Origin of the sequence: Paenibacillus sp. PastM-3 (assembly GCF_029893965.1) — a bacterium.
GTDB lineage: Bacteria > Bacillota > Bacilli > Paenibacillales > Paenibacillaceae > Paenibacillus_AQ.
The window spans coordinates 1-57,671 of sequence record NZ_JARXXP010000024.1 but is presented as its reverse complement, the minus strand read 5'-3'; the positions used below and the strand labels follow the sequence as shown (position 1 = coordinate 57,671).

Sequence of the window (57,671 nt, the reverse complement as noted above, 5' to 3'; positions counted from 1 at the left end):
ACACACCGGTCTGCATTGGCCCGCAGTGTGTCCAGAAGGTCATCCAGCATCTGGAGATCCTCTTTAGTTGCCGGAACGGACTTCTGGCTTAAGATAATCATATCTTTACAAATGGGTCTGATCATAATATTCTCCATGTCTGCTTTATTTGGCTGTAAGCCGTCACTGCTATAATAGCACTTCGAGATTAGCCGGAACAATCGGAGCCTTGATTTAAAGATTGACGGAAGGAACTGGCAGTGCTTATAATATTAATATATGAGTTTAATAATTAATATTTATATTAACTAATGAGAGGTGGCATTTTTTTATGGCTCAGCGAGCAGTACTGAATGCAGACATCCGCAAAAGCACAATTAACCGCAATATTTATGGGCATTTCTCCGAACATCTGGGACGCTGTATTTATGAAGGGATCTGGGTAGGGGAGGATTCGCCGATTCCGAATACGAAGGGTATCCGCAACGATGTTGTGGAAGCGCTTAAAGAAATTAAGATTCCGGTGCTCCGCTGGCCGGGCGGCTGTTTTGCCGACGAGTACCACTGGAAGGACGGCATCGGTCCGCGTGAAGGCCGTAAACGGATGATCAATACACATTGGGGCGGCACGGTGGAGAACAACCATTTTGGCACCCATGAATTTATGGAGCTGTGCGCCATGCTGGAGTGTGAACCGTACATCAACGGTAATGTGGGCAGCGGCACCGTTCAGGAAATGTCCGAATGGGTGGAGTACCTGACCTTTAACGGCGTGTCCCCGATGGCGGAGCTGCGCAAGGAGAACGGCCGTGAGGAGCCTTGGAGCGTATCCTATTTTGGCGTGGGGAATGAGAACTGGGGCTGCGGCGGCAACATGCGTCCTGAATATTATGCTGATCTGTACCGCCGTTACCAGACTTATGTACGCAACTACGGTGACAACAAGATCCACCGGATCGCCTGCGGCGCAAATGTGGATGACTACAACTGGACGGAAGTGCTCATGCGTGAAGCAACCCGGTTCATGGACTCGCTGACTCTGCATTATTACACTATCCCGACGGGTGAATGGAACAACAAGGGGGCGGCCACCGGGTTTGAAGCCAAGGAGTGGTTCTCCACTCTGAAAGCGGCGCTTCGTATGGATGAGCTGGTTACCCGCCACAGCGTTATTATGGATAAGTACGATCCGGAGAAACGCGTCGGCCTGATCGTCGATGAATGGGGGACCTGGTATGATGTGGAGCCGGGCACGAATCCGGGCTTCCTGTATCAGCAGAACTCGATCCGCGATGCGCTGGTTGCCGGGCTGACCCTGAATATTTTCCACAAGCACAGCGACCGGGTGCGGATGGCGAACATTGCCCAGACGATAAACGTGCTGCAGGCTGTCATTCTTACCGAAGGCGATAAAATGCTCCTGACCCCTACGTACCATGTGTTCAACATGTACAAGGTGCATCAGGATGCGCAGCTGCTGGATCTGGCTCTGGAGAGCGGAGTTTACAGCTTCGAGGGCAGCGAAATTCCGGAAGTGTCCGCATCCGCTTCCGTCAATGCAGAGGGTGTGATTCATGTGAGCCTGTGCAACCTGAATCATGCAGCAGCGGCCAAGCTGCCGCTGGAGCTGCGCGGACTGGCCGGCCAGGAGGTTGAAATTACCGGCACAACACTGGCCGGAGCCTCTATTGATGCGCACAATACCTTCAGTGATCCGGAAGCGGTGGCTCCGCAGCCGTTCACGGCCTTTAGCCTGGAAGATGGCATAATCAGCCTGGAGCTGGCTCCGATGTCGGTGACCGTACTGGCCATTAAGCCGAAAGCCTGAAGAAGGTGATCTTAGGATGAGTACAGCTTCTGCCTGCAAGGGCTGCCGGGAAGAATACAAGGTTACGGAGGCGCAGATTGCCCGGATTCTGGCGTCCTCCATGTTTAATCCGGATAACACCGCCCCGGAGGATGTATATGCCGAACGTTACGCGATCTGCACAGCATGTCCCAAGCTGCAGGACGGCGTGACCTGTACAGCCTGCGGCTGCATCATCCCCGTCGTCGCCCGCCTGAAGGCGCGCGGCTGCCCCCTGCCGGGGGGCGGGCTGTGGCAGCCAATGCCCGTGCCTGCGGGGGAATAAGCGGCAACGGCGCTTCAGGCACTTAGATATGCGGGCGGCAACCCGCATAATACAAAGCAGCGGCAGTCATGGACGAGGAGATACGTCCGCGGCTGCCGCTGTTTTTGTGCTTGTAAGGTTGCAGAGATTCCGCTGCAGACGGGCCGCAGCGGACAGATACCGCTGTAATGTATTGCTTACCGGTGATGTTAACCGGCTGATGCGCCATCCGTATAGAACAGCTCAACGACCAGATCGTCGTTGTAGTTGCCGAAGCCTTTGCCGAACAGGGTGAGTCCGCCGATATGCTCGGCATCCTCCTCAACCGAGAGGCGGAAGGTCCATTGCTTGTCACGGATGCCGACTTGATCGAGTGTAATATCTGAGAGCTTGAGGCCGTCCATGAAGGTTCCCTTCGGCGTTATGCGCAGCTGCTTCAGCAGCCCGTACTGGTTGGTAAGCGCAGGCCACCAGGAGGGGGTATACTTGCCGCGGCTGTCGCCGTAGTCGCCTGGACTCGTCCAGAAGCCGAGCACGGTGCCGTTCAGGGTAAAGGTGATGTCCGAAGGCCAGTTATTATTGATCGACGGTGCCTCGGAGGCGATTTCCATTGTAATTGCAAGCTCCTCCGGCTGCTGGCTGGATAACAGGAAATTCGGGATTTTGTATTCGACAAAGCCTTTACCGAACCAGAGAATGCCGGCATTCATCCGCTCCATATCCCAGAAGTAGCGCGGATCGTCGAAGCTGCCGATCACCTGTGAGGTGGTGGCAAGACCGCAGGTCGGTTCAATCTGGAAGTCGGAGTAATGTCCGACAGGAATCTCCTTGCGGTGGGCTTTGCGCTCTGTTTTGTCCGGGGCCGGGAAGAGAATTTCAGCCCGCTCGGCCGCAAGGGAGCAAATCTTCTGCAGTCCGCTCTTTCCGGGAGCCATATGGGTAGTAATCAGCCCGGCCGCCTCCAGCTTGCGCACATGCATCGTCATGATGGCACTGCTGAGATTCACTGCACCGGCCAGCTCCTTGACGTTCATCGGCTGTACCGCAAGGAGCCGGAGCATGTGCAGGCGTACTGCACTGGATAAGGCTTCATAGACCGGCAGAGAGTCTTCGGTAAGATCAAGTTTCATGGTGAACCTCCGTTACATGTTAATTAATTAATAATTATATTAGTTAAAACGATTTTACACAAGCCAAATCAAAGAAAGCTTCAAGTTCACTTTTATCACAGACAAGCTTGTCCGCAGACTAATATAATGTACTCGATAAAATAGCCAGCGAACAAGGTGCCCTTGCCAGAGCAAGGGGTAACAGGGAATCGGGTGCAACTCCCGAGCGGTCCCGCCACTGTAAGAAAGAGCCAGGCTTCAGCATGTCACTCGGGCAAGTACCGGGGAAGACGGGGCAGGGCGTTATGATTTCGAGCCAGGAGACCTACCTTGTAAGCGCACACCACGACTCTACGCGGATAGGAGCGGTGTACGAATAGGTTCAGGAATTGAGGACGTCCGGCACTGCTGCGAGCAGGGGGGCTCTCTTTTGCATACCTGATGACGTACATATACTCCCGCCCCTCAAAGGGCGGGAGTTTTTGGTCTGCAACTGTACAAAACAGTGAAATTGGAAGGGGAAAAGGTATGGGGAAAAGCGGATTTTGGCGTTTTGCAGCGCTGATTGCGGGATTTACCGTCTATTTTGTGCTGAATGAACCGGACACGGCGGCAGCGATGCACATCATGGAGGGATTTTTACCTGTAGGCTGGGCTGTCTTCTGGTGGGCAGTGTTTATCCCGTTTTTTGTGCTGGGCATTGTCAGGCTGAACCATATGACCAGGGATAACCCGGAGCTGAAGCTGCTGCTCGGCTTGTCCGGGGCATTCACCTTTGTGCTGTCGGCGCTCAAAATGCCCTCTGTCACCGGCACCAGCTCCCACCCGACCGGGACAGGCCTCGGCGCAATCATGCTGGGTCCGCTGCCCATGAGTGTAATCGGCTCGGTAGTGCTGCTGTTCCAGGCGCTATTGCTGGCGCACGGCGGCATAACGACACTCGGGGCAAATGCCTTTTCGATGGCGGTGGCCGGACCGTTTGCCGGCTATGCGGTGTACAGGCTGATCATGAAATCCGGCGACCGTGAAAAGCTGGCCGTATTCTGTGCCGCTGCGGCCGCTGATCTGATGACCTATGTGGTGACATCGTTCCAGCTGGCTGTTGCTTTTCCGGAGGCGGACGGCGGGGTGCTCGGCTCACTCATGAAATTCGGCGGGATTTTTGCTGTAACCCAGATTCCGCTGGCGGTAAGTGAAGGGCTGCTGACCGTGCTGCTGTGGAACTGGCTGAAGTCGTACAGTCCGAATGAGCTGTCGCTGCTCAAACGGCAAACCAAAGGGGGAAGCCAGTAATGAAAAGCATATGGAAAAACGGACTGATGCTGCTTGCGGTCGTCCTTCTGGTTGTGCTGCCGCTGCTGTTTGTGAACGGGGAGTTCGGCGGAGCCGATGATGCCGCGGAGGGAATAATCACCGAGATTGCCCCGGACTATAAGCCCTGGTTTGAACCGCTGACGGAGCTGCCGGGTGAAACGGAAAGCATGCTGTTTGCGCTGCAGGCGGCAATCGGAGCCGGAGTGATCGGGTACACCATAGGACTGCTGAGAGGCAGGCAGGACCGGCAGAAGCTGAATGATCAGAAGAATTGATGCCTGTGTATCCATGAATGCATTGCGCCAGCTGTCTCCCATGTGGAAAAGCCTGTTCGCTGCGCTAATGTTCGTCCTTGCCTGCACGCTGCATCCGGTACTGCAGGCCGTGATTACGGTCTGGATGATGGTATGGTGTACATTCTATGCCCGAATTCCGCTGCGTGTCTACGGGCTGCTGTCCGGTACGGCGCTGCTGTTCTGCGTTCTGAGCATGCCGGCGCTGCTGCTGGAATTCGGACAGCCTGCAGGCGGCCAGGCAGCGGGGCTTTTTCAGCTTCCGGATCTGCCGCTATACATTACGGCAGACGGGCTGCAGCGTGCCGGACTGCTGTTGGCGAGGGTGGCCGCCTGCATGAGCTGTTTCCTGTTCCTTATTTTTACAACGCCGTTCCATGAGCTTCTCCAAGTGCTCCGCAGGCTGCGGATGCCGCAGATTGTGCTGGAGCTGATGCTGATTATGTACCGTTTCCTGTTCATACTCGGGGACACGGCGCAGGGCATGCTGCTGGCCCGGACACTGCGCGGCGGGAAAAGGGGCTTCCGGGACAAGTTGCATGAGACTGCTGAAATGGCAGGGGCGCTGTTTGCCGGTACGATGTGCCGTTATTACGGACTGTCGCAGGGGCTGACAGCCCGCGGGTTTACCGGGGAAATCATGCTGCCGCCTTATGTACCGCGGCCGGTACCGCTTAAATATTCTTTGCAGGCCTATGCGGGCATTGTGTTGCTGCTGCTCGCACAGTGGTGGATTGCAGGTCTTTAGAAGACGGCGTTAGGCGGAGGCTGAAAGGCCCGGGAGATTCCGCACAGGGAAATCATTCTGCCGGGATTAGCCCGGAATTAAGGAGATTGCATCAAATATGGAATACAGTCTGTCTTTTGACGGTGTCGTGTTCCGTTATCCGGACACGGCGGAGCCTGCCCTGAAGGAGCTGAGCTTTAAGGTTCCAAAGGGAAGCAGAACGGCAGTGCTTGGCCATAACGGCTCAGGCAAATCTACGCTGTTCCTGCATGCCGTCGGTGTGCTGCGCCCGCAGCAGGGCTGCATTACAGTATCGGGCAGACCGCTCGCTTATACGCGCAAGGAGCTGGCCCGGCTGCGGCGCACTGCGGGGTTGGTGTTCCAGGACCCCGAGCAGCAGCTGATCCTGAGTACCCCGCAGGATGATATTTCTTTCGGGCTGCGGGGTACCGGGATGGATGAAAGGGAGATCCGCCGGCGCTGCAGTGAAGTGATTGAACTGCTGAAGCTGGAGGAGTTCAAAGACAAGCCGGTCCATCAGCTCAGCCTGGGCCAGAAAAAGCGGACCGCACTTGCGGGTGTGCTGGCGATGGAGCCGGAGCTGATTCTGCTCGATGAGCCGACAGCCTATCTGGACCCAATGTCTGAAGCGCAGCTGCTCTCCGGTCTGGAGAACATCCATGCCGCGGGTACGACAATTGTAATGGCAACACACGATATGAACCTGGCTTACCGCTGGGCGGACTGGATTATTGTGCTGGACCGCGGAAGCTGCCTGGCTGAGGGGACGCCCGGGGAGATTTTTGCCGGACACGCGGCGCTGCAGGCAGCCGGCCTCGGCCTGCCGCTGCTGGCTGATCTGTGGTACAGCCTGCCCGGCTGTCTGACGGCAGGATACCCGGCTCCCCGGACGGCGGTGGATTTCAAGGACATCCTGCAGCAGCTGCTCGGCAGTACAGGGAGCAGCAAGTAACAGATCAACATTAGAACGGGGGAGACAGGAATGGAGAAGCAAGGAAAGCTGCTGATTATCGGCTTTGGCCCCGGCGCGCTTGAGCAGATTACCGGGCGTGCGCTGGCGGCTATTGAAGAGAGCGAGGCTGTGATCGGCTACAACACCTATGTGGAGCTGATCAGGCCGCTGCTGACGAATCAGGAGATTGTCGGCACCGGAATGACCGAGGAGGTCAGCCGGGCCCGGGAAGCGGTGCGCCGGGCCGAGGCAGGCCAGACGATAGCAGTTATTTCCAGCGGGGATGCCGGTGTGTACGGGATGGCAGGTCTGGTCTATGAGGTGCTGATGGAGCGGGGCTGGAGCCCTTCGAGCGGAGTACAAGTCGAGGTCATTCCGGGAATATCGGCCATCCAGTCCTGCGCTTCGCTTCTGGGGGCGCCGGTTATGCATGATTCCTGCACGATCAGCCTGAGCGACCATCTTACGCCGTGGGACAGCATCGCGGGTCGTGTTGAGGCGGCCGGGGCGGCGGATTTTGTCATCGCCTTCTATAATCCCCGCAGCGGCCGGCGGACCCGGCAGATCGAGGAAGCGCGCAGCATCCTGCTCCGTTACCGCGCTCCTTCCACGCCGGTCGGCATCGTCAGGAATGCCTACCGGGAAAGGCAGGAGATCATTATAACCACACTGCAGGAGATGCCCCTGCAGGAAATTGGCATGCTCTCCACAGTCATTGTCGGCAACTCGTCGACCACAGTCTACGAAGGCCTGATGGTTACGCCGCGCGGTTACGGACGCAAGTACAATCTTGGCGCCGACGCGCAGGCGCTGAAGCCGCATGAGCGGCTCCGGCCGGCGGCGGAGCCGTGGTCGCTGGCTGCCGGCCGGAGCTCCGGCAGCGGCGGCAGTCTGCCGGGCGGCGGCGCGCCGGCAGATGCCGGGAAAGAGCAGGCGGCTGGCCGTGCCGCCTTAGACTGCAGCGCGGCGGTGCCCGCGCCAGCCGGCCTTGCGGTATCTCCGGAGCTTGGCAGCCGGAGATACAGCGGCGCCCAGATGCGCCTGCTGGCGGAGCTGGCCGGCGATGACGGCCAGCTCGTGTACTCGCGGGACGGGCATTTCCTGCTGTACAGCAGCCAGGCTGAGCAGGCGGAGCTGGCAGCCCGGCTGTCGGCTGGCGGTATGCATGTCAGCCTGCCCGGAGATACGGTCAGGGTAATCTCCTGCGACTTCTGCGAGCTAAGGAAGGATCAGGGCCGGGAAACGGCGGTCCGCCTGCATAAGCTGCTGCACGGCCAGCCGGTTCCCCGGGAGCTGCACGTCAGTGTTGCGGGCTGCGGCATGGCCTGCAGCTCGGCTGTGCTGGAGGATATCGGCGTTGTTTATACCCGGGGCAGCTACGAGCTGTACCTTGGAGGCAAGAAAACCGGGCGGGGGGCCCATGCCGGAACACGGGTCCGCTCAGGCATGAATGAGGATGAAGCCGTTGCCGCTGTGGCTGAGGTTGTCGGACAATACCGGGAACACGGCCGGCCGGGCGAGAAGTTTCACGCCTTTTTTGCGGACAAATACGGGGATATGTCACGGGCAGAGGTTATTGAACAGACGGGCAGCGCAGCCCGCAGCGAAGAGGAGATACGCATGAACAAAAAAACAATACTGCTTGTAGGCCACGGAAGCCGGGTGGAAGCGGGCAATGAGGAATTGCGGAGCTTTACCGCCGGACTTGCTGCCGGCATGCCGGAGCTGAACATAGAAACCTGTTTTATTGAGCTGGCAGCACCTTCGATTGCCGGAGGCATTGAACGCTGTGTAACCGGGGGGGCAACAACCGTATATGTGGTGCCGGTTATTCTGTTTGCCGCCGGCCATTCCAAGCTGGATATCCCTATGGCCATCGACGAGGCCAGAAAGAAATATCCCGGAGTGGAGTTGGTGTACGGGCGTCCGGTCGGGGTGCAGGAGCGGGCGGTGGATATTTTGCTGGACCGGATCGCGGAGGCTGCTGCAGTACAGGGGCAGGCTGAGACGCAGGACGCTCCTGTTCCGGCAGGAGATACAATAGTGCTTATGATGGGGCGCGGGGGAAGTGATCCTGACGCTAACAGTGATTTCTACAAGCTGTCCAGGCTGCTGTGGGAAAGAACGGCATACAAGAGTGTGGAAAGCTGCTTTATTGCGATTGCGGGTCCATCCCTTGACGAGGGGCTTGAGCGCTGTCTGGCGCTGGGCGCACGAAAAATAATCGTGCTGCCGTACCTGCTGTTCACCGGTGTGCTGATGCAGCAGTTTACGGAGCGCGTGACCGCCTTTGCGGCTGCTCATCCGGAGATCCGGGTGGAGTTAGGCAGCAGTATCGGCAGCCACCCGCTGCTGGCAGAGATGCTGAAGGAGCGGATTGCTGAGACGCTGCACGGCCGGGCTTTTGCCAACTGCGATAACTGCCGATACCGCGCTGAAGCCGCAGCTCATCACCACCACCATCATGATGATGGGCACGGGCATCATCATGGGCATCACCATGAGCATGAGGGCTCTCATGGGCACGGGCACAGTTCTGAGCATCACCGCCATGAGCCTGACCATCAGCATGACCGTCAGCCGGCTCAATCTGCCGCCCAGCCAACTGACGGCAGGCAGGAGTCCGGAACCGCAGCAGCGGAGACAGCCGCGGCAGGCAGTCCCGGGGAGCTGTAGCCGCGATGATATTGATGCTCTGCGGGACGGGAGATGCACGGGAGCTGGCGGTATCCCTGGTGCGCCTTGGCCTGCCGCTGACGGCTTCGGTCGTTACTGCGAGTGCAGCGGAACGGCTGGAGGAGGCCGGGGTCAGCACCAGAACAGGCAGGCTGGACCGGGAGGGGATGATTGCTCTTTTGCAGCAGGAGCGTTATCGGGCCGTCGTAGACGCCAGCCATCCCTTTGCGCTTGAAGCTCATGCCAATGCGATGCAGGCTGCTGCAGCACTCGGATTGCCGTACTTCCGCTATGAGCGCCCGGGTCTGGCTTTTGACAAGCATCCGCTCCTGATTACGGTGCATTCCTATGAGGAGGCGGCCCTTGCCGCGAAGAGGATCAAGGGCTCTGTTATGCTGACAACCGGGGGCAAGACGCTGGAGATTTTTGCAGAGCAGCTGCTGGGTGATCCGGAGATCCGCCTGACGGTCAGGCTGCTGCCCTGCCTGGATAATATGGAAAAGTGCAGCAGGCTGGGAATTGAACAGCGTAATGTGATTGCGCTGCAGGGTCCTTTTTCACGGGATATGAATGAAGCGCTGTTCCGCCACTATGGTACGCAGGTGATGATTACCAAGGAGAGCGGCGCGGAGGGCTCGGTTGAAGAAAAGCTGCAGGCAGCGCTCGATATGGGGCTGTACGTCATACTGATCGTTCGTCCGCAGCTCCATTGTGCCGGGAACGGGAGAATCTTTGATTCCTTTGCAGAGCTGGCGGAGGCGGTCAGGGCTGAGCTGGCAGCGGACTTCGGCAGGAAAAGGGAGGCAGCAGAGAAAGGTGAGGGATGATCATGGATTTCGGAACAGAGTTTAAACCGCTGACCGTTCAGCCGCAGGAGATTGAACAGTTAAGCTTTCAGATAATTACTGAGGAGCTGGGCAGCCATCATTTCAGTGCTGAGCAGTATCCGGTCGTGCAGCGGATCATCCATGCTTCGGCTGATTTTGAGCTGGGACGGAGTATGGTGTTCCATCCACAGGCGATGGAAGCAGGGATTCAGGCCATTCTCGCGGGAAAGCCGGTTATCGCCGATGTGCGGATGGTGGAGGCGGGCATAGCCAAAGAGCGTTTACAGCGCTACGGCGGGGAGGTCCGTGTCCATATCTCCGACCCGAAGGTGATTGAAGCAGCCAGGGAACAGGGGCTTACCAGAGCTATTGTGGCGACGCGCAAGGCCTGTGCGGAGGCTCCGGGCGGCATCTACGTCATCGGCAATGCACCTACTGCACTGCTGGAGCTGATCCGTCTGATCAAAGCAGGCGAGGCCCGGCCGGGGCTGGTTATCGGCATGCCGGTCGGCTTCGTGTCTGCTGCTGAATCGAAGGAGGAGCTGCGCAGGCTGGATATTCCTTATATTACGAACATCGGACGTAAGGGCGGCAGCACTGTAGTAGTGGCTGCAGTCAACGCGCTGAGCCTGCTGGCGGTCCGCCGGGCTGAAACGGATGACGCTCATCGGCGGCCATGACCGGGAATAAGGAAGCTGCCGGAAGTCCGCCGGCAATGCGCCGGGGGTACACTACGGGAGCCTGTGCAGCCGCAGCTGCCAAAGGAGCAGCACACCTGCTGATAACAGGCGAGGAGCTGGCAAGTGTTGAGCTGTACCTGCCGGCCGGCTTCAGCCACACCTTCGAATTGACCGGCTGGCAGCTCGGCGGGGAGGGGACTGCAGTCTGTGCAACCATAAAGGATGCCGGGGATGACCCGGATGCCACGCACCGGGCCAGAATTGAAGCGGCGGTCAGCTGGCTGGAGCATCCCGGGGTGGAGATTGAAGGCGGGCGCGGAGTCGGCCGGGTAACCAAGCCGGGGCTGCCGGTAGCCGTAGGCGAAGCCGCCATCAATCCGGTGCCGCGGCGGATGATCCGCCAGGCTGTCCTTGAGGTGCTTGAAGAGCATGGCGCGGCACGCGGGCTGCGGGTTGTCATCAGTGTGCCGGAAGGTGAAGCGATAGCGCTGAGGACACTCAATCCGCGACTTGGCATTCTGGGCGGGATCTCCATCCTTGGTACGCGGGGTGTGGTTACCCCGTTCTCTACCGAGGCATACCAGGCAAGCATCGTCCAGGCGATTTCGGTTGCCGCTGCTGCCGGGAACAGCCGGCTGGTCCTGACCACCGGCGGCAGCAGTGAAAAATACGCGATGGCGATGTTCCCGGAGCTTCCGGAGGAAGCTTTTATCCAGATGGGGGAATACGTGGGCTTCTCGCTCGGCCATGCCAAAGCGTACGGATTCCAAAAGGTTACACTTGTCGGCATGGCCGGCAAGTATTCCAAGGTTGCGCAGGGTGCGATGTTGATTCATTCGAAGAATGCCCCGGTCGATTTCGGCTTCCTCTCGGCAGTTGCCGCGGAGGCGGGGGCGGATGCACAGCTGGTGCAGCAGATTGCCGGTGCCAACACCGCTTCTCAGGTTGTGGACCTGATGACGGAGCTTGGGAATACTGCTTTTTTCGAACTGCTGTGCCGTTACGGCTGTACGCATTGTATCAGACATACGGACGGGGGCATGACAGTGGAAATGGTGCTGATTACGATGAAGGGCCGGATGCTGGGGAGGGCGAAAATCCGTGGATAACGTTATTTATGTCATAGGCATCGGCGAAGACGGTGCCGGAGGGCTGAGCGCCCAGAGCCTGCGCAGAATTGAGGAAAGTGAGGTGCTCTGCGGCGGAGAGCGGCAGCTGTCATTCTTCCCGCGGTACAGCGGACAAAAGCTTGTCCTGCAGGGCGGCCTGGAGGCCTTTGCCGAAAGGCTGGACGGTATATACAGGGAGCGTCAGGCCGTTGTGCTGGCTTCGGGCGATCCGCTGTTTTTCGGGATTGCCGGCTACCTGATGCGCCGGTTCGGTCCGCAGCATGTGGAGGTCATACCCCATTACAGTAGCGTGCAGCTTGCCTTTGCCCGGCTGGGTGACAGCTGGCAGGATGCGGAGCTGGTCAGCCTGCACGGCCGTCCTATAGCGGGACTGGCCCAGCGGATCGACGGCAGAGCGAAGCTGGCGCTGCTCACCGACGGGGTTAACACTCCGGCACGCATTGCCGCTTACCTGCTGGAGTTCGGAATGCTGGAGTACGAAGCTTTTGTCTGCGAACGGCTGGGCGGTCCGGATGAGCACTGCGCCTTCTGGGAGCTGGAGGCCATGTCCCGGCATGAGTTTGCTGCACTCAATGTAGTTATTCTGCGCAGAAAGCCGGGAAACCGGGGGGGCAGCAGGCGGGGTTTTGCTTATCCGGATGAGGCCTTTGCCCAGCGCAAGCCGGAAAAAGGGCTGATCACGAAGCGCGAGGTCCGCGCACTGGTGCTATCCGAGCTGAATCTGGCGGAGAATGCGGTAGTGTGGGACATCGGCTCCGGTTCGGGGGCGGTTGCTGCGGAGTGTGCGCGTGTAGCCCGGCTTGGCAGCGTATATGCTGTGGAAAAAGAAGCGATTAACCTGCCGAATATGGAGGCGAACCGGTGCAAATTCCGCGCCGACTATACCATTGTTCACAGCAGGGCTCCGGAGGGGCTGGAGCAGCTCCCCGACCCGGATGCTGTGTTCATCGGGGGCAGCGGCGGGGAACTTGCAAATATTATTGCCCTTGCCGCTAAGCGGCTGCGGCCGGGCGGTGTCATCGTCATCGCGGCGATCACCGTGGAGACGCTTTACGGAAGCATGACGGCGCTGGCGGCGGCGGGGCTTAGGACAGAGGTTACGCAGCTGCAGGCATCACGGGGCAGGACGATTCTCGGCATGACCCGGTTCGAGGGGATGAACCCTGTTTTCGTAGTCAGTGCCACTGCCACCTACGCGGAGGATCACAATTAACACTATAAGGAGGATACATAGATGAGCTTAAAGGAAGAGCTGCTACCTGAGGAGGAACCCGCCCTGCTTGCCATCGGTACACTGTATGGGGTTGGTGTCGGCCCGGGTGACCCGGAGCTGATTACGGTGAAGGCCTGCCGGCTGCTCAGGGAATGTTCGGTCATTGCTTACCCGGAGGCCCGCAAAGGCGGCAAGTCATACGCCCATGAAATCGTGGACATGTATGTGGATGCTGAGCAGAAAACGATGCTCGGCCTCGTCTTCCCGATGACCAAGGACCCGGTACAGCTGGCGAACGGCTGGCGCTGGACGGTTGAGCTGTGCTGGAATGAGCTGCGGCACGGGAATGATGTAGCTTTTGTGACAGAGGGTGACCCGAATCTGTACAGCACCTTCATCCACCTGGCCCGGCTCATGCAGGAGTTTCATCCCGGTGTGCGGGTAGTGTCAGTACCGGGGATTTCCTCGGTGCTCGGCGCTGCCGCGGCCCTTGAGCAGCCGCTCGCCGACGGCGACCAGCGGGTAGGCATCATCCCGGCGACCGGGGACCGGGAGGCGCTGAAGGAGGCGCTGCTGCACCATGACACCGTCGTATTTTTGAAGGTGGCCAAGGTGCTGGATACGGTGCTTGATGTGCTGGACGAGCTGGGTTTTGGCGGAAAAGCTTCCGTGGTGACCAAGGTGACCTCCCCGTATGAGACGGTATGGCGGGATGCCCGCGAGCTGCGCGGCCGTGAGCTGGAGTATCTGAGCCTGATGGTGGTGAGCAAATGAGCGGACTGATGCTTGAGCCAAAGGTGTACATTGTCGGTGCAGGGCCGGGTGACCCGGAGCTGATTACCGTCAAAGGCAGCCGGATTCTGCGCTCGGCCGATCTGGTTCTCTACGCCGATTCGCTGGTCAGCGAGGAGCTGGTCCGCAGTGCGAAGCCCGCTGCGCAGGTTGTGCAGAGCTCGGGTCTGGATTTGGAGCAGCAGGTGGAGCTTATGGCCCGGACGGTTAAGGAAGGCCGGAGTGTGGCGCGCGTGCATACGGGTGATCCGTCCATGTACGGAGCCATTCTTGAGCAGATGTCGCTGCTGAAGCTGTGCGGCGTCAGCTGTGAGATTATTCCCGGCGTCAGCTCCGTATTTGCTTCGGCAGCAGCGCTCGGTGCCGAGCTGACCGTACCGGAGCTGACCCAGACGGTCATTCTGACCCGCGCCGGAGGGCGCACCCCGGTGCCGGAGCGTGAGCAGCTGCGTGCTCTGGCCGCTCACCACTGCACGGTGGCGCTGTTTCTGAGCGCAGAGCTTGCCGGACAGGCCGCCGCTGAATTTCTTGCTGCCGGCTGGAGCCCTGATACGCCGGTAGCCGTCGTTAAGAGAGCTACATGGCCGGACCAGCAGATTGTGCGGACGACCGTGCAGCATCTGGAACGGGATCTGCAGGAGGCCGGCATTACCATGCATGCGATGATCCTGGCCGGCCGGGCGCTGGACCCGGAGCTGGTGAACCGCGATGCCCACCGCTCGAAGCTCTATGACCGCTCCTTTACCCACGGCTTCCGGCAGGGGAGTAGCCAGGATGGCTAGTAAGATTGCTGCTGTAGCCATTACCCGTAACGGAATCAGGCTGGCTCTGAAGCTGGGGGGCCTGCTGGCGGATACCGAGGTGTACTGCTATGCCAAATACAGCGGGGAGCTGCAGGAGATTCCGGGGGAACGGCGGATTTTTGACGGGCCGGTCAAGGAGCTGCTGCCCGGATTATTCCGCAGGTATGAGGCCGTCGTCCTGTTCTTCTCTCTCGGAGCCGCCGTCCGGCTGATGGCCCCGCTGCTGCAGGACAAATGGCATGATCCCGCCGTCATTGTAATCGACGAGAGCGGAGAGCATGTCATCAGCGTGCTGTCAGGCCATCTGGGCGGAGCGAACAGGCTGACCCTGCACATAGCCAGGCTGCTGGAGAGCCGCCCGGTCATTACGACGGCCTCCGATGTGCAGGGCATTTTTGCCGCGGATCTGCTGGGCCGGGAGTTCGGCTGGCAGGCGGAGAGCTTTGCCCCGATGAAGGGCGTCAGCGCTGCGCTGGTCAACGGTGAACCGGTAGCCGTGCTGCAGGAAGCCGGCGAAACCGGCTGGCTGCCTGCGGGCGCCGTGCTGCCGGAGCATGTCCGGCTCTGCGGCAGCACGGCTGAGCTGCAGCAGCAGCCTTACCGTGCGGCGGTTGTCATCACCGACCGGCTGCTGGATGAGGCTGAAGCTGCAGCGCTCCGCGGACTGCCTGCCGCAGTGTACCGGCCCCGCAGCCTGGTGCTGGGGCTGGGCTGCAACCGCGGGACGGCGGCGGCTGAGCTGGAGGCCGTTGTTATGGAGACGCTGGCAGAGCTGCGGCTGTCTCCGCTGAGCGTCCGGGGTGCCGCGACTATAACGATTAAAGGCGATGAAGCCGGACTGCTGGAGCTCTGCCGCAAATTCGGCTGGGAGCTTGGCCTGTTTTCACCGGAGCAGCTGAATACGGTGCCGCTTATGCAGCCTTCTGCCGTTGTATTCAAGGCAACCGGAGCCTACGGCGTCTGTGAACCGGCTGCCCTGCTGGCCTCAGGCGGCGGCGAGCTGCTGCTGGCCAAGAAAAAGAGCGGCAATGTAACCATTGCTGTTGCCAGAGTAGCTTTTGGAGGCAGGGAGGAGACTAAAAATGAATGAACGAGTTCCATTCCGGGAGAGCGGGCTCCCGCTGCCGCAATACCGCCCGCGCATTATCATCGCCGGCACCGGCAGCGGTTCAGGCAAGACGACCGTGTCACTGGGGCTGATGCGGGCGTTTGCCCGGCGCGGACTGAGGGTCCAGGGCTTCAAATGCGGCCCCGATTATATCGATCCCGCCTATCACGCCGCTGTAACGGGGCGCCCTGCCCGTAACCTCGACTCCTGGATGACCTCACACCCGTACCTTCTGCAGTACTTCGCGGGTTCCTCCGAAGACGCAGAACTGTCTGTTGTAGAGGGCGTTATGGGATTGTATGACGGTAAGGAGGCCGACGGGCTGACGGGCTCTACCGCAGAACTTGCCATTATTACAGACAGCCCTGTGGTGCTGGTCGTGGATGTGCGAAGCATGGGCCGCAGCGCAGCTGCGGTTGTGCTCGGCTTCCGGCAGCTGGAGCCGCAGGTGCAGATCGCTGCGGTTATTGTGAACCGCTGCGGAAGCGCCAGTCATTACCTGACGGTAAAGACGGCCATCGAAGCCGCCTGCGGCATCCCTGTTATCGGCGGCCTGATGCGTGATGCCGCGCTGGACATCCCGGAGCGGCATCTGGGCCTGCTGCCCGCTGTGGAGCGGGGCGAGCTGGAGGTGCTGTTCGGGCATGCCGCTGATGCGCTTGCGGCAAGCGTGGACCTGGAGCTGCTGCTGCGGATCGCGCAGACTGCGCCACCGCTGCCGCCCTGCCCGGCGGTTACCGCTGCGAACGCATCCGATGCTGCGTCCGCCGGGTCAACGGAGGCAGCGCGGTCTGCCCTGGCGGCTGCGGGAACGGCTATGCCGGTCCAAAGCCCGGTCATCGCCGTTGCCAAAGATGCGGCATTCAATTTCTATTATGCCGACAATCTGGAGCTGCTGGGCCGTGCCGGTGCCCGGCTGATCCCGTTCAGCCCGCTGCGCGGCGAGCAGATTCCGCCGGAGGCGGACGGCCTCTATCTCGGCGGCGGCTTCCCCGAGGAATTCGCTGCAGAAATCTCCGCCAATACCGGCTTTATTGGCGGTCTGCTTGCAGCGGCTGAAGCCGGCATGCCGCTGTATGCGGAATGCGGCGGCTACATGGTGCTGGCCCGGACGCTTACCGACCGTGCCGGAGCGGTGCACAGGATGGCCGGGGTCATCCCTGCCCACGCCGTCATGCAGGAACGCCGTGCCGCACTTGGCTACCGTGAGGTTACAGCGCTGCAGGACAGCCTGCTGCTGAAGCGGGGCGAGCGGCTGCGCGGCCATGAATTCCATTACTCGGTTATGAATTACGATGAACAGGAAGTCAGGCGCTATGCCTATGAGAGCCAGGGGCGGGGCGGCAGCCGGCCGGAAGGCTATCTGCGGGGGAATGTCATGGCCGCGTACGCACATGTTCATCTGGCCTCCCATTTCCCTGCGGCAGAACGTTTCGTCTCAGCCTGCCGTTTCTACAGAGAGCGGAAAACCGCTCAATTCCCGCAATAAATGGCCGGCATGTCCGTATGCGCTGCTTATAAGAACTCGTCATTTTCTCCGGAGGTATAACGGAGGAGGGACTTGTTCTTTTTTATTTTTCCGAGAGTATGTCAACCGCTTGTCCTACTGACACGAGGCACGTATAATCATTCTAAGAGAGCGTTTTATTTTGATATGCGGATTAACCATTGACCGGGCCTGAAGCGGGCCTGCGCTTATTTTAGAAGGGAGAATGCTGCTGTGAGAGTGCTTGGAGCAATTGAAGCCGGGGGAACCAAATTTGTATGCGGAATCGGACATGAGGACGGGTCGGTTATCGACCGGGTCAGCTTCCCGACGACAACGCCGCAGGAAACGATGGGTCTGGTGCTGGACTACTTTTCCGGAAAAAATGCAGAAGCCATCGGGATCGGCTCATTCGGACCGATTGACCCGGTATTGGGCAGCCCTACATACGGCTATATCACCACTACACCCAAGCCTCACTGGGGAGGATTTAATCTTGTGGGTGCAGTTGCGGAGCATTTTGACGTGCCGATCGGCTTTGATACCGATGTGAACGGGGCTGCGCTCGGTGAGTATACCTGGGGGGCTGCGCAGGGTCTGGATAGCTGTCTGTATATTACTGTAGGTACAGGTATCGGAGCCGGTGCGGTTATAGGCGGTCAGCTGATACACGGCCTGTCCCATCCGGAGATGGGCCATATTCTGGTTCCGCGCCATCCTGAGGATACCTTCAGCGGATTCTGCCCTTACCATGGGGATTGCCTGGAGGGCCTGGCTGCGGGGCCGGCTATCGGCAGCCGCTGGGGCAAGCCTGCCGGCGAGCTGGCTGCGGATCATCCGGCCTGGGCGATGGAGGCCCATTACCTGGCTCATGCACTGATGAATTATGTGCTGGTGATGTCGCCGCAGAAGATTGTTATGGGCGGCGGAGTCATGAAGCAGAGCCAGCTGTTCCCGCTGATTCATGCCAAGCTGCAGGAGCTGCTCGGCGGATATGTCCAGCACCCGGCACTGAATCAGGAGATCGGCAGCTATATCGTGCCGCCGCAGCTGGGCGACAACGCCGGTCTTGCCGGGGCGCTTGGCCTGGCCAGGCTGGCGCTCGCCGGGGCCTGATTCAAAAAGGGATTGACTGTACGGAAATATATGGTATTGTAGTTTCTAACAGTATAGCGTTTACGAGGAAGCACCTCTTTCACGATTGTTCGTGGGAGAGGTGCTTTTTTGCGTTCAGCATGCTGTAAGACAACGAAAGTAGGGATTCCAATGCAGATTGTGTTTTTGAACCGGTTGTCCAGAATGTCCGGAGCGGATCAGGAGGTATATGCCCAGCTCTGGATCGGGGAAGAGGAGGGGCTCTGGCGCATCGGATGGCGTGATTTCTCCGGTACCCGTGAAATTGATGAGCATATCTGGTATGAGGGCGGCTCATGGAATGAGATGCTCTGCGTCTACAGGCATGAACTGGCAGTGAAGATGGGGGACGGCTACCGTCCGCTGATAGACGGTGCTTTTCACGAGGAAGAGACGCTGGCAGGGCGCAACCGTGAGCAGCTGAAGCTGCAGTATTACAGTGAGCAATACGGCAATCAGGCCGTCTACGAGGAGCTCTGCGCCTGGCGGCGTGGCAAAGCCTCCAGCGAGCGGAAGGCACCGTATATTCTGGCCAGCAACCGTCTGCTGCGCATGCTGAGCGCTTATCTGCCGCGGACGGAAGAGGAGCTGCTGCAGATTCCGGGAGTCGGCGAGGGCAAGGCCGCGCAGCATGGCAGCGACTGGCTGGCCATTACGGCCGGGATTCCGCGTGAGCACAGCTACCCGCTGGGCTGGGTGCATGAGGCTGTGGAGGAGGAGGGTTTCTCGTCCTGGCTGTACAAGCAGAAGGAGATCAAATACAAGAAGCAGCTTGAACGTCTGCGGCTGCGGCGGATTCTGCTGCAGGGTATCGAGAACGGGCTTGGCATGGAGCAGCTGCAGGCAACCGGGGGGATCAGCCGCCGTGAAGTGCTGGAAGCGGTTGAAGAGCTGGAGAAGGAGGGCTACTCCGTTGAGAAGCTGATTGAGAATGAGCTGAAGGAGGTCTCGGCGGAGGAGCAGAACAGGATCTGGACAGCCTACGAGCTGATGGGCGATACTTTTCTGAAGCCTGCGCTGTATAAGGCGTACGGGGAACATTTCTCGCCGGCGGAGGGGCTTGATCTCTATTATGAGCGCCTGCGGCTCATCCGTATCCGCTTCCGGCGGACCCGCGAGCCCCAGTTCATGGGAGAAGCGGTAAGCTATTAGAATATGCAAAAGGCGAAGGTTCCCCATACTTTGCAGTAGCGGTAGCCTTCGCCTCAGCGTAATCGTCCGTTAACGTTCATAGCCAATCCTTTTTGCGGAAAATAACAAGCATCCCGCAGCCTAGCGTTACCATTACAGCAATTACGCCATAGTAGCCGTACTGCGAATGGGTCTCGGGTATATTCTCAAAGTTCATCCCGTATATACCGGTAATGACGGTCAGCGGCATGAATATTGTAGTTATTGCAGTGAACACTCTCATGATTTCATTGGCGCGGTTAGCAATACTCGACTGGTAGGCTTCACGCAAGTTGCCCATCAGGTCGCGGTAGGTCTCAAAGGTTTCAGAGATTTTGACCGCATTTTCATAAATGTCGCTGAAATATTTCTGCAGCTGGTCGTCGATAAGACGCAGGTCCTTTTTGTTCAGGGTGTTGATTACTTCCTTCTGCGGCCCAAGCATTTTCTTCAGCCACAGAATTTCACTGCGCAGACCGATGATCTCGCTCAGATGCGTCTTCTTGGTATGCATCAGGATATCTTCCTCAAGCTTCTCTATCCGCGCTTCAATCCGGTCGCCGACTGAGAAGTAGTTGTCTACAACGATGTCGATCAGATGGTAGAGGAAGCGGTCAGGCTCACTGACCTCCTGCTCCCACAGAATGGGCTTCAGGACGCGCAGCTCGTGAATTTTCTGTTTAGTAACAGTAATAATGTAATGTCTGCCCAGGAATACATTCAGCGCCCGGAGGAAAATTTCCTCATCATCGAACCGGATGCTGTTCACTACAATAAAATAATGGCTCTCATAAATTTCAATCTTTGGCCGCTGTTCCTCTTCGCTGAGGCAGTCCTCCACGGCAAGATCATGCAGATTGAACAGGGGCTGAAGCAGCTCCAGGTCCTCATCATCAGCGTCGATCCAGTAGAATCCTTCAGCGGGGGCGGTCAGTGTTGCTTCAATGTCATCGATCGGGGTAAAAACCCCTGCGTTTACCAGCCGGATTTTCATCTGATTTCACTCCTTATGTCCCCGGTCTTCTCCAGGGTTATGCTAATTAAAGCACACGGAAAAAATCAGCTTAGCCGGCAGTACAATCAATGAACGGGCCAGAATGACGTCTCGAGAGCATGAAGAAGTAGTGCTCCCGCCGCCGGCAAGCTGATGTTAATCCTGTGTGGTTGCTCACTTTGCACGCTTAACTGCGTACCCGGGTCGCCTTCCATTCTTCTCTCACCTCTGCTCCTCGTCATTTGTGCCGTTGAAACACTTGTCTAGTATAACGCCGGGGTATGCCTCTTTCAAGCAAAATTCTTTACATTTCAAGGGCTCTTCAGCATTGTATGGACTTGACGAAAAGCAGGTTCATGATTTAAAGTGAATTTTAAGAAAAATAATTGAATACAGCTAAATCTTATCAAGAGCAGGTGGAGGGACTGGCCCGATGAAACCCGGCAACCGGCGTATATACGCACGGTGCTAATTCTTGCGGAAGCTATGCAGGGGATATAACCCCGGCGTTGGTTCTGGCAGATGAGAGAGGCGCATATGACTGAACCTATATGACCTTTCTCGTGCGAGAAGGGTCATTTTTGCATGGAATTCAGTTCAAGCTCAGGTACTAATTCGATTAAGGAGTGGACACAGCAATGCCAATCAAAATTCCTGACAGTTTACCGGCCAAAGAAGTATTATCCGGAGAAAATATCTTTGTAATGGATGAAAGCCAGGCTTTTCATCAGGATATCCGTCCGCTGCGGATCGCCATCCTGAATCTGATGCCAACCAAGGAAACGACCGAAACGCAGCTGCTGCGTCTGATCGGAAACTCTCCGCTCCAGGTCGATGTAGTCCTGCTTCATCCGAGTTCCCATACCTCCAAGAATACTTCAGCGGAGCATTTGAAGAGCTTCTATACAACTTTTGATGAAATCAGCCACCGCCGGTTCGACGGCCTGATAGTGACCGGAGCTCCTGTAGAGCAGCTGGAGTTCGAAGAGGTGAATTACTGGGAAGAGCTGAAACGGATTTTTGAATGGAGCAAGCACAACGTTACATCGACCATGCATATCTGTTGGGCCGCACAGGCGGGACTGTATCATCACTTTGGTGTACGCAAGGTCAGCCTGGAAGAGAAATGCTTCGGAGTGTTCCCGCACACCTTGAGCCATAATAATGTTAAGCTGCTGCGCGGCTTTGACGAGGTATTCCATGTGCCGCACTCCCGCCATACCGACGTATCGCGCGAAGATATCGAAGCTAACCCGGAGCTGCAGATTCTGGCCGAATCGGAGGAAGCCGGAGTTTACCTTGTAGCGACACATGACGGCAGACAGATATTTGTTACCGGACATTCCGAATATGACCCGTTCTCGCTAAAATGGGAATATGACCGTGACGTTGCGAAGGGGATGGATATTGCGCTGCCGAAACATTATTATCCCAATGATGATCCGCAGCGTACACCTCCGGCCGTATGGCGTGCCCATGCCAACTTATTGTTCGCCAATTGGCTCAATTACTATGTATACCAGGAGACACCCTACGATATTGGCCCTATTATTTAATAATATAGAAGCAACTGTACAATAACCCCACATTAGGAGGCTTACGATGGACGAGAAACTGAGGATTGAAAGCAGACTTGCACAAATAGGCTCACAGGAAGATCCCGCTACCGGGGCAGTTAATTATCCGATTTACAATGCAACGGCATTCCGTCACCCGAGACTTGGACAAAGCACCGGCTTTGATTATATCCGTACCAAAAACCCGACCCGTTCCGTACTTGAAACCGCTGCTGCTGAGCTGGAGTCCGGCGATGCCGGCTTTGCCTGCAGCTCCGGCATGGCTGCCCTGACCACCGTATTCGCTTTATTCGGGCAGGGCGACCACCTTGTCGTGTCCCTAGACCTGTATGGCGGAACCTATCGTCTTCTGGAACGGATTCTGTCCAAGTACGGAATCACAGCCTCCTATGTGGATACCAATGATCTTGACGGGCTGGAGGCAGCCCGCCGTCCGGAGACGAAGGCTGTATTTATCGAGACGCCGACCAATCCGCTAATGATGATTACCGATATAGAAGCAGTGTGTACCTGGGCCCGTCATCACGGGCTGCTGACCATTGTGGACAATACGCTGCTCACCCCGTTCTTCCAGCGTCCGCTTGAGCTTGGTGCGGATATCATCGTTCATAGCGCGACCAAATATTTGGGCGGCCACAACGATGTACTTGCCGGACTGATCGTGACCAAAGGAGCCGAGCTGTCTGCTGAAATGGCTGTTCTGCACAATTCGCTGGGCGCCGTTCTTGCTCCGAACGACAGTTATCAGCTGATGAAGGGCATGAAGACGCTGGCCCTGCGCATGGAACGGCATGAGAGTAACGCCTTGGCGATTGCACGTTATCTGCTGGAGCATCCGGCAGTGGCCGAGGTGTTCCATCCGGGGCTGCCGGATCACCCGGGGTATGAAATCCAGAACCGCCAATCCTCCGGCAACACAGGGATCTTCTCCTTTAAAGTGAAGGATGCCCGGTATGTGGAGCCGCTGCTCCGCCATATCCGCCTGATTGCTTTTGCCGAGAGCCTGGGCGGTGTTGAATCGCTGATGACCTATCCGGCCGTACAGACTCATGCCGACATTCCGGTTGAGATGCGTGATGCTGTCGGTGTAGATGACCGGCTGCTGCGCTTCTCCGTAGGCATTGAGCATGTGAACGATTTAATCGCTGATCTTGGCCAGGCGCTCGAAGCGGCACGGGTCGAGCTGGAGCAGGCTGTAACAGCTGAATAAATATACAGGGGAGACGGCAGCGCAGCTGATGCGCCACCGTCTTTTTACTGTCAGGAGTTCAGCAGGGCGGGATCAAAAGATTTCTCAAGCCGCCGGGAATGTGTTACGATGGATGAACGAATGCTTATCTATGTTTATTTTTAAAATTTAATCAACCATAAGAGATGGACTTTGAAGGAGGCTGCGAACGATGAGTGCGATAGATCTTATTCTGGATAAGACGCTGAAAGGCGAACGCCTCGGGCTGGAAGACACAATCCGGTTGTTCGAGAGCAACGAAATTGAAAAAATGGGCGCAGCCGCAGATGTAATCATGAAGCGCTGGCACCCCGATCCGCTGGCTACATTCGTCATTGGGCGCAATATTAACTATACTAATGTATGTGACGTATACTGCCGTTTCTGCGCATTTTACCGCAGACCCGGATCAGAGGAAGGTTATGTGCTCCCTGATGAAACCATCTACCAGAAGATCGCTGAGACGATTGCTGTAAATGGTACAGAAATTCTGATGCAGGGCGGAACGAACCCGAATCTGCCGTTCAGCTACTATACGGATATTCTCCGCGGGATCAAACAGCGGTTCCCTGAAATCACGATGCATTCCTTCTCTCCGGCGGAGATCATGAAGATGGTCGAGGTATCCGGCCTGCCGCTGGAGCAGGTGATGCGCGAGATTCATGCGGCCGGCCTGGATTCGCTTCCGGGCGGCGGGGCAGAGATCCTCGACGACCGTACCCGCCGCAAGATCAGCCGGCTCAAAGGCTCCTGGGTGGACTGGATGAACGTCATGAAGACCGCGCACAAGATCGGCATGAATACAACCGCTACGATGGTTATCGGCCTTGGCGAGAGTATGGAGGAGCGCGCGCTGCATCTCCTGCGGGTTCGTGAAGCTCAGGATGAGTGCATTGCGAACAAATATGACTCTGAGGGCTTCCTGGCCTTCATCTCCTGGACGTTCCAGCCGGATAACACCAATCTCAAGCTGGACAGACAGACTCCGGAGGAATATCTGAAGACGGTAGCAATCAGCCGGCTGGTGCTGGACAATATCAAGAATTTCCAGTCTTCGTGGGTAACGATGGGTCCTGAGGTCGGCAAGCTGTCCCTGCAATACGGCTGTAATGACTTCGGCAGCACAATGATCGAAGAGAACGTTGTTTCCTCGGCAGGTGCGACTTACAAGGTTAATATCGAGTCGATAACCCAGCTGATCCGCGAGGCCGGCAAGATTCCGGCACAGCGCAACACGCGTTATGATATTCTCCGGGTGTTCGATGATGAGAATGCGAAGATCGACAATGATTTTGTGATGCAGAACTAATCCTTATATGAAACTTTCATCCCCCGTCAGGCAGTGGCTATACTGCCTCGCGGGGGTTATTTTCGTCTATACTGTGCTGTCCTTGATCTGGCTGAGGATGATTCGGCGGATGGATGTGAACAAAACAGGCTGTTCGTTCACAAATATTCAGGCAATATTCTGCCATGCCACCGATGATCATGTCAGCATTTATACCGCTTAATAGGGGGATGGGTTTATAAATTTTTTTGTATAAATATAGAATGGTGTAGTTTTTGATAGTGGACATGAATCTGTTAGTTAAATAAGAACTATACTAATAGATATCTCACTCCGAAATGTATCGAAATCTCACATGCATTTTTCGTGTTTACTTGTATATTATGTGAGGTTTTGGGTTTGGAGTAAGGCATTATGACTAAATTCACGCTGAATCATATGATATTTTACACAACTATTGACTCTATTTGATGTTTTTTGCTAGATTCGTATATTTGCTTATGGTACAATTCTCCTCGGTCACTAATAGAGATGAACTGGGAGGATTAAACACTTATGGGAGAAAGACGATGGAACAAGCCGGTAGCTTCACTTCTGGCTACCACAGTTCTGACTGCACAGGTTTTTGGGGGTGTGCTTGTTGGTTCAGTTCTTGGAGCTGATACAGCAAAGGCCGCTCCGGCAGCCGGTGTGACAGTAGATCTGCGTCTGATGAGCACTACTGATGTGCACACCAATGTCTATGGCTGGGATTATTACAAGGATGCCCCTTCGGCGACAGTGGGTCTCGACAAAACAGCTACTCTGGTCAATGAAGCCAGAGAGCAGAACAGCAACAATCTTTTGCTTGATAACGGTGATTTGATTCAAGGTACTCCTCTGGGCACGTACGTGGCAACCGAATCCGACCTGGAAACTAATGACAATCGGATTCACCCTCTAATTGCCGCTATGAATGTTATGGACTACGATGCAGCTACCTTCGGCAATCATGAATTTAACTACGGCTTGGATTATCTCGAACGTACCATTAACGGAAGCTCCACACACAAAGAAGATACGGATGCAGATTTCAAGTATGTCAATGCAAATATTTATAACATTGACGGCACCAATAAATATAAGCCTTACGAAATTATTGATAAGGAAGTTGAAGGTTCGGACGGACAAACATATAAAGTGAAAGTGGGACTGATTGGCCTCGTTACACCACAGATTCTGGAGTGGGATAAGGCTAAGCTCGACGGCAAAGTGAAGGTTGAGGATATCAGTGAAACAGCTGCGAAATTTGTTCCTCTGATGAAAGATGACGGTGCGGAAGTCATTGTGGCTATGGCCCATACCGGGTTTGATGCTGCAGCAGCCTCATCCGTTTCCGGTGCAGAAAACGACATTAACCAACTGAGTAAAGTGGCAGGCATCGACGCCATCACATTCTCTCATACACATAAGGTTTTCCCGACTGTAAAGGAAAGTGACCTGGATGCTTCCTTCAAAGATCCTGCCACCAAACTTCCTTATAATACAGCGGACATTAAAATCGACAATACCAAAGGCCAGATTAACGGTACTCCGGCAGTTCAGGCTGGTTACGGAGGTGGATACCTGGGTCTAATCGATCTTAAAATTGTGCAGAATGACGGCAGATGGAAAGTTGATAAGGCGGGCTCTGTATCCTCCACGCGTTCAATTGCTGGTGTTGCTGCTGATCCGGCGATAGACGCTGTTACCTCAGCAGACCATGAGGCAACTAAAGCTTATGTTAATCAGCCGCTTGGAAAAACAACGGCTCCAATGAACAGCTTCTTCGCCATGGTGCAGGATGATCCGACAGTTCAGATCGTAACTTATGCGCAGCAGCGTTATGTATCGAATCTGATCAATACGGATGAGGCTTTGGCTGCATACAGAAATCACCCGATTCTAAGTGTCGGTGCTCCATTCAAGGCTGGACGCAACGGCCCTTCAGAATACACTGAAATTAAAGCGGGAAATCTGACAATTGCCAGCGCCAGCGACCTGTACCTGTATGACAACACGTTAAAAGCGATTGTTGTTAACGGCGAAACTGTGAAAAACTGGATTGAAATGAGTGCGGGGGCTTTCAACCGTATCAAACCGGGTATTTCAACCGCTCAGCCTTTGCTGAATCCCGAGTTCCAGGTCTTTAACTTTGATGTTATTGACGGTGTCCAGTACACAATCGACGTAACCAAGAACGCTAAATACAAACCGGACGGTTCGATTAACGATGCATCCTCCAGCCGTGTAACCAGCGTTACTTACGGCGGACAAGAAATCCTGCCTGATCAGGAATTCGTTGTAGTTACCAACAACTACCGTGCAAGCGGCGGAGGTAACTTCCCGGGCGTAAAAGCCGGCAAAATGATTATCGATTCCCAGATGGAGAACCGTCAGGTACTGATGGATTATATTAGTGAGGCCGGTGTAGTAGATCCGACTGCTGACGGCAACTGGTCGATTGCTCCAATCAAAGGCAACGTAACAGTAACCTTCCCTTCTTCACCGAAGGCAGCTGATGTGTTACCTTCCAACATTAAAGATACGCACACCAAAGATGTTAAAGGCTTCAGCATTTACAGCCTTGACCTGAAAGAGCATACACCTAAACCAACTGCCGATGTTGAAGTTCACCTGCTCGGTATTAACGACTTCCACGGCCAGCTGGATACTACTTCTGTAGTAAGCGGCAAGAATGCAGGTACTGCTGCGATTCTCGCAACATATCTGAAAGAGGCGCGTGCCAAGTATGAAAACTCCCTGCTCTTCCATAACGGGGACTCCGTAGGCGCATCTGCTCCGGTATCTTCACTTGAGCGTGATGAGCCGACCCATGAATGGATGAACCTGATGAAGTTCGACGTCGGAACACTGGGTAACCATGAATTTGACCAGGGCGTTGAAGCACTGAAAACACAGATTTTCGGCGGTGTTGATCCTAAGAACAGCAGCGTAAATCATGCTGGCTCCGACTTCGATTACATCAATGCCAACGTGGTTGACAGCGTGTATAAGAATCCAATCATCAACCCTTATGTTATTAAAGAAGTAGGCGGCGTGAAAATCGGATTTATCGGTGTGGTAACCAAAGCAACGCCAAGCAAAGTTGCTCCATCCGGCCTGGTAGGTGTTGAATTCCTTTCAGCCGAAAAAGAAGTAGAAGCAATTGAGAAATACGCTAAAGAACTGCAGGAACAGGGTGTAGAAACGATCATCGTGCTGGCACATGATCCGGCTACAACCAAAGGTGATGCAAATACCGGATTTGTAACGACAGGTGAAGCGGCGGATCTGGCCAATGCCCTGCCGGCTAACTCACCGGTAGACGTTATCGTTGCCGGGGATAACCACGGCTACGCGAACGATACCGTAAACGGCAAGCTGGTTGTTCAGGCTTACTCGTATGGTACTGCTTTTGAAGATATTAAGCTGATCATTGATCCTAATACAGGTGATGTGAAATCAAAATCTGCAACAGTTACGTCTACCTTCCAGGAAGGGGTAACCCCTGATCCTGAAACGGTTGCTCTGGTTAACAAATATCTGGCCAAGCATCCGGAGCTGACCCAGCCAGTAGGTACTACTGACGGTACAATTACACGTACAGATGCTTACAACAATGAAACGCCGCTCGGTAACCTGATTGCCGATGCAATGCGTGCGGCTGATTTCGGTGACGGAGCAGCAGCAGATTTCGCCTTCATGAATCCGGGCGGTATCCGCGCTGACCTTCCTAAGGGCAATGTATCCTTTGGGGATCTGGCCAAGATCCAGCCTTTCGGCAATACACTGGTGAAGCTGACCCTGACCGGTGAGCAGATCAAAACCCTGCTGCAGCAGCAATGGGGAGTAAAAGCTGACGGAACAGCCGATACGAAAACTCTGCAGATTTCCGGCCTGAAATATACGGCTGATATGTATCTGCCGGTTAAGGACCGCATCTCCAGCCTGACTAAGGCTGACGGTACACCGATTGATATGAACAAGAGCTATACTGCGGTCGTGAACAACTTCATGTCTGCAGGCGGTGATAACTACACTGTTCTGCTTTCTGCCAGCAAGCAAGTACCTGGTCCGATCGATCTGGATGTATTCTACGATTACATTGTAGACACATTCAAAGGCGGAGCTATTACAGCCAAGGTTGAAGGCCGTATTACTAACAACACCAAGGCTCCGGCCGCAATTCCTGGCGGTATTCCGGCGCCGGCGGCAACACCAGCACCATCGGCAACACCGGCTCCATCAACGGCACCGGCAACACCTGCTCCTTCGGCAGCACCAGGCACTTTCAGTGATCTGGGCAAAGTGGCCTGGGCTCAGGAAGCAATCAACTCCCTGGCAGCCAAGGGCATTGTGAAGGGTCTGGAGAACGGCCAGTTCGCTCCAACCAAAACAGTAACCCGTGCTGAATTCGTAACGATGCTCGTGCGTGCATTGAACCTGAGTGCTCCTGCATCAAGCACAGCCTTTAACGATGTGAAGCAGGGAGTATGGTATACCGATTCGATCGCTGCTGCTGTTAGCGCAGGTATTGTGAAGGGCAGCGGCAACGGCAAATTCGAACCGGGCCGAGAGATTACCCGCGAGGAAATGGCAATCATGATCGTAAATGCTCTTTCCGGTCAATTGGAACCGGTTGATGCCTCTACAGCTCTCGGCGCATTCGCTGATAAAAATTCCATCGCTCCTTATGCTCAGGAAGCTGTTGCACAGCTGACTCAGCTGGGAATCGTGAATGGGGTAGACGGCGGTAAATTTGCACCAAAAGCTATGGCTAACCGTGCACAGGCTGCAGTAATCATCTACCGCATGCTTGAGAACAAAGCTTCTTAATTCAGCTTCGATAATAAAGATGCCCCCGTCATCTCCGGATGACTGCGGGGCATCTTTTCGTTCCTTTATGATTATTCATACGCTTGATTCTCCGCATAAACAGGCCCATGCGAATCCCGCATGGGCCTGTTTATTGTAACAAGTTATTTATTTTACAGCAGCTTCCCACTTGCACCGGACCGGGGAGACAATGGCATTGTCTTTCTTGAGTTCAGTAAAAGCCTTGTCTACGGCTTTGCGCGCAAGGCCGGAGAGCTTCTCTACCTCACCGGCGGTGAGTGGGGTTGCCGATGCTTTGAGAATGTCCAGCACCTGTTCTTTTTCGCTCATGAAGGTCACGTCCTTATTCAATATATTTGAAAGAATGACAACTTAGATTTGTAGTATAGAAGAGGATTAGAAGAAATGCAGTGACTTTTATCGAATTGGGCTTTGAATAATAAAAAATGGATTTACAGTTGTATCCAAAAGTGATATCATAATTATATCAAATACATATCTTGTGGAGGTGCTTTTATGAAGGAGAAGGTTTTACGTCCGGTTAGCGGATTTTGGGTTATTGCGCTGATTGTGGTCTGTCTGGCAGGCGGGATCTACGGGGGAGCGCACGAATATGTTGCGGTGCCGGTCGTTCTGTTTTTAGTTGCCGCAGTTCTGTGCACAAGCATCACGATTGTCCAGCCTAACAAGTCAGTTGTGGTCACCTTTTTCGGGCAATATGTCGGAACGATTGTGAAGAGCGGGATGTATGCGGTTATTCCGTTCAGTATCCGTAAGACCGTGTCGCTGCGGGTGCGCAATTTTAACAGTGTCAAGCTGAAGGTTAATGATGTGGAAGGGAACCCGATTGAAATTGCGGCAGTCATTGTTTTCAAAGTCATCAATTCTGCCAAAGCGCTGTTTGATGTAGATAAATATATGGCTTTTGTCGAGATTCAGAGCGAAACCGCGCTGCGTCATGTAGCGAGCAAATATCCGTATGATAACTTTAATGAATCAGGCATGTCACTGCGGGCCAATGCCGACGAGATCGCCAAGGAGCTGGCTTCGGAATTGCAGGAGCGTTTGTCCTTGTCCGGGGTAGAGGTGATTGAGGCGCGTCTGACGCATCTGGCTTACTCTACAGAGATTGCCAGCACCATGCTGCAGCGCCAGCAGGCCTCGGCCATTCTGTCGGCACGGCAGATCATTGTGGAAGGCGCTGTCGGCATGGTAGACATGGCGATCCGTCAGCTTAAAGAAAATGGCGTGGTTGAGCTTGATGAAGAGCGCAAGGCGGCCATGATCAACAACCTGATGGTGGCGATTGTGTCTGAGCGCGGAGCGAGCCCGGTGATCAATGCCGGTTCGTTGTACTAGGGGATGATGAATCATGGCGGCCAAGAAGAGCTTTCCGCTGCGGATTGATCCGGAGCTGTATGAAGCGCTGGAGCGTTGGGCGGGAGAGGAATTTCGCAGCGTAAACGGACACATTGAATATTTGCTGCGTGAGTCTTTGAAGCGCGCGGGTCGCTTGCCGGGAAAAAAACGCCGGGAAGAGGAGTAAATGTAAACAGGAAATCCTGCCTTGTACGCTTGTATGCTTGACTGAAGCAGCGGACAGCTTTATAATTACTGCATAATTCACGTTAACAGCGTCGACAAAGACATGGATCGTTATCAGGACCGCTTCAGAGAGAGGGAACCCAGGCTGCAATTTCCTCCGGTATCCGGCTTCCGATCTACCCCTTTGTAGCTGCGGTTATGAACTCCCGGAGGCTTCTGCACTCATTGTTACGGGATAGTAAGAACCGCCGGTTCATGGCCGTTATTCCCATGCTGATGAAGGATTCTTGTATAGAATCGAATTTGGGTGGAACCACGGGTGCAATCACTCGTCCCTTTGCGGGACGGGTGTTTTTTGTTTGCGTGGATTTTCCGTACCGCCACTTAATGCCCGAAAGAGGGCCAGCTACCAACCACTAGGAGGAACAATAATGTCAGTAAGTATTAAGCTTCCGGACGGATCAGTCCGGGAATATGAGAACGGCAGCACTATCGACGATGTAGCTGCTTCGATCAGCAGCGGCCTGCGCAAGAATGCAGCCGCCGGCAAGCTGAACGGGATTATTGTCGACCTGTCGACACCGCTTGAAGAAGGCGCACTCATTGAGATCGTTACGCTGGATTCACCGGAGGGTCTGGAGGTTATGCGTCATAGTACCGCCCACCTGATGGCCCAGGCAACCAGACGTTTGTTCGGTGCGAAGGAAGTCAAGCTCGGAGTCGGTCCGGTTATTGAAGACGGCTTCTACTATGATATGGACCTGGAGCATCCGCTCAATCCGGAAGATCTGCTCAAGATCGAGAAGGAAATGGAACGTATCGTTAACGAAAATCTGCCGATTGTACGCAAAGAAGTCAGCCGCAAGGAAGCACTGGATCTTTTCGGTGAGCTTGGCGATCCGTACAAGCTGGAGCTGATTGAGGCGCTGCCGGAAGACAGCGTGATTTCGATCTATGAGCAGGGTGAATTCTTTGACCTGTGCCGCGGACCGCATGTGCCGTCCACTTCCAAGATCAAAGTATTCAAGCTGATGAATGTAGCCGGCGCTTACTGGCGCGGAGACAGCAAGAACAAAATGCTGCAGCGCGTATACGGTACAGCCTGGATCAAAAAAGCCCAGCTCGATGAGCATCTGCGGCTGCTGGAGGAAGCCAAGAAACGTGACCACCGCAAGCTGGGTAAAGAGCTGGAAATCTTCACCTTCAACCAGCTGGTCGGACAGGGTCTGCCGATCTGGCTGCCTAAAGGCGCCAAGCTGCGCAGCATTCTGGAGCGTTATATCGTCGATCTGGAAGCCAGCCTCGGCTACCAGCACGTATACACTCCGGTGCTTGGTAACGTAGAGCTGTACAAAACTTCCGGACACTGGGAGCACTACCAGGAAGACATGTTCCCTAAGATGGTTATTGATACCGAGGAGTTCGTGCTTCGTCCGATGAACTGCCCGCATCACATGATGATCTATAAGAGCTCGATGCACAGCTACCGCGACCTGCCGATCCGCATTGCCGAGCTGGGCACTATGCACCGCTATGAAATGTCCGGCGCGCTGACCGGTCTGCACCGCGTTCGCTCCATGACGCTGAATGATTCCCATATCTTCTGCCGCCTGGACCAGATCAAGAGCGAATTCAAACGCGTACTTGAGCTGATCAAGCAGGTATACAGCGATTTCGGTATTCACGATTACCGTTTCCGTCTGTCCTACCGTGATCCGCAGGATACTGAAAAGTACTTCCAGAATGATGAAATGTGGGAGACTGCACAGCGTATGCTGCGCGAGGTAGCGGAAGAAGCCGGTCTGCCGTTCTTTGAAGCAGAAGGCGAAGCGGCCTTCTACGGACCTAAGCTTGATGTGCAGATCCGCACCGCGCTCGGCAAGGAAGAAACCCTGTCCACTGTACAGATCGACTTCCTGCTGCCTGAGCGCTTCGAGCTGGAGTACGTCGGGGATGACGGTAACAAACATCGTCCGGTTGTGCTTCACCGTGGTATTCTCGGCACAATGGAACGTTTCGTAGCCTTCCTGCTGGAGAACTTTGCCGGTTCACTTCCGCTGTGGCTGTCGCCGCAGCAGGTCAAGATTATTCCGGTATCCTCGGCCTTTGATGAATATGCCAAGGATGTTGAAGCGAAGCTGCAGAGAAACGGTATCCGTGCTGAAGTGGACCTGCGCAATGAGAAGCTCGGGTACAAGATCCGTGAAGCCCAGCTCGAGAAGCTTCCATATATGTTCGTAGTCGGCGAGAACGAGATGAATGCGGGCACCGTGTCCATCCGCAAACGCGGGGAAGGCGATATCGGCGCCAAGCCGCTTGAAGAAGTAATTGAAACACTGGGTAAGGAAATTTCCGGCCGCGTAATCTGATTTAGCCGATAAGCCTGCTATCATAGTCTCTGTCATATGCCTCGTGAAGCCGCCTATCAGCGCTTCATGTATAAAATTTTGTGAAACGGGAAACCTTCGCTAATAGGGGGAGGTTTATCAAATGAACAAAATGGGCTTATGCCAGAGGCTTTGGTGTCTAATGGTTACGGTAGTGCTTATTCTTACTGCTGCAGGAGCTTATCCGGACAAGGGTACCGGGTACGCCCTGGCCAGAGGAACAGCGGACATTGCTGGCCAGTTGAACAGCGGCACAATAAAGGCAGATGATTTTCAAAATAGACAGGGTTCATCCTTCTTTACAAGCATTAGCGGAAACGCGGAGCAGGAGGTGCAGACAACCGGGCGGGCCACCGTATACTCGCAGGAGGCTTACTTTACAGGAGCCTCTCAGCTCGGGGGGACTTCCCGGGTGAAGCCGGCAGCAACAGGGGCACCGCAGGCAACAGAGGCACCGCAGGCAACAGAGGCACCGCAGGCAACAGCTGCACCCGCCGCCAAAAAGCCGGATACGGCTGTCAAGCAGCCTGCTTCAGTTCCCGTTGCTGCACCGGCGCCGGAGCAGATTATCACTTCAATGAAGGTTACGGCAACCGGCTATACTGCAGGCTATGAGTCCACAGGCAAGACATCCAAGCATCCGCAATACGGCATCACCTATTCTGGCGTCAAAGTACGCAGGGACAAAAATGCAGTATCTACGATTGCCGCCGACCCAAAGGTTCTGCCGCTGGGAAGCATTCTCTATATCCCGGGTTACGGGTATGCAATCGTTGCGGATACCGGGTCTGCAATCAAGGGACGCAAGATTGACCTGTATTTCGCCACCACCAAGCAGGTGTACAAGGAATGGGGCAAAAAGACGGTTGTTGTCCAGCTGATTAAACGCGGTAACGGTAAATGCACTGAGAGCATGCTCAAGGATCTTGGCAAGGCGATTCAGACCTACAAAACGATTCCCCAGGACCTGCTGGAGGAAAGCATTTGACGCGGAACCACAGCCTGCATGAAGGTTTGAGATGTTTTTCACTTGCACATGCATAAGACAGCCCCTGGCCCGCCATAATATCGACTGGGGTACATTGAGTGCCCTTAACGAAAACACTCAGGGGGGTGAATTCCAGTGGCTAAAAAACCAAAAGTACAGGAAAACTACAAAACACCGAATGAAAAATACAATGCCGAGTTTGCTGTTGAAAATGACGGCGCAACAAAGCAGGGTACATTTGTTAAGCCGGTGCAAAAACCGCAGCAGTAATGCTGTGAATGCCTGGCCAAAACCGATATGCTAAAGCTGGATTGTTCCGGTACGCTCAGAGGATGGGCGCCGGGACAATCCTTTTTCGTTTTTAAAGGCACCTGCCGCCGAATGGACAAATATCCCTTATAATTCCAGGCGGCTCGGTCCCGGGACTGAGTCCGCTTTCCTTCTTACGCCGCTGTCCTCTGGCCTCCGAATGCTGTAGACTAAGTCTATAAGGTATGCATGAAGGCAAAAACGACATCATAAAGGGGAAATGAAGCATGAAACGAAGGTTCACCAGCCAGGTTCTCGGCGGACTGATCCTGATTGGACTCGGCGGGATGTTCCTGCTGAGGCAGATGGGATATACCGATTTCAGTATAGGTTCACTTTTTTCGGATTATTGGCCGCTTATCCTGATCTGGATGGGGCTGCAGAATTTTTTGTCCACCCATGATAATGGTTCAAAGGGTTCGTCGGCCTTCTGGGGATTTTTCTTCCTCGCGCTCGGGGTATATTTTCTGGGACGGAATCTGTACTGGTTTGATGTATCGCCAGGCGACTTTTTCAAGCTGCTCTTTCCGGTAATGCTGATCGGCGGAGGCTTGTATGTGATCTTCAGACCGCGCAGCCGCAATATTCCGCCGGTTCCTCCGGCACCATCGTCACCTCCTGACTTTTATCCGCCCGGACCGGGTGCTCATGAGCCTGTAACGCCCCCGAAGCCGCTGGAATCCACACTGGATGAACAGTTCGAGCAGAAATTCGGCAAGCCTGCGGGCGAACGCAACTGGGACGACTACCTCTCCAAGGATGAAGAGGATGCCCGTGAGCAGGAGCAGGACCCGAAGGGATATTTTCAATCGGCATCCGAAGCGCGGTGGAAGGAGAACCGGGACCGCCATGAACGCAGACGCCAGGAGCGCCAGGAACGCCATGCCCGCAGACACGGGGAGTGGCATGAGGAGTTCCATGATAGCCATAATCATAAGGAAACGACCAACCGTTCGGCCTTTATCGGGGACGTGCATATGGGCAAGGAGCATTTTCAGCTGAAGCACACCAACATTTCACAGTTCATCGGAGACACCGTGCTTGATCTGACCAATGCGCAGATTCCTTACGGCGAGACCAAGATCAACATATCCGCTTTTGTCGGCGACATTAAAGTCTATATTCCGGATGATATGGATCTGGGTGTTTCGGTCAACAGCAGTTCCTTTATCGGCGATATGCAGGTGCTGGAGCAGACGCGCAGCGGATTTATGAGCAGTGTGCAGTGCAAGACCCCTTATTACAAGGAAGCCGGCAAAAAAGTCCGGATTAACGTGAGCGCCTTCATCGGCGATATCAAGGTTAAAACGGTGGGCTAAAGGATGGGGACGATCTTCAGCAATACCAAATGGCTGCTGCTGCTCTATTTTCTCCTCAGCGGAGGCGTCGCTGCCGGACTCGTCTATGCCGGGACATGCCTGGGCTACATTGAAGTTGTGGATTACCACATGTGGCTGTATCTTATCCTCGGAATTGTGCTGTTTAACGTTGTAGTCGGCTATATGGCCGGACAGCGGATCCAGCGGCGGATCGACCATCTCGATCTGAACATGCTGCAGGTCGCCAAGGGCAACCTTTCTGTGCGGATGCCGGAGAGTGATGACCAGTCCTTTGCCAGAGTGTACCATGAGTTCAACATTATGATGGATACGGTTGAAAATAAAATGCAGATTCTGCAGCGTCTCGGCGAACAGGAAGTAATCGAGAAGGAAAAGGCGGCGGAGAGCGCGGTACTGGAGGAACGCCGGCGGATGGCCCGTGATTTGCATGACACGGTAAGCCAGCAGCTGTTCGCGATCCATATGTCCGCTTCATCGCTGCCTAAAGTGCTTGAACGCAATGAGCAGCAGGGAATAACGGTCATGCATCAGCTGATTACGATGTCGCAAATGGCGCAGAAGCAGATGCGGGCGCTGATTGCACAGCTGCGACCGGTAGAGCTTGAAGGCAGGAATCTGTTCGAGGCGCTGGAGAAATGGTTTCCGGATTACTGCCGGCAGAACGGGCTCAAAGGGGTCAAGGAGCTGGAGCTGCAGGGTGAGCTGTCGGAGGCGATTGAACACCAGCTGTTCCTGATTATCCAGGAGTCAATGGCTAATATCGTCAAGCATGCCGGTGCGCGTGTAGTCAGCCTGTCCCTGCGTGAAGCCCCGAGGCAGGTCGTACTGAGCATCAGCGATGATGGCCAGGGGTTTGAGCATGTGCAGCACAAGCAGGGGTCCTATGGTCTGACAACCATGCGTGAGCGTGCCGAAAAGCTGGGCGGGCAGGTGGAGATCATCAGCCGCAAAGGAGCGGGAACGACGATCCGCGTACATATACCAAAATTTGTTCAAGGCAATCAGGAACAGGAGGAATAGACATGAGTGTCATAAAAGTACTGCTGGTGGACGATCATGACATGGTGCGGATGGGACTCAAAACGTATCTGATGCTGGACCCGTTGTTTGAGGTCGTCGGCGAAGCGGGAAACGGGTCGGAAGCGCTGAACATGCTGCGTGACTGGGGCCAGGAGAATCTGCCTGATCTGGTGCTTATGGATCTGATGATGCCGGTGATGAACGGTGCCGAAACAACGAGGGCTGTGCTGGCCGAGTTCCCCGGTCTCAAGATCGTCATCCTGACCAGCTTTCTGGAGGATGATCTGGTGGTTGATGCGATTGAAGCCGGTGCAGTCAGCTATGTGCTCAAAACAGTCTCCGCTGAAGAGCTGATTTACGCCCTGCAGGGGGCCTACCGCGGTATGCCGGTCATGACCGGCGATGTGTCGCAGGCATTAACCCGCGGCATCCGCCAGCGGACGGTTCAGGGAGATTCATCCGGCCTCACCGAACGTGAAAAGGAGGTGCTGCTTCTTATTGCCGAGGGCAAGACCAACAAGGACATCGGCGAGGAGCTGCATATCAGCATAAAGACGGTTAAGACGCATGTCAGCAACCTGCTGATGAAATGCGAGCTGGACGACCGCACCCAGCTGGCCATTTACGCCCACCGCAAGGGCTGGGCCCAGGGATAACGGGGAACTTCATATTTTTATTTATCTTAAACTCCAAATGAAGTCCCGGTGCAGATAAGCACCGGGATTTTTTGCTTTTGCGGAGTAAATTTCTATCATCTTTTATCTCTGGTTAAATTGTTTTTAATGTGCAGTTAAGGTTTAAAGTACAAAATAAGAACAAGAAGAAAACACAATACTCCTTGTCAGACAGACAAGGCACGGGAGGAACGTAAACATGGATAACAACAATAATAACAACTTTAATCGTGATAACGAACCAGCCAGCAGCAATAATAATGATCATGCAGACAACCGTAGCCAGGCTCAACCAACGGAATCCGGATCATCCTACTACTACTCGTACGGACCTTTTAAATCCATTAACAATGAGGACGCCAATCAGGATAACAGTGAGCATTACAACCGCCGTGAACCTGAGCGTGTAGAGGTTACTGCTCCGCAGCCGGTCAAGCAGCTTCCTTACAGCACCTCGCTCCGCACCACCGGCTTTGACGGTAACGGCGGACGGGGCGGCAGCGGAAACGGTCCGGATAGCGGAAACGGCTGGCAGTACAACAGCAAGCCTAAGAAACCAGTAAAAGCAGTGCTGCTCTCCTTCCTGGCCGGGATGATCGTATTGTCCGGTTCAATGTTTGCGGCAGACCGGGGGAACTGGTTCACCGGCGGCCAGGAAACAACAGCATCGGTGGCAAGTACAACGGCTAAATCGGCTGTCGGCAGCGCGAGTGTGACACCATCCACCTCGACAACCTCGCTGCTTACCGGCACAACGGATGTATCCAACGTGGTTGATGCGGTCGGTCCCGCTGTCGTGAAGATTGAAACACTGGTGAAAAGCTCGAGCAGAAGCTCATCGTCCAATCCGAATATGAGTGACCCGTTCTCGCAGTTCTTCTTCGGTGACCAGTTCGGGGGCTCCTCCGGAACAGACCGTAATTCGCAGTCGGAGTCAGGCAGCAATTCGGATTCGCAGCTCACTCCTTATGGAATCGGAACAGGCTTCATCTATGAATCCTCCGGTTACATTCTGACCAACCAGCACGTTGTTGAAGGTGCAGACGTTATTCAGGTTACGGTTGACGGAACAACCAAGCCATATGAGGCTAAGCTGCTCGGTTCCAGCAAAGACCTGGATCTTGCCGTTCTGAAAATTGAAGGTGCTGACTTCCCTACAGTCGCGCTTGGTGATTCCGACAGCCTCAAGGTCGGTTCCGAGGTTGTGGCGATCGGTAACCCGCAAGGCTTTGATCATACGGTTACAGCCGGTGTATTGAGTGCGAAAGGACGCAGTATCGATATTAACGAAGAAGACGGCAGCGGCACCCGTAATTACAAAAACCTGCTGCAGACCGATGCTTCGATCAATCCGGGGAACTCCGGCGGCCCGCTGCTTAACCTGAACGGTGAAGTGATCGGGATGAACGTGGCAGTCAGCACGGATTCCCAGGGTATCGGTTTTGCGATCGCAGTAAATACCATTAAAGAGGTAGTAGACAAACTGGAAGCCAACCAGGAAATCCCTAAGGAGCCGGTTCCATTTATCGGTGCATCGCTGATGACGATTACTGACCAGGTTGCACAGCAGATGGGTACTGACATTACCGAAGGCTCTGTAGTCGCTGAGATTGTATTCAAATCCCCTGCCTACACTGCAGACCTGCGTCCGTACGATATCATTACAGGTGTGAACGGCACGAAGTATGCGACCAGCCAGGAGCTGATCACTTATATTCAATCCCTGAAGGTCGGTGACAAGGTTACACTGAATGTTGTCCGTGACGGCAAAACGCTGGAACTGCCTGTGACAATCGGCAACAAAAATGATTTTGATACCACCCAAACCCAGCAGCAGTAATCACACCGGACGGTATTGACAAACGGAAGGGGCACCCCTTCCGTTTGTGCTGCTGCTGGACGTGAAACCGTACATTCATGCTACAATAGAGACAAAACGAACTGGACAATGGGGGCTGCCTGATGCGACCGAATATTTTAATTATTGATGATGATGAAAAGATTACTTCCATGCTGCGCCGCGGCCTTGCCTTTGAAGGCTATGATGTAAAGACAGCCTCCAACGGAGCGGACGGACTGCGCGCAATACTGACCGGTGACCCCGATGTGGTTGTACTGGATGTGATGATGCCCCAGGTGGACGGCTTTGAGGTCTGCCGGCGGATGCGTGAAGGGGGGAGCACTGTCCCGGTGCTGATGCTTACGGCTAAAGATGAAATTGAGCACCGGGTTAAAGGGCTGGATCTCGGAGCGGACGATTATCTGGTTAAGCCATTTGCGCTTGAGGAGCTGCTGGCCCGTGTGCGTGCCCTGCTTCGCCGTAAGAGCGAGCAGAGCGGAACACCTGATCAGACAGTAGCGTATGAAGATATCACACTGGATGTGGATTCACGAGAAGTGACACGTGCAGGTAAACGTCTGGAGCTGACCGCCAAGGAGTTCGAGCTGCTGCACCTGTTCATGCAGAACCCGAAGCGTGTGCTCTCCCGTGACCTCATTATGGATAAAATCTGGGGTTATGACTACAGCGGGGAATCCAATGTGCTTGAGGTATATATCGCCATGCTGCGCCAGAAGACGGAGGAGCACGGCGGCAAACGGTTAATTCAGACGATCCGGGGAGCCGGTTACATTCTAAGAGGTGACTAACATGTCTATTAAATTGCGGCTGACAGCCTGGTATTCAGGGATTTTGGCCGTTATGCTGCTGGCCTTATCAGCCGCAATTTACGGTTTTGTCTATTTTAATACTTATGGGGATCTGAAAGAACGGCTTATGCGGCAGGCTCAGCAGGTAGGCCTCAAAACGGACTTTGACTACAATGATGGAACACTTAAACAGGTGCTAGGCGGTCCGGCGGGGCAGAGCCTGTTTGCCCAGCTGTATATATACGATCTGGATAAATTGATTCCAAGCCAGAACATGTCCGAGATCAATCTGCAGTTTAAGGTGCCGGCCAAGGCGGACGCCGCCAGTCAGCAGGGGTTCTCGCAGGCCAATTACGGCGGAAATCCGTTTCTGATCTACCAGCAGGCTTTTGACGTAGGCACCTCTAACGGCAATTATCCGGCGGTGCTGCAGGTGGCGGTGTATACGGGTGAACAGCTGTCGCTTCTGAACCGGCTTAAAAACATTCTGCTCGTCGGCTCCTTTGCCACGCTGATTGCCGCGTTTACGTTCGGGCTTTTCCTGGCCCGCAAATCTATGAGCCCGATCGGCATGGTCATTGAAGCAGCCAACGGGATTCAGACCGGCAACGATCTCAGCTCACGGATTGAATATAACGGACCTCCGGACGAGATCGGCAGGCTGATTGAGACGGTTAACAGCATGCTTGGGCGGATGGAGGGCTTCTACAGGGAGCTTGAGGATTCGTATGCCACCCAGCGGCGGTTCGTGTCCGATGCTTCGCACGAGCTGCGGACACCGCTTACAACGATCCGGGGCAACATCGACCTGCTGCAGAAGGTCTGGGAGATAGATCCTGAGCAGAGCCGGATGAGTGAGGCCGAAATCCGCCAGCTGTCCATTGAGTCAGTGAAGGATATAGCCGATGAGTCCAAACGGATGAGCCGGCTTGTCGGCGACATGCTCTCGCTGGCTCGTGCGGATACCGGCCGCACCTTTGACAAGGAGCCGGTGGCGCTGGAGCCGCTGATGACAGAGGTGGCCCGCAGGGCATCATTCCTGCCGCGCCAGTCCGAGTGGTCTATCGGCGATCTGAGCCAGATGAACGGAAAGTATATTGTCGGCAACAAGGATTATTTGCAGCAGATGCTGTTCATTTTCATTGATAATGCCTTTAAGTATACGCCTTCCGGTGAAGTCACCATGGATGCTGTATTCTACCAGAATCAGGTGGGCATCCGGATCAAGGACACCGGGATCGGCATGGACAAGGATCAGGTTCCGCATATCTTCGACCGCTTCTACCGGGCGGATGAATCAAGGGGAATGACGGAAGGAATCGGCCTTGGCCTGTCAATCGCCAAATGGATTATCGATGAGCACGGAGGATCAGTGGAGGTAGTTACCCGCCAGGGCGAGGGGACGACCTTTATTATCTGGCTGCCGCTTCTCTTTGCTCCGCCGCTGGAATAGGGTATAATAGACAGGTCTTATTATAGCCGTCATTGACAGCAGAAAGCCGGTGAACATACATGGAAGTCATCAAAATTTCTCCCCGGGGCTATTGCTATGGTGTCGTAGATGCCATGGTGATGGCACGGCAGGCCGCCCAGAACCTCGATCTGCCCCGGCCGATTTATATACTTGGCATGATTGTACATAACAGTCATGTTACGAATTCCTTTGAGGACGATGGAATTATTACCCTTGACGGGCATAACCGTCTGGATATTCTCGATAAAGTCGACAGTGGTACGGTTATCTTTACCGCACACGGTGTTTCTCCTGAAGTGCGCAGGCTGGCCCGCGCCAAAGGGCTGACTACGGTGGATGCTACTTGTCCGGATGTAACGAAGACCCACGATCTCATCAAAGAGAAGGTGGAGGAAGGCTACGAGGTTATTTATATCGGCAAAAAAGGCCATCCGGAGCCGGAAGGCGCCGTCGGCATTGCGCCGGAGCATGTCCATCTGATCGAGAAGGAAGAAGAGATTGCCGGCCTGAATGTGCCATCTTCACGAATCGTCATCACGAACCAGACCACGATGAGCCAGTGGGATATCAAGCATATTATGAAAAAACTGCTGGAAACCTACCCCGGCGCAGAAGTGCATAACGAGATCTGTATGGCTACACAGGTGCGCCAGGAGGCTGTGGCTGAACAGGCCGGGCAGTGCGACCTGGTAATCGTCGTCGGTGATCCGCGCAGCAACAATTCCAACCGGCTGGCACAGGTGTCTGAAGAGATTGCCGGTACGCCTGCCCACCGGATTGCAGATGTATCCGAGCTGAATACCGAATGGCTGCAGGGCGTTAATAAGGTAGGGGTTACTTCCGGCGCGTCCACGCCTACACCGATCACCAAGGAAGTTATCAGCTATCTGGAGCAGTATGATCCGGCGAAGCCTGAAACCTGGGAGATCAAGCGTACAGTGAACATGGCGAAGCTGCTGCCACCGGTCAAGAACAAGACTGCGAGCGCTACCTGATGTTGTTCTGAACTTATTCGTTATCTATTTCACATGCCATTATCAGGCACCTGTTCCTCCGCCTGGGGAGAACGGGTGCTTTTAATGTTGTTTAGTATTCCTGGTTTCTCCACAAAAGGGACCTTGGGGAATATTAGCCGCCTAGTAATTATTGGAATAAACGGCGGTTCCAACCGGAAAATTAGTTGACGGATACTGTATTATGCGGTAAAATCACTTTAGCGCTTAAAAGCACACACGCGTCGTAGCGTAATAGTATTTATTATTTATTTTAAAATGATAAACAGGAATATCCTAACAAAGGGGAGCTATAATATGATCGTTATTACGTCTAATCAGACACCGCAGGAGCAGGTAAATGACATTATTGCCGTTATTGAAAAACAGGGGCTGCAGGTCCATCTGTCGCGTGGTGCAGACCATACGGTAATCGGCCTGATCGGCGGCGTTACACCGAGTCTTGCCGAGCATCTGCGCCAGATGAAGGGCGTGCAGAACGTTGTGAAGATCACCAAATCCTACAAGCTGGCCAGCCGTGACTTCCATCCGGAGGATACCATTATCGATATCCGCGGCGTGAAGATCGGCGGAGAGAATCTTGTGGTAATGGGCGGGCCGTGCGCGGTTGAATCGCCTGAGCAGATTGATGAAATCGCCCGGCTGGTCAAGGCTTCCGGCGGCCAGGTGCTGCGCGGCGGCGCATTCAAGCCGCGTACCGGGCCATACAGCTTCCAGGGTGTTGGTGTGGAAGGCCTGACGATGATGGCCGAAGCCGGCAGGAAGCATGGACTGCTGACCATTACCGAGGTTATGACACCGGAGTATGTGGATATTTGTGCGGAGCATGCGGATATTCTGCAGGTGGGCACACGCAATATGCAGAATTTCGATCTGCTGCGCAAGCTCGGCACCTGCGGCCGTCCTGTACTGCTTAAACGCGGCTTCAGCGCAACCTATGACGAACTCCTGAATGCGGCCGAGTACATCCTTGCGGGCGGCAACCGTGATGTTATGCTGTGCGAGCGCGGTATCCGTACCTTTGAAACCTATACCCGTAATACACTCGACCTGTCGGCAATTCCGGTGCTTCAGAGCCTGAGCCATCTGCCGGTTATTTCTGACCCGAGCCACGGCACCGGCCGCCGCGAGCTGGTAGAGCCGATGGCCAAAGCCTCTGTCGCCGCCGGAGCTAATGGTCTGATTATTGAAATGCATACAGATCCTGATAATTCAATGACAGGTGACGGGGTTCAGTCCCTGTTCCCGGATCAGTTCGATAAGCTGCTTAGAGATCTGGAGAAACTTGCCCCGCTGGTCGGACGCAAATTCTCCGAATCGCTTGAAGCGGCACCTATTGCCTGATTAACCGGAAGAAACCTGCCACACAAGGCCTTCTTTCCTGCAACCAGGCGGGAGAGAGGGCTATTTATTATTTTGCCTGGCATTATGTAATACAATTTAAGACAAGCTGCTGCTTATTCACGAAAGCGTCAGAATATCTTACATTGTGATTAAAAATACCTGACATAAGCATTGACGATGTTAGGTATGAGTTTTATAATGACGACAGTAAAAAAAATAAAAACAAGAACATTTGATACTGAGAGCGGGTTAATGTTCGGAACTTGGGGAGGAATTATTCATGTCGGTTGAAAAAGTGTTGCAGACGATCAAGGAAAACAATATCGAGTGGGTGGATTTTCGCTTTGTAGATTTGGGTGGACGTGCTCATCATATCTCATTGCCGGCATCTGCAGTTGAGGAAGAAACATTTGTTAATGGTGTAGCGTTTGATGGTTCTTCCATCAAAGGATTCCGCGGTATTGAAGAATCGGACATGGTAATGATGCCTGATCCAAGTACTGTATACATTGATCCTTTTACAGCTCACCCGACGCTGAATATCATGTGTGACATCTTCACTCCTGACGGCGAACGTTATGAGCGCGACCCGCGCGGTATCGCAGTAAAGGCTGAAGAGTTCCTGCAGTCAAGCGGTGTAGGCACAGCGGCATTCTTTGCACCTGAGTCCGAGTTCTTCATCTTCGACGATGTCCGTTACGAGACTACAATGCACAGCTCTTCCTTCTCCGTAGATTCCGAAGAAGCAGCATGGAACACGAACCGTAAGGAAGAAGGCGGCAACCTGGGCTTCAAGGTAGGCGTTAAAGGCGGATATGTTCCGGTAGCGCCAGTGGATTCCCAGCAGGATATCCGCAGTGAAATGTGCCGTCTGCTCAGCGAAGCAGGACTGGAAATCGAACGTCACCACCATGAAGTGGCGACTGCGGGACAAGCGGAAATCAACTTCCGTTTCGATACCCTGAAGAAAACAGCTGACAATCTCCTGACTTACAAATATATCGTGCAGAACACTGCACGCCAGTACGGCAAAGTTGCAACCTTCATGCCAAAACCGCTGTTCGGCGATAATGGTAGCGGTATGCACGTTCACCAGTCGATCTTCAACGGCAGCGAGCCTTTGTTCTACGAAAAAGGCGCTTATGCCAACCTGAGTGAAATGGCTCTGCACTACATTGGCGGTATCCTGTACCATGCACCGGCACTGATCGCGCTGACTAACCCAAGCACTAACTCGTTCAAACGTCTGGTTCCTGGTTACGAAGCACCGGTTAACCTGGTTTACTCCAAAGGTAACCGTTCCGCTGCAGTCCGTATCCCGGTAGCTGCTGTAACACCTAAGGGCTGTCGTATTGAATTCCGTACACCTGACTCCACTGCTAACCCTTACCTGGCATTCTCCGCAATGCTGATGGCTGGTCTGGACGGAATCAAGAAAAAAATCAACCCTGAAGAAATGGGCTACGGTCCGCTGGACAAGAACATCTATGAATTGTCCGATGCTGACAAAGAAAAGATCCGCAGTGTTCCAGGCAGCTTGAATGAAGCGCTTGACGCTCTGGAAGCTGACTACGAGTTCCTTACAGAAGGCGGCGTATTCACCAAGGACTTTATTGATAACTACATCGCCCTGAAGCGTGGAGAAGCACAAGAGGTTGCTATTCGTGTTCATCCGCATGAATATGCCCTGTACTTCGACGTATAGGATCGGAATTATAATAAATTTAGCTTTGCTCAGAAGCCTCCGGGGAGACCCGGGGGCTTTTTTGCGATCTTTTTGGAGACCAACTGTATTGTTTGAATTGTCCGGAAAACAAAAATAACGAAAAATTTTCGTAAGTGAGTCCTGTGAAAAAGAATATTCTATTATAAATAGAAAAGAATGCGTTTACCAAAATGGAATTTAGTATATTATAAGATTCTTTCCGGACACATTTTTAATCCTTTGAGATTCTTTATTTAATAATTTAGCCGCATTTTCGGAATTGTTTTCGGATGATTCTTTGCTTTCTACAGGTGTGCCTATTGAAGCTAAGGAAGAGAAAACCATTGATATTACAGCGTTTAAATCGAAAATTTAATGATCCTTAAACAATTTACAGCAGTTCATCCAAAAATCTCTTTACAACATTTGTTAACGGTGCAATAATAAAACCGAAATCGGTTTCGTTAAAATGATCTGGAAGGATGAATACATTGGCACACAAAAAAATAGCAGGCTGGCAGTTCACCGGGCAGCATGGGGAGTTCAGTCTGGAGCAGCCTGACCGGAGCAGTTTCTTGTATTTTCCGCTGGTTAATGAAGGGGGCATGATGTCCTCAGTCACTCCGCAGCTTCATGGCCAGGTAACCTCGGGACATAATACCTTTCTGACACCGCCGCTCTCTGTGGAGGATCTGCACAATTCGCGGGCATCCCGCAATTTCTGGGTTTATATCGACGGAAAGGGAGCCTGGTCGGCAGCGGGGAATTCAGCCCGCCAGCATGCAGAGGCTTATTCGGAGACTGCAGACGATTCTCTGCTGGAAGCCGGGCTGCTGTGGCACAAGGTTACACGGGAGAACCGGCAGCTGGGCATCAAGGCGGAAGTGACCAGCCTCGTTCCCGGCGGGAGTGATAAGGTTGAGCTGATGAAGGTGGTGCTGACGAATACGGGAACAGGGGAAATATTGATTACGCCCACTGCGGCCATCCCGATGTATGCACGTTCGGCAGATGATCTGCGGGATCACCGGCACGTCACTTCACTGCTGAACCGGATTTATACCTTGGACTATGGTGTCGAGGTTCAGCCGGCGTTATCTTTTGATGAGCGTGGACACCGGGTTAATCAAACGTCCTATGGTGTTTTTGGTGCGGAAGAGGACGGTGCTCCGCCTGTTGGCTTCTTCCCTGTTCAGGAAGAGTTTATTGGTGAAGGCGGCAGCCTGGACTGGCCCGAAGCGGTAGTATGGAATGCAGAGGCGCAGTCCGGCCGGGACGGAGCTCTGCATAGCGAGGGTTATGAAGCGCTGGGAGGAATAAGATTCGCTTCAGCTGCGCTGCTGCCGGGCCAGAGCCGTTCGTATGTAGTGGTGATGGCGATCGGCAATGACCGGATTGATGTGGAAGAACTGATGGGGAAATACGGCTCTGCTGCGGCTTTTGATGCCGAGCTTACGGCTAACAAGCAGTTCTGGGCGGACAAAGTGAACACGGTGTCCTTCCATACAGGGGATGACGGCGCTGACCAGTGGATGAAATGGGTTACCTTGCAGCCGGTGCTGCGCAGGCTGTACGGGAACTCATTTCTGCCCTACCATGATTACGGCCGGGGCGGCCGGGGCTGGCGTGATTTATGGCAGGATTGCCTGGCCCTCCTGATCATGGAACCGGAGGATGTACGCAGCCTGCTGCTGAATAATTATGCGGGAGTGAGAATAGACGGCAGCAATGCAACCATCATCGGCCAGCACCCTGGCGAGTTCATTGCCGACCGTAATAACATCCCGCGTGTATGGATGGACCATGGGGCGTGGCCGTTTATGACAACCCTGCTGTATTTGAATCAGAGCGGTGATCTGGATTTCCTGCTGCAGGAGCAGACTTATTTCCGGGACTCCTTCATGAGCCGCTGCCGTGAACGCGACAGCTCCTGGGAGCCTGCTGCAGGCAGCAGCCTGCGCACCAGTGCCGGAGAGGTCTATACCGGTACGATCCTGGAGCATATCCTGCTGCAGAATCTGGTTCCGTTCTTCAATGTGGGTGAGCACAATAACATTCTGCTGGAGGGTGCAGACTGGAATGACGGGCTGGATATGGCGGCACAGCGCGGAGAAAGTGTTACCTTCACCGCATTCTACGGCGATAACCTTTATGAGCTGTCCGAACTGCTGCGCACACTGAAGGACTGCACGGGAAGCGGTACGCTGGAGCTTGCGGAAGAAATGCTGCTGCTGCTGGACTCCTTGGGCGAGAGTGTCGATTATGCATCTGTATCCGCCAAGCAGGAACGGCTGAACCGTTATTATGCTGCTGCACCGAACCGGGTAAGCGGCATCCGGGCAGAGCTGGAACTTGGGCGGGTGGCCGATGACCTGGCCCGCAAGGCAGAGTGGATTTTCAGCCATCTGCGCAGTAATGAATGGGTGGAAAGTGTTCACGGCGGCGGCTGGTTTAACGGCTATTATAATAATGACGGTGAACGGGTTGAAGGAGAGTCGGCCGGAGGTGTCCGGATGACGCTTACCGGACAGGTGTTTCCGCTTCTCGGCCGCGCAGCAGCCCCTGAGCAGATTCCGCATATGATCACATCCGTGGAAAGAAACCTGTTCGATACCAGAATCGGCTACCGGCTGAATTCGGACTTCGGCGGTATCCAGCAAAATCTGGGCCGTGCCTTCGGGTTTGCTTTTGGCCATAAAGAAAATGGGGCGATGTTCAGCCATATGACTGTGATGTACGGGAATGCGCTGTATAAACGCGGTTATGTCCGTGAGGGATACAAGGTGCTTGATTCGCTGTACAGCCTGAGTGTGAATTTTGAGCTGAGCAGGATGTACCCGGGGATTCCGGAGTATATTAATGAAAAAGGCAGAGGCATGTATACGTATCTGACCGGCTCGGCCAGCTGGCTGCTGCTGACGATGGTGACAGAGGTATTCGGCGTTAAAGGACGTCTGGGTGATCTGCTGCTTGCACCGAAGCTGGTCAAGGAGCAGTTTGACGCACAGGGCAGGGCGTCGGTTAAGACTCTGTTTGCCGGACGTGAGCTGGAGGTGGTCTACACGTCCACAGGAAGCGCTGAGTATGGAGAGTACCAAATACACGCAGTTACCCTGAATGGCGCTGTGGTGACGCTTCAGCGCGTCTCAGAGGGTGTGCTGATTCCGCGTGCGGTGCTGCAGGCATTGCCGGAAGGACAGGTTCATGAACTGAAGGTTGAACTCGCCTGATCAATAAATAATGAGAAGTGCCTGCGCTGCCTCTTTAGGTGCTGCAGGCTCTTTTTTGATAGACTCTGAATAAACGGTTGTTCTGAAAGGATGGATGAGAATGGCTCACCAGCTCTCAAATGGAATTCTGACTGTGGATATTGCAGAGCCAGGCGATTACAACGGCACCAGGTTCGACTGGACCGGTTTTATTACCCAGGTCACACTGGAAGACGGAAAGCATACCTTTTGTGTTCCGGAGAGTCTGCATGCAGGAAAGGGCAGCGGGGGAATCGGGCTTTGTAACGAATTTGGCATCTCCCGGCCAATCGGCTACGCGGAAGCGGCGGCCGGGGAGTGGTTTCCGAAGCCTGGTGTCGGGCTGCTGCAGAAGACGGATGATGCTGCCTATGATTTTATGGCTGCGTACCCGCTCATCCCCGCTGAGATGAAGACGGAAAGCAGCCGGCATGAAATAGTGTATAAGGTGAAGTCTGAGGAGTGCCGGGGGTACGGTATGCTTTTGAGCAAACGGATCTCACTTCACGGGGACCGGCTCACCATTGATTATTCACTGGAAAATACCGGGGTGAAGCCGCTGCATACCGAGGAGTATATTCATAACTTCATTGGAATCAATGATGCTCCTGCCGGGAAAGACTATGAGCTGAGGCTGCCGGGAGAAGCCGGTGTGCATGAACCGGAATCCTCGTATACCTCCGGGCTGCTGCAGGTATCGGGAAACCTTGTAAGCTGGACTGCCGTACCTGACCGTCCGTTCTATTGCCGGGTGAGCGGCTGGGAGAAGGAGGATGCGGATTGGTACTGGGAGCTGGTTCACAAGCCGAGCGGAGCAGGAATGCGTGAGAGCGGAAGCTTCCGTCCGGAGCGGATGGCGCTCTGGGGGGAGCGGCATGTGATTTCTCCCGAGGTTTTTGCGGACATCAGCATTTTACCGCGTCACAGCAGGGGTTGGAGCCGCAGCTATCAGTTTTTCACGTTCTGAGGCCCGGTGATCTTACGCTACATGTGAATAATTATACTTGCTGGCGTGTTGGAATGCTGCTATCATAGCGATATCCATATTCGTAGGAGAGAAAGGATGGGGGCAATTTTGAGCAAGAGAGCATACAATTTCAATGCAGGACCGGCGGCGCTGCCGCTTGAAGTACTCGAACGCGCACAGGCGGAGTTTGTTGATTTCCGGGAGAGCGGAATGTCCATTATGGAGATGTCGCACCGCGGGGCAATATACGAATCCGTGCATAATGAAGCGCAGGAGCGTCTGCTTTCCCTGCTCGGCAATCCTGAGGGCTACAAAGTATTATTCGTACAGGGCGGAGCCAGCACGCAGTTCGCCATGATCCCGATGAACCTCATCTCCAGCGGACAAGTCGGCAGCTATGTTATGACAGGAAGCTGGGCTGACAAGGCGCTTAAGGAAGCGAAGCTGGTAGGAGAAGCGCATGTTGCAGCATCCTCCGAGGACAAGAAGTTCCTGGCTATTCCTGAGCTTGGCAGCATCAAGCCGGCTGACAATGCAGCTTACCTGCATATTACCTCCAATGAAACAATCGAAGGAACACAATATGCGGAGTATCCGGATACAGGCTCTCTTCCGCTGATTGCCGATATGTCCAGTGATATTCTGAGCCGTTCCTTTGATGTCAGCAAATTCGGGCTGATCTACGCCGGAGCGCAGAAAAATCTTGGACCTTCCGGGGTTACGGTGGTAATTGCCAAGGAAGAGCTGATTGCCAAATCACCTGCGAACATCCCGACGATCCTGCGTTATGATACACACTACAAGAACAACTCGCTGTACAATACGCCGCCATCCTTTTCTGTATATATGGTCAATGAAGTGTTAAAATGGATTGAGGAGCAGGGCGGGCTTGCCGGCATCGAATCCAAAAACCGTGACAAATCCGGTCTGCTGTACGATCATATCGACGGCAGCGACGGCTTCTACCGCGGAGTAGCAGAGGTGGGCAGCCGTTCCATTATGAACGTTACCTTCCGGATGCAGTCCGAGGAGCTGGAGAAGCAGTTCGTCAAGGCTGCCGAGCAGGAAGGCTTCATCGGGCTCAAGGGACACCGCAGCGTCGGGGGCTTGCGTGCTTCGATCTATAACGCTGTTCCTTATGAGAGCGTTAAGGCGCTTGCCGATTTCATGAAGCATTTCCGGCAAACTCAAGGCTAAGTGATTGAAATTTCCGGACCTTCCGCTGCTTAGGCGGAAGGTCTTCTGCTTGCTATTGAACCGGTCCGTCTGTCATCTTAGAGCTGTATGTTTACTTACAACACAGGGCTATTGAAGCCTACAGAGAGGAAGTTTACCCTAATGGCATTACACATTGTGCTGGTTGAACCGGAGATACCGGCGAATACCGGCAATATTGCCCGTACCTGTGCGGCTACCGGCACCCATCTTCATCTGGTCCGGCCGCTGGGCTTCCGGACCGACGATGCGACGCTGAAGCGGGCGGGGCTGGATTACTGGCATGCTGTCACCATTGAATATCATGATTCGTTTGCCGAGGTCCTGGAGAAATACAGCGAAGGACGTTTTTTCTACGCTACGACCAAGGCTGAGAAGCGGTATACAGACTTTGCCTTCCGGGACGGTGATTTCTTTGTTTTCGGCAAAGAAACCAAAGGGCTATCGCCAGAGATACTGGAAGCAGGCAAGGAAACCGCAATGCGTATGCCGATGGGGCGGGCGGTCAGATCGCTGAATTTATCCAATTCGGCAGCGATTATTGTCTATGAAGCACTGCGTCAGCTGGACTTTCCGGAACTTTTTTAAAAGTATACATGATTTTTTGTTTTTTTCAGCAGGATTCGACAATATGAATAACGAAATAGAAGAATACTGCCGAAAAAAGTAGTAACACTAATTAATAGTTGAACAGGAGAGGTGTACGTAAGATATGAAACCTGCTGGCGTAGTTCGTAAAGTAGATCAGCTGGGTAGAATTGTTCTGCCTAAGTCTCTGCGAAAAAGGTACCAAATGAATGAAGGAGACCCGGTAGAAATTCTTGTGCAGGGAGACCACATCATTCTGGAGCGCTACCGTCCCAAATGTGTATTCTGCGGATCAATGGAAGGCGTAAGCGAGTATAAAGAACGTTACATCTGTGCAGATTGTCTTTCAGAGATGACGCAATTGCCGAGACACGCTTAAGTCCTGTCCCTTTTCTCCCGGAGCAGGCGGCAAGTAACATTCCTACATAGTTCTGGTACTGCGGATCCACAGCGGGCCAACACTGAAAAAAAACGCCGCACATTGTGCGGCGTTTTTTCGGATTCGAAGCAGCGTGTTCCGTATGGGACACGGCGGTCAGCTACAAACCTTTGGTCTTATCGTCGTTGTAAGAAGCGGTTAGTATACCGGTCAGAAACAGCAGAAGTACGAGGGTGACAATCCAAAAGGTTAAGGAGAACGACATGCTGGACACCTCCGTAAAGGATTGTAAACGTTACCTTCATTATAACCTGCTGCGGCCTTAAATTAAAAGCGGAAAAGTGAGAAAAGACATTGACAGGATATTATATTGAATAAATGAAAGCTTGCATTAGAAAGTAGGCTACTTGAAAAACAGAAAATTGGTTGGCACCTGCCGGAGAACTCCGTCAGAAGGCTTGTTGATAACTTTGCCCCGGAATATCAGTGAGGAAGAACCTCCGCCGTCCAGATTATAGGCATCGACTACACCCATGCCCCATAGCTTGCTCTGTAATTCCATCAGGGTCGCCCCGGAATTGCCGCTCTCGTTATAACCATCGGCAACCAGCACAAGCAGCTGGTCATCTTTATATTTGCCGATTATGGTACGGGGGGCACGCTTGGGACTAATCTGCCATTTCAAAGGAATGGGCTGCAGCATGCCGTTCTTGATCAGTACAGGCACAAAGGTTGCGCCAAATGCCGGTTCAAGCTGGTCAAGCTGTGCCTTGCTGCTGAATTTGCCGCCGATCAGCTTGCCGGCTTTGCTGAGGCCGACGAAGCTGAGATCCTTATAGGTTGGTTCAAAGCCGTACAGATAGCTGCCGTTCGCAATGGTCGTGGACAATGGATAGCGCTTGCCGTTCTGGTCGGCAAAGCCGCCGGCGTTGATGCCGGCAACCGCGCCATAACGGTTTACGGCCTGCATGGTGGTTTCTGCCTGGCCGGTGCCGTCGCCGGCCAGGCTCATTTTCATCGCTGCAGCGTCCTTCAGCCTGATTTTCAAGGCATATGCTTTATAGTTGCCGGGGTTCAGCCGGTATAATTCAATGGTAATCCGGTCACTGCTGATGACATCTGCAGGGATGCCGAGCCTTGCTGTGATCCGTCTGTTATAGATCAGCTCCGGGCGCGATACCTGGGCTGCAGCTGTGGTGACCAGCGAATTCATCGCATTCGTGGTCTGGTTATACAGTGTAGCAGAAGCCCCGATTGCATCAATCGTGTAGGATGCGGCATTCTGGGCCTGCAGCAGATCCTGCTTCAGCTGGGCCGTCTGTTCAAGCGGTCCGGGAGCGGCAGCAAACTGGCTCGTATCCAGATCCAGTGTCAGCTTGGGCTGATACGCCCAAAGGGCAATCAAGAGTCCGATAAAAGGCGCCGTCAGAAGCATGAAGAAACGGTTGACTCTTTTGACAGGGGTCATCATTTTAACAGATCCATCTCTTTCTTGAGCGCATCCAGCTGCTTCTTGACCTCACTTAGCTGGGTGTAAAGCTTATTGCTGTTGTCAGTCTTATTGCTTGCGTTATCTTTGGTAAACGTCAGCAGTTCATTAAAGGTCTGCACCGTGCTCTGCAGCTCCTTCACTTCTTCGGAGAGGACGGCGATCCGTGCCTCATAATCGGTTTGCAAAACGGTAAGCTGCTGCCGGCTCTGATTGCCGAGCTCAGCCAGCACCTGCTGCTTCAGATGGTTGGTGTAGCTGTAGACAGCATAAGCACCTACTCCAATCATCACAATCCAGAACAGTAAAAACCATTTTACGGAAGGGCCTTTTCTCACTGCAGTACGCCGTGAGTGTACAGGGGTCGATTCCGCTAGCGGTTGCATTTCAACATCACCTCAAGCACTTTTTTTCAAGTCCTCATTCTATCAGACTTTTACAAGTTTCGCAAAAGTGAAAGAGCCTGAATGCAAAGAAGAAAAAATAATTGCATCCTATTAAAGTACTGCGATACAATTTCTATAGATTGGAATATCTGAGGGGCGTATTCAAGGAAAAAGAAGGAATAACTATACATATATCGTCAACCATCCTTGCTTGCGTATCAGCAAAACACGCTTAGAGCGCTTTCCACTCGGGGTAAATATATAGACAGCAGGAGGTTTGGGGGATTAATGATGAAGGTGTGGCGGGTTGTCATCGTGGGATGTCATCCCACAAGTATGCTGGGGACTAAACTGATTTTGGAAGAAGGAGGGGAGCTTGCTGTTCTGGCCATGCACAACTGCTGGAGCGAAGGTGTACACAGTGTGCAGGAGCTTCAGCCGGACCTGGTGCTGGCGGATTATCAGATGCCGGAAGGCAATGTGGAGAATGTGCTGCCGGAGCTGAAGATCAGCTGCGAGGAAGCGCATTTTATTATTATGACCGAGGAAGAAGACAGCGAACTGTTTCAGCCGCTGCTTGAGCTGGGGGCCAGTGGAGTGCTGTCCAAGGGGGCATCATCCCGGCAGCTGCTTTTGATGATCGGTGGCCTGCGGGAAGGCTTTTTGTCAATTCCGCTGACCTGGATACAAAAGGGATACCGGCCGGTAACCTCATCACGCGGACTGGACAGTGTAATGCAGCTGACGGCGACGGAGATGTTCATTATGGAGAGGATTGTGCAGGGAATCACTTACGATAAAATTGCCCTTGAAATCGAAGTGAGCCGCCGTTCCATTGATAATTATCTGCGAAAGATTTATGTGAAGCTGGATGTATCGACGAGAGCCCAGGCTATTGAAAAATTCGCGCTTTTCTCAAGGCAGAACAAGCAAATCTACTCGTAAGCCGGCATTGGCGACATATTACCGGTCAGGCGGGAATATTCTTGGTACCAGGGAAGGGGGAACAATATGAAGTATGAGTTTTCTGCCCGTGCGCATACGCTGGTTTCTTCACCACAGCTCAGCATCCGTACCCAGACGCGGCGCGGTACGTTAATCTCTCTGGCAGAAGAGCTGCCGGCAGAAGAATTGTTCCCGTTATCACTGCTTGCAGAAGCAGCTTCAACAGTAATCACGGCTGATGCGGGCGCACTGCAGTACGGTGATCCCGAGGGCTACGCGCCGTTGCGTGAGTGGCTGACCGATGACTGGCTGAAGGGAAAAGGAGTGAACACTGCGGAAGGCGGAGTTCTTCTGACAACGGGAAGTCAACAAGCCATCGATTTGCTCTCCCGGGTCTATATTGATCCAGGCGACCGGGTGCTGGTTGAGAATCCGACTTCTCCGGGAATCTTGCAGGCGCTCCGGATGCAGGGGGCGGTTATTATACCTGTCCATGGAGACCGCAACGGGCTGCTCCCGGATCATTTGCGCACCCAGATTCATCAGCACCGTCCCAAGATGCTGTTTGCAACGCCAAGCTATACCAATCCGAGCGGTATTCTTTGGAGCCTGGAGCGGCGTAAGGAGGTGCTTGAGCTGTGTACTGCTCATAACCTGCTTATCGTCGAGGATGATTCCTATGGGGATCTGCATTTCAAGCGTGCCGGCAGCACATCCCCGGTTGCTAATTACCCATCGCTTTACGCGCTGGAGAATGTCAGCAAAGGCGGGCACGTGCTCTACATAGGTTCGTTCAGCAAGACGGTCGCGCCTGCCCTGCGGACGGGCTGGGCCGCAGGCAGCCGTGAGCTGATCTCCATGATGGCTGCCGCGAAGCAGATGGCGGACTGGCAGTCCAGCTCGCTGAATCAGCGGCTGCTGCATTATCTGCTGGATGTAACGGCTTTTAATCTTCGAGAGCATATTGCTGTCCTGAATCGGGAATATAGTACCCGGCTGAAGCTGATGACTGAGCTGCTGAAGCGTCCGGCCTGGAAGAACAGTGAATATGACCTGCCGGAGGGCGGCATGTTTCTGTGGGTCTCGCTGCCGGAGGGGCTGGACGCAATGATGCTGCTGAAGGCAGCACTGGCCAAAGGGGTCGCTTTTCTTCCCGGCCAGCTCTGCAGCGTAAGCGGCGGCGGCAACCGCATCCGTCTTAACTTCAGTCATCCCGGCCGGGATGAGCTGCTGCTCGGCATGAACCTGATGAGCGAGGCTGTGACGGAGTTTACGGCCCGGAGCTGAGAGGGCTGGGACTGTGCGGTAAAGTGAAGGACGCGGTGATACAGTGACTCAGGAATTTGAAGTCTGAGTATGTAGTAAAGAAGCAAGCTCCTGCCGGGATGGGGCTTGCTTCTTTATGTCCGGGAGAAGAGTGGGGCTGGGAGAAAAGAGCAGTGTGGTTCGAGGAACTGGAGTTGCGGGAGTTACTTAAACTAACTGTGACCCGGGTAACCGACAACAAATTATGAAGTAAAGGGAGTGAAGATCTGATACTCGTTCATCAGTTCAAGCTCCAATGCAGAAAGCACCTGGCGGTGTTTGGCTCACTGGCCGGTCTGAGTACGCTGGTTAATCTGTATTTTCTGGTCAGCATGCAGCAGGATCTGGCCTTTCTGGCGCTGACTGCGAATATGGTAATCGGCCTGCTCGTCCCACTATATATCTTCACAGACCTGTATAAGGAATTTTTCACTGGCGTTATGCCTGTTAATCATCTGCTGCCGGTCAGAACCTCCTCATTGTTCGCTGTAAAATCAGCAGTGTTCATCCTTGGCAGCATGGCGGTATGGTCGACCACACTGCTGGAGGTGTTCCTGAATCCGTCCGGCCTGTATCAGATGCGGATAGAGCAGTCCTCGAGTCCTGCACCCGGTATCCTCTATCTGGTGCTGTCCAGGCTGCTCAGTCTGCCTGCGGGTGATCAGCAATGTGCTGGTCATGCTGCTGGCCGGCAGCGCCGCAGCCCTGCTGCTGAACGGGCGGAGGTATGAGCTGTGAATAACCAGCTGGGCCGGGTGGATGCGGTTAAGAAAAGTGGTGTAAAAATGATCTGGAACGTTTGGATATGGAGTGGAGGGGGATGAGGGCTAAGAGCCTTACGGAGCTAAGATGTGTGTCTTGAAGCGTTTCGCAGAAAAGCGTTTTGGAAGCATAAGTGGTCTGCAGGAGCGGGGGCGGCGGGATTTCCTGTCATCCCCTCACATTGCAGCTATAGCAGATAAGTAATCAATTTTATTTGTTGGGTGCAAACCGTCGGGGTTACTTGGGCAGGAAATTTCTTCGGGACGGGGGATTTAGTTGCAGTTTGTATACGGCTGTTGATTAACCTATTTCTGGAATTTTAAGTTACTCGAAAGAAACACCGTCCATTCGACCGGTAAAGATTGTAAGCAAAATAACCGATCAAATTCGGCAAATGTTAGTTTGACGGTGGTATGTACTGCAGCATTCCCTTGGTCAAACAGATACTTGAGCAGAACATACACCAGTAA

The 57,671-nt window shown here is 54.1% G+C and carries 49 protein-coding genes and 2 riboswitches (1 of these 51 running past the window's edge); of the genes, 43 read left to right on the top strand and 6 right to left on the bottom strand.

Going from position 1 to position 57,671, the window contains the following annotated elements:
* Window positions 1-125: the 5' end (the start) of a peptide deformylase gene (locus M2108_RS24970; RefSeq protein ID WP_277472105.1), read on the bottom strand. It extends 286 nt beyond the left edge of the window; only the first 125 of its 411 coding nucleotides appear in the window; its start codon is at window positions 123-125; its stop codon lies off the left edge, out of view.
* A 185-nt stretch (window positions 126-310) separates the two neighbouring features.
* On the opposite strand from M2108_RS24970, the gene M2108_RS24965 reads away from it, so the two are divergent.
* Together M2108_RS24965 and M2108_RS24960 are read left to right on the top strand one after the other, a co-directional pair.
* The gene (locus tag M2108_RS24965) at window positions 311-1,807 is read left to right on the top strand and encodes an alpha-N-arabinofuranosidase (RefSeq protein ID WP_277472104.1); all 1,497 of its coding nucleotides are present in this window, start codon (window positions 311-313) and stop codon (window positions 1,805-1,807) included.
* A gap of 16 nt (window positions 1,808-1,823) precedes the next feature.
* Window positions 1,824-2,111 carry a DUF6171 family protein gene (locus tag M2108_RS24960; RefSeq protein WP_277472103.1) on the top strand — a complete coding sequence of 96 codons (288 nt, stop codon included), beginning with the start codon at window positions 1,824-1,826 and terminating at the stop codon, window positions 2,109-2,111.
* 188 nt (window positions 2,112-2,299) lie between these two features.
* Here the strand turns inward: M2108_RS24960 and M2108_RS24955 are convergent, their stop codons facing one another.
* A complete protein-coding gene (locus tag M2108_RS24955; RefSeq protein ID WP_277472102.1) occupies window positions 2,300-3,220 on the bottom strand; it encodes an ArsR/SmtB family transcription factor in 921 nt (306 codons plus the stop codon).
* A gap of 137 nt (window positions 3,221-3,357) precedes the next feature.
* A riboswitch (cobalamin riboswitch) is annotated at window positions 3,358-3,546 on the top strand.
* A gap of 181 nt (window positions 3,547-3,727) precedes the next feature.
* Here M2108_RS24955 and M2108_RS24950 point away from each other — a divergent pair.
* From M2108_RS24950 to M2108_RS24880, 15 genes are all read left to right on the top strand, one after another.
* Window positions 3,728-4,492 (top strand): energy-coupling factor ABC transporter permease, encoded by a 765-nt coding sequence (locus tag M2108_RS24950; RefSeq protein ID WP_277472101.1) that lies wholly within the window; start codon window positions 3,728-3,730, stop codon window positions 4,490-4,492.
* On the top strand, window positions 4,492-4,788 hold the full coding sequence (locus M2108_RS24945; protein WP_068729003.1) for an energy-coupling factor ABC transporter substrate-binding protein: 297 nt from the start codon (window positions 4,492-4,494) through the stop codon (window positions 4,786-4,788). The genes M2108_RS24950 and M2108_RS24945 overlap by 1 nt, the downstream gene beginning before the upstream one ends.
* Window positions 4,772-5,554 carry a cobalt ECF transporter T component CbiQ gene (gene cbiQ, locus M2108_RS24940; protein WP_277472100.1) on the top strand — a complete coding sequence of 261 codons (783 nt, stop codon included), beginning with the start codon at window positions 4,772-4,774 and terminating at the stop codon, window positions 5,552-5,554. Before M2108_RS24945 ends, cbiQ begins: the two co-directional genes overlap by 17 nt.
* A gap of 97 nt (window positions 5,555-5,651) precedes the next feature.
* Complete coding sequence (locus M2108_RS24935; RefSeq protein ID WP_277472099.1) at window positions 5,652-6,506, top strand: energy-coupling factor ABC transporter ATP-binding protein; 855 nt, start codon at window positions 5,652-5,654, stop codon at window positions 6,504-6,506.
* A 30-nt stretch (window positions 6,507-6,536) separates the two neighbouring features.
* Window positions 6,537-9,182, top strand: coding sequence for a precorrin-3B C(17)-methyltransferase (gene cobJ, locus M2108_RS24930; RefSeq protein WP_277472098.1), 2,646 nt, complete (start codon window positions 6,537-6,539; stop codon window positions 9,180-9,182).
* Window positions 9,183-9,187: 5 nt separating this feature from the next.
* A complete protein-coding gene (cobK, locus tag M2108_RS24925) occupies window positions 9,188-10,009 on the top strand; it encodes a precorrin-6A reductase (RefSeq protein WP_277472097.1) in 822 nt (273 codons plus the stop codon).
* A 2-nt stretch (window positions 10,010-10,011) separates the two neighbouring features.
* On the top strand, window positions 10,012-10,689 hold the full coding sequence (locus tag M2108_RS24920) for a precorrin-8X methylmutase (protein ID WP_277472096.1): 678 nt from the start codon (window positions 10,012-10,014) through the stop codon (window positions 10,687-10,689).
* Entirely contained in the window at window positions 10,686-11,798 is a 1,113-nt protein-coding gene (locus tag M2108_RS24915) for a cobalt-precorrin-5B (C(1))-methyltransferase (RefSeq protein WP_277472095.1), read from the top strand. Before M2108_RS24920 ends, M2108_RS24915 begins: the two co-directional genes overlap by 4 nt.
* A complete protein-coding gene (cbiE, locus tag M2108_RS24910; protein ID WP_277472094.1) occupies window positions 11,791-13,032 on the top strand; it encodes a precorrin-6y C5,15-methyltransferase (decarboxylating) subunit CbiE in 1,242 nt (413 codons plus the stop codon). Before M2108_RS24915 ends, cbiE begins: the two co-directional genes overlap by 8 nt.
* 21 nt (window positions 13,033-13,053) lie before the next feature.
* Window positions 13,054-13,806 carry a precorrin-2 C(20)-methyltransferase gene (cobI, locus tag M2108_RS24905; protein ID WP_277472093.1) on the top strand — a complete coding sequence of 251 codons (753 nt, stop codon included), beginning with the start codon at window positions 13,054-13,056 and terminating at the stop codon, window positions 13,804-13,806.
* Window positions 13,807-13,811: 5 nt separating this feature from the next.
* Complete coding sequence (gene cobM / locus M2108_RS24900; RefSeq protein ID WP_277472132.1) at window positions 13,812-14,606, top strand: precorrin-4 C(11)-methyltransferase; 795 nt, start codon at window positions 13,812-13,814, stop codon at window positions 14,604-14,606.
* A complete protein-coding gene (locus tag M2108_RS24895) occupies window positions 14,599-15,717 on the top strand; it encodes a cobalt-precorrin 5A hydrolase (protein WP_277472092.1) in 1,119 nt (372 codons plus the stop codon). The genes cobM and M2108_RS24895 overlap by 8 nt, the downstream gene beginning before the upstream one ends.
* Window positions 15,710-17,224, top strand: a complete 1,515-nt coding sequence (locus M2108_RS24890; protein WP_277472091.1) for a cobyrinic acid a,c-diamide synthase CobB — start codon at window positions 15,710-15,712, stop codon at window positions 17,222-17,224. Before M2108_RS24895 ends, M2108_RS24890 begins: the two co-directional genes overlap by 8 nt.
* 231 nt (window positions 17,225-17,455) lie before the next feature.
* Window positions 17,456-18,337, top strand: coding sequence for an ROK family protein (locus M2108_RS24885; RefSeq protein ID WP_277472090.1), 882 nt, complete (start codon window positions 17,456-17,458; stop codon window positions 18,335-18,337).
* Window positions 18,338-18,487: 150 nt separating this feature from the next.
* A complete protein-coding gene (locus M2108_RS24880; RefSeq protein ID WP_277472089.1) occupies window positions 18,488-19,507 on the top strand; it encodes an HRDC domain-containing protein in 1,020 nt (339 codons plus the stop codon).
* A 76-nt stretch (window positions 19,508-19,583) separates the two neighbouring features.
* Here M2108_RS24880 and corA read toward each other — a convergent pair whose 3' ends face one another.
* Complete coding sequence (gene corA, locus M2108_RS24875) at window positions 19,584-20,519, bottom strand: magnesium/cobalt transporter CorA (protein WP_277472087.1); 936 nt, start codon at window positions 20,517-20,519, stop codon at window positions 19,584-19,586.
* Window positions 20,520-20,919: 400 nt separating this feature from the next.
* Window positions 20,920-21,048: riboswitch (SAM riboswitch) on the top strand.
* Between the two features lie 109 nt (window positions 21,049-21,157).
* On the opposite strand from corA, the gene metA reads away from it, so the two are divergent.
* The 4 genes from metA to M2108_RS24855 all read left to right on the top strand — a co-directional run bounded on the left by metA (window position 21,158) and on the right by M2108_RS24855 (window position 29,469).
* Window positions 21,158-22,075, top strand: a complete 918-nt coding sequence (gene metA / locus M2108_RS24870) for a homoserine O-acetyltransferase MetA (protein WP_277472086.1) — start codon at window positions 21,158-21,160, stop codon at window positions 22,073-22,075.
* Window positions 22,076-22,121: 46 nt separating this feature from the next.
* Window positions 22,122-23,306 carry an aminotransferase class I/II-fold pyridoxal phosphate-dependent enzyme gene (locus M2108_RS24865; protein ID WP_277472085.1) on the top strand — a complete coding sequence of 395 codons (1,185 nt, stop codon included), beginning with the start codon at window positions 22,122-22,124 and terminating at the stop codon, window positions 23,304-23,306.
* Between the two features lie 190 nt (window positions 23,307-23,496).
* On the top strand, window positions 23,497-24,633 hold the full coding sequence (mqnC, locus tag M2108_RS24860) for a cyclic dehypoxanthinyl futalosine synthase (protein WP_277472084.1): 1,137 nt from the start codon (window positions 23,497-23,499) through the stop codon (window positions 24,631-24,633).
* Window positions 24,634-25,167: 534 nt separating this feature from the next.
* Complete coding sequence (locus M2108_RS24855) at window positions 25,168-29,469, top strand: bifunctional 2',3'-cyclic-nucleotide 2'-phosphodiesterase/3'-nucleotidase (RefSeq protein ID WP_277472083.1); 4,302 nt, start codon at window positions 25,168-25,170, stop codon at window positions 29,467-29,469.
* Between the two features lie 147 nt (window positions 29,470-29,616).
* On the opposite strand, the gene M2108_RS24850 is transcribed toward M2108_RS24855, so the two are convergent.
* The gene (locus M2108_RS24850) at window positions 29,617-29,799 is read right to left on the bottom strand and encodes a transcriptional regulator (protein WP_277472082.1); all 183 of its coding nucleotides are present in this window, start codon (window positions 29,797-29,799) and stop codon (window positions 29,617-29,619) included.
* A gap of 186 nt (window positions 29,800-29,985) precedes the next feature.
* Between M2108_RS24850 and M2108_RS24845 the strand changes: the two genes are divergently transcribed.
* From M2108_RS24845 to M2108_RS24755, 19 genes are all read left to right on the top strand, one after another.
* Window positions 29,986-30,828 carry an SPFH domain-containing protein gene (locus M2108_RS24845; RefSeq protein WP_068728966.1) on the top strand — a complete coding sequence of 281 codons (843 nt, stop codon included), beginning with the start codon at window positions 29,986-29,988 and terminating at the stop codon, window positions 30,826-30,828.
* Between the two features lie 13 nt (window positions 30,829-30,841).
* A complete protein-coding gene (locus tag M2108_RS24840) occupies window positions 30,842-31,015 on the top strand; it encodes a type II toxin-antitoxin system antitoxin (protein WP_039871515.1) in 174 nt (57 codons plus the stop codon).
* 430 nt (window positions 31,016-31,445) lie between these two features.
* Window positions 31,446-33,383 carry a threonine--tRNA ligase gene (thrS, locus tag M2108_RS24835; protein ID WP_277472081.1) on the top strand — a complete coding sequence of 646 codons (1,938 nt, stop codon included), beginning with the start codon at window positions 31,446-31,448 and terminating at the stop codon, window positions 33,381-33,383.
* Window positions 33,384-33,813: 430 nt separating this feature from the next.
* Window positions 33,814-34,389 carry a 3D domain-containing protein gene (locus tag M2108_RS24830; protein ID WP_277472131.1) on the top strand — a complete coding sequence of 192 codons (576 nt, stop codon included), beginning with the start codon at window positions 33,814-33,816 and terminating at the stop codon, window positions 34,387-34,389.
* 135 nt (window positions 34,390-34,524) lie between these two features.
* Complete coding sequence (locus tag M2108_RS24825; protein ID WP_260510224.1) at window positions 34,525-34,659, top strand: hypothetical protein; 135 nt, start codon at window positions 34,525-34,527, stop codon at window positions 34,657-34,659.
* 266 nt (window positions 34,660-34,925) lie between these two features.
* The gene (liaF, locus tag M2108_RS24820; protein ID WP_277472080.1) at window positions 34,926-36,017 is read left to right on the top strand and encodes a cell wall-active antibiotics response protein LiaF; all 1,092 of its coding nucleotides are present in this window, start codon (window positions 34,926-34,928) and stop codon (window positions 36,015-36,017) included.
* 3 nt (window positions 36,018-36,020) lie between these two features.
* Window positions 36,021-37,058: a sensor histidine kinase gene (locus M2108_RS24815; protein ID WP_068728961.1), complete on the top strand. Its 1,038-nt coding sequence runs from the start codon at window positions 36,021-36,023 to the stop codon at window positions 37,056-37,058.
* Between the two features lie 2 nt (window positions 37,059-37,060).
* Window positions 37,061-37,714, top strand: coding sequence for a response regulator (locus M2108_RS24810; protein WP_068728959.1), 654 nt, complete (start codon window positions 37,061-37,063; stop codon window positions 37,712-37,714).
* 217 nt (window positions 37,715-37,931) lie between these two features.
* Entirely contained in the window at window positions 37,932-39,572 is a 1,641-nt protein-coding gene (locus M2108_RS24805; protein ID WP_277472079.1) for a S1C family serine protease, read from the top strand.
* Between the two features lie 122 nt (window positions 39,573-39,694).
* Entirely contained in the window at window positions 39,695-40,381 is a 687-nt protein-coding gene (locus M2108_RS24800) for a response regulator transcription factor (protein ID WP_277472078.1), read from the top strand.
* A gap of 1 nt (window position 40,382) precedes the next feature.
* Window positions 40,383-41,834, top strand: a complete 1,452-nt coding sequence (locus tag M2108_RS24795; RefSeq protein ID WP_277472077.1) for a sensor histidine kinase — start codon at window positions 40,383-40,385, stop codon at window positions 41,832-41,834.
* Between the two features lie 59 nt (window positions 41,835-41,893).
* Window positions 41,894-42,850, top strand: a complete 957-nt coding sequence (locus M2108_RS24790; RefSeq protein ID WP_277472076.1) for a 4-hydroxy-3-methylbut-2-enyl diphosphate reductase — start codon at window positions 41,894-41,896, stop codon at window positions 42,848-42,850.
* Window positions 42,851-43,165: 315 nt separating this feature from the next.
* The gene (aroF, locus tag M2108_RS24785) at window positions 43,166-44,212 is read left to right on the top strand and encodes a 3-deoxy-7-phosphoheptulonate synthase (RefSeq protein WP_277472075.1); all 1,047 of its coding nucleotides are present in this window, start codon (window positions 43,166-43,168) and stop codon (window positions 44,210-44,212) included.
* A gap of 280 nt (window positions 44,213-44,492) precedes the next feature.
* Window positions 44,493-45,917 carry a type I glutamate--ammonia ligase gene (gene glnA, locus M2108_RS24780; protein WP_277472074.1) on the top strand — a complete coding sequence of 475 codons (1,425 nt, stop codon included), beginning with the start codon at window positions 44,493-44,495 and terminating at the stop codon, window positions 45,915-45,917.
* A gap of 491 nt (window positions 45,918-46,408) precedes the next feature.
* Window positions 46,409-49,147: a GH36-type glycosyl hydrolase domain-containing protein gene (locus M2108_RS24775; protein WP_277472073.1), complete on the top strand. Its 2,739-nt coding sequence runs from the start codon at window positions 46,409-46,411 to the stop codon at window positions 49,145-49,147.
* A gap of 100 nt (window positions 49,148-49,247) precedes the next feature.
* Complete coding sequence (locus M2108_RS24770; RefSeq protein ID WP_277472072.1) at window positions 49,248-50,132, top strand: hypothetical protein; 885 nt, start codon at window positions 49,248-49,250, stop codon at window positions 50,130-50,132.
* 105 nt (window positions 50,133-50,237) lie between these two features.
* Window positions 50,238-51,329 (top strand): 3-phosphoserine/phosphohydroxythreonine transaminase, encoded by a 1,092-nt coding sequence (gene serC / locus M2108_RS24765; RefSeq protein WP_277472130.1) that lies wholly within the window; start codon window positions 50,238-50,240, stop codon window positions 51,327-51,329.
* Between the two features lie 141 nt (window positions 51,330-51,470).
* Window positions 51,471-51,935 carry a tRNA (uridine(34)/cytosine(34)/5-carboxymethylaminomethyluridine(34)-2'-O)-methyltransferase TrmL gene (trmL, locus tag M2108_RS24760; protein ID WP_277472071.1) on the top strand — a complete coding sequence of 155 codons (465 nt, stop codon included), beginning with the start codon at window positions 51,471-51,473 and terminating at the stop codon, window positions 51,933-51,935.
* 124 nt (window positions 51,936-52,059) lie between these two features.
* Complete coding sequence (locus tag M2108_RS24755; protein WP_090713777.1) at window positions 52,060-52,314, top strand: AbrB/MazE/SpoVT family DNA-binding domain-containing protein; 255 nt, start codon at window positions 52,060-52,062, stop codon at window positions 52,312-52,314.
* A 403-nt stretch (window positions 52,315-52,717) separates the two neighbouring features.
* On the opposite strand, the gene M2108_RS24750 is transcribed toward M2108_RS24755, so the two are convergent.
* Window positions 52,718-53,785 carry a phosphodiester glycosidase family protein gene (locus tag M2108_RS24750; RefSeq protein WP_277472069.1) on the bottom strand — a complete coding sequence of 356 codons (1,068 nt, stop codon included), beginning with the start codon at window positions 53,783-53,785 and terminating at the stop codon, window positions 52,718-52,720.
* Window positions 53,782-54,189 carry a hypothetical protein gene (locus M2108_RS24745; protein WP_068728939.1) on the bottom strand — a complete coding sequence of 136 codons (408 nt, stop codon included), beginning with the start codon at window positions 54,187-54,189 and terminating at the stop codon, window positions 53,782-53,784. Before M2108_RS24745 ends, M2108_RS24750 begins: the two co-directional genes overlap by 4 nt.
* Before the next feature lie 288 nt (window positions 54,190-54,477).
* Between M2108_RS24745 and M2108_RS24740 the strand changes: the two genes are divergently transcribed.
* The 3 genes from M2108_RS24740 to M2108_RS24730 all read left to right on the top strand — a co-directional run bounded on the left by M2108_RS24740 (window position 54,478) and on the right by M2108_RS24730 (window position 57,170).
* On the top strand, window positions 54,478-55,134 hold the full coding sequence (locus M2108_RS24740; RefSeq protein ID WP_277472068.1) for a DNA-binding response regulator: 657 nt from the start codon (window positions 54,478-54,480) through the stop codon (window positions 55,132-55,134).
* Between the two features lie 66 nt (window positions 55,135-55,200).
* Window positions 55,201-56,421 (top strand): aminotransferase-like domain-containing protein, encoded by a 1,221-nt coding sequence (locus tag M2108_RS24735; RefSeq protein WP_277472067.1) that lies wholly within the window; start codon window positions 55,201-55,203, stop codon window positions 56,419-56,421.
* Between the two features lie 293 nt (window positions 56,422-56,714).
* Complete coding sequence (locus M2108_RS24730; RefSeq protein WP_277472066.1) at window positions 56,715-57,170, top strand: hypothetical protein; 456 nt, start codon at window positions 56,715-56,717, stop codon at window positions 57,168-57,170.
* Window positions 57,171-57,671: the final 501 nt, after the last annotated feature.

What these genes read in the sequence shown, in the direction of transcription:
- M2108_RS24965 (WP_277472104.1), top strand. Translation starts at nt 311, where the DNA reads ATGGCTCAGCGAGCAGTACTGAATGCAGACATCCGCAAAAGCACAATT.
- M2108_RS24960 (WP_277472103.1), top strand. Translation starts at nt 1,824, where the DNA reads ATGAGTACAGCTTCTGCCTGCAAGGGCTGCCGGGAAGAATACAAGGTT.
- M2108_RS24955 (WP_277472102.1), bottom strand. Translation starts at nt 3,220, where the DNA reads ATGAAACTTGATCTTACCGAAGACTCTCTGCCGGTCTATGAAGCCTTA.
- M2108_RS24950 (WP_277472101.1), top strand. Translation starts at nt 3,728, where the DNA reads ATGGGGAAAAGCGGATTTTGGCGTTTTGCAGCGCTGATTGCGGGATTT.
- M2108_RS24945 (WP_068729003.1), top strand. Translation starts at nt 4,492, where the DNA reads ATGAAAAGCATATGGAAAAACGGACTGATGCTGCTTGCGGTCGTCCTT.
- cbiQ (WP_277472100.1), top strand. Translation starts at nt 4,772, where the DNA reads ATGATCAGAAGAATTGATGCCTGTGTATCCATGAATGCATTGCGCCAG.
- M2108_RS24935 (WP_277472099.1), top strand. Translation starts at nt 5,652, where the DNA reads ATGGAATACAGTCTGTCTTTTGACGGTGTCGTGTTCCGTTATCCGGAC.
- cobJ (WP_277472098.1), top strand. Translation starts at nt 6,537, where the DNA reads ATGGAGAAGCAAGGAAAGCTGCTGATTATCGGCTTTGGCCCCGGCGCG.
- cobK (WP_277472097.1), top strand. Translation starts at nt 9,188, where the DNA reads ATGATATTGATGCTCTGCGGGACGGGAGATGCACGGGAGCTGGCGGTA.
- M2108_RS24920 (WP_277472096.1), top strand. Translation starts at nt 10,012, where the DNA reads ATGGATTTCGGAACAGAGTTTAAACCGCTGACCGTTCAGCCGCAGGAG.
- M2108_RS24915 (WP_277472095.1), top strand. Translation starts at nt 10,686, where the DNA reads ATGACCGGGAATAAGGAAGCTGCCGGAAGTCCGCCGGCAATGCGCCGG.
- cobI (WP_277472093.1), top strand. Translation starts at nt 13,054, where the DNA reads ATGAGCTTAAAGGAAGAGCTGCTACCTGAGGAGGAACCCGCCCTGCTT.
- M2108_RS24895 (WP_277472092.1), top strand. Translation starts at nt 14,599, where the DNA reads ATGGCTAGTAAGATTGCTGCTGTAGCCATTACCCGTAACGGAATCAGG.
- M2108_RS24890 (WP_277472091.1), top strand. Translation starts at nt 15,710, where the DNA reads ATGAATGAACGAGTTCCATTCCGGGAGAGCGGGCTCCCGCTGCCGCAA.
- M2108_RS24880 (WP_277472089.1), top strand. Translation starts at nt 18,488, where the DNA reads ATGCAGATTGTGTTTTTGAACCGGTTGTCCAGAATGTCCGGAGCGGAT.
- corA (WP_277472087.1), bottom strand. Translation starts at nt 20,519, where the DNA reads ATGAAAATCCGGCTGGTAAACGCAGGGGTTTTTACCCCGATCGATGAC.
- metA (WP_277472086.1), top strand. Translation starts at nt 21,158, where the DNA reads ATGCCAATCAAAATTCCTGACAGTTTACCGGCCAAAGAAGTATTATCC.
- M2108_RS24865 (WP_277472085.1), top strand. Translation starts at nt 22,122, where the DNA reads ATGGACGAGAAACTGAGGATTGAAAGCAGACTTGCACAAATAGGCTCA.
- mqnC (WP_277472084.1), top strand. Translation starts at nt 23,497, where the DNA reads ATGAGTGCGATAGATCTTATTCTGGATAAGACGCTGAAAGGCGAACGC.
- M2108_RS24855 (WP_277472083.1), top strand. Translation starts at nt 25,168, where the DNA reads ATGGGAGAAAGACGATGGAACAAGCCGGTAGCTTCACTTCTGGCTACC.
- M2108_RS24850 (WP_277472082.1), bottom strand. Translation starts at nt 29,799, where the DNA reads ATGAGCGAAAAAGAACAGGTGCTGGACATTCTCAAAGCATCGGCAACC.
- M2108_RS24845 (WP_068728966.1), top strand. Translation starts at nt 29,986, where the DNA reads ATGAAGGAGAAGGTTTTACGTCCGGTTAGCGGATTTTGGGTTATTGCG.
- M2108_RS24840 (WP_039871515.1), top strand. Translation starts at nt 30,842, where the DNA reads ATGGCGGCCAAGAAGAGCTTTCCGCTGCGGATTGATCCGGAGCTGTAT.
- thrS (WP_277472081.1), top strand. Translation starts at nt 31,446, where the DNA reads ATGTCAGTAAGTATTAAGCTTCCGGACGGATCAGTCCGGGAATATGAG.
- liaF (WP_277472080.1), top strand. Translation starts at nt 34,926, where the DNA reads ATGAAACGAAGGTTCACCAGCCAGGTTCTCGGCGGACTGATCCTGATT.
- M2108_RS24815 (WP_068728961.1), top strand. Translation starts at nt 36,021, where the DNA reads ATGGGGACGATCTTCAGCAATACCAAATGGCTGCTGCTGCTCTATTTT.
- M2108_RS24810 (WP_068728959.1), top strand. Translation starts at nt 37,061, where the DNA reads ATGAGTGTCATAAAAGTACTGCTGGTGGACGATCATGACATGGTGCGG.
- M2108_RS24805 (WP_277472079.1), top strand. Translation starts at nt 37,932, where the DNA reads ATGGATAACAACAATAATAACAACTTTAATCGTGATAACGAACCAGCC.
- M2108_RS24800 (WP_277472078.1), top strand. Translation starts at nt 39,695, where the DNA reads ATGCGACCGAATATTTTAATTATTGATGATGATGAAAAGATTACTTCC.
- M2108_RS24795 (WP_277472077.1), top strand. Translation starts at nt 40,383, where the DNA reads ATGTCTATTAAATTGCGGCTGACAGCCTGGTATTCAGGGATTTTGGCC.
- M2108_RS24790 (WP_277472076.1), top strand. Translation starts at nt 41,894, where the DNA reads ATGGAAGTCATCAAAATTTCTCCCCGGGGCTATTGCTATGGTGTCGTA.
- aroF (WP_277472075.1), top strand. Translation starts at nt 43,166, where the DNA reads ATGATCGTTATTACGTCTAATCAGACACCGCAGGAGCAGGTAAATGAC.
- glnA (WP_277472074.1), top strand. Translation starts at nt 44,493, where the DNA reads ATGTCGGTTGAAAAAGTGTTGCAGACGATCAAGGAAAACAATATCGAG.
- M2108_RS24770 (WP_277472072.1), top strand. Translation starts at nt 49,248, where the DNA reads ATGGCTCACCAGCTCTCAAATGGAATTCTGACTGTGGATATTGCAGAG.
- trmL (WP_277472071.1), top strand. Translation starts at nt 51,471, where the DNA reads ATGGCATTACACATTGTGCTGGTTGAACCGGAGATACCGGCGAATACC.
- M2108_RS24755 (WP_090713777.1), top strand. Translation starts at nt 52,060, where the DNA reads ATGAAACCTGCTGGCGTAGTTCGTAAAGTAGATCAGCTGGGTAGAATT.
- M2108_RS24750 (WP_277472069.1), bottom strand. Translation starts at nt 53,785, where the DNA reads ATGATGACCCCTGTCAAAAGAGTCAACCGTTTCTTCATGCTTCTGACG.
- M2108_RS24745 (WP_068728939.1), bottom strand. Translation starts at nt 54,189, where the DNA reads ATGCAACCGCTAGCGGAATCGACCCCTGTACACTCACGGCGTACTGCA.
- M2108_RS24740 (WP_277472068.1), top strand. Translation starts at nt 54,478, where the DNA reads ATGATGAAGGTGTGGCGGGTTGTCATCGTGGGATGTCATCCCACAAGT.
- M2108_RS24735 (WP_277472067.1), top strand. Translation starts at nt 55,201, where the DNA reads ATGAAGTATGAGTTTTCTGCCCGTGCGCATACGCTGGTTTCTTCACCA.